The organism is Pseudomonas sp. P1_C12 (genome assembly GCF_056406435.1).
Map to the genome: position 1 here is coordinate 113,102 of NZ_JBFUAE010000013.1, position 55,817 is coordinate 168,918.

The 55,817-nt window shown below is 61.1% G+C and carries 53 protein-coding genes (2 of these 53 running past the window's edge); 26 read left to right on the top strand and 27 right to left on the bottom strand.

Annotated elements, in window-relative coordinates; all coding sequences use genetic code 11:
* Both lipA and AC1D19_RS21460 read left to right on the top strand, forming a co-directional pair.
* On the top strand, nt 1–546 hold the 3' portion of the coding sequence (gene lipA / locus AC1D19_RS21455) for a lipoyl synthase (protein WP_162276382.1). It extends 453 nt beyond the left edge of the window; 546 of the gene's 999 nt are visible here — the last part of the coding sequence; its start codon lies beyond the left edge, outside the window; the stop codon is at nt 544–546.
* A gap of 174 nt (nt 547–720) precedes the next feature.
* Nucleotides 721–1,671: a S66 peptidase family protein gene (locus tag AC1D19_RS21460; RefSeq protein ID WP_477764484.1), complete on the top strand. Its 951-nt coding sequence runs from the start codon at nt 721–723 to the stop codon at nt 1,669–1,671.
* Nucleotides 1,672–1,795: 124 nt separating this feature from the next.
* Here the strand turns inward: AC1D19_RS21460 and AC1D19_RS21465 are convergent, their stop codons facing one another.
* The 5 genes from AC1D19_RS21465 to leuS all read right to left on the bottom strand — a co-directional run bounded on the left by AC1D19_RS21465 (nt 1,796) and on the right by leuS (nt 7,834).
* The gene (locus AC1D19_RS21465; RefSeq protein ID WP_477764485.1) at nt 1,796–3,118 is read right to left on the bottom strand and encodes a lytic murein transglycosylase; all 1,323 of its coding nucleotides are present in this window, start codon (nt 3,116–3,118) and stop codon (nt 1,796–1,798) included.
* Between the two features lie 62 nt (nt 3,119–3,180).
* Entirely contained in the window at nt 3,181–3,345 is a 165-nt protein-coding gene (arfA, locus tag AC1D19_RS21470; RefSeq protein ID WP_025108699.1) for an alternative ribosome rescue factor ArfA, read from the bottom strand.
* 112 nt (nt 3,346–3,457) lie between these two features.
* A complete protein-coding gene (holA, locus tag AC1D19_RS21475) occupies nt 3,458–4,495 on the bottom strand; it encodes a DNA polymerase III subunit delta (protein ID WP_477764486.1) in 1,038 nt (345 codons plus the stop codon).
* 39 nt (nt 4,496–4,534) lie between these two features.
* Complete coding sequence (locus AC1D19_RS21480) at nt 4,535–5,140, bottom strand: LPS-assembly lipoprotein LptE (RefSeq protein WP_477764487.1); 606 nt, start codon at nt 5,138–5,140, stop codon at nt 4,535–4,537.
* Nucleotides 5,141–5,227: 87 nt separating this feature from the next.
* Nucleotides 5,228–7,834, bottom strand: a complete 2,607-nt coding sequence (leuS, locus tag AC1D19_RS21485; RefSeq protein WP_477753827.1) for a leucine--tRNA ligase — start codon at nt 7,832–7,834, stop codon at nt 5,228–5,230.
* A 281-nt stretch (nt 7,835–8,115) separates the two neighbouring features.
* Between leuS and AC1D19_RS21490 the strand changes: the two genes are divergently transcribed.
* Entirely contained in the window at nt 8,116–8,436 is a 321-nt protein-coding gene (locus tag AC1D19_RS21490) for a hypothetical protein (RefSeq protein ID WP_108216349.1), read from the top strand.
* A 104-nt stretch (nt 8,437–8,540) separates the two neighbouring features.
* Nucleotides 8,541–9,302: a YdcF family protein gene (locus AC1D19_RS21495; RefSeq protein ID WP_477764488.1), complete on the top strand. Its 762-nt coding sequence runs from the start codon at nt 8,541–8,543 to the stop codon at nt 9,300–9,302.
* Between the two features lie 82 nt (nt 9,303–9,384).
* On the opposite strand, the gene lnt is transcribed toward AC1D19_RS21495, so the two are convergent.
* The 5 genes from lnt to miaB form a co-directional block, all read right to left on the bottom strand.
* Entirely contained in the window at nt 9,385–10,908 is a 1,524-nt protein-coding gene (gene lnt, locus AC1D19_RS21500) for an apolipoprotein N-acyltransferase (protein ID WP_477764489.1), read from the bottom strand.
* Nucleotides 10,909–10,916: 8 nt separating this feature from the next.
* Nucleotides 10,917–11,756, bottom strand: a complete 840-nt coding sequence (locus AC1D19_RS21505) for an HlyC/CorC family transporter (protein WP_477764490.1) — start codon at nt 11,754–11,756, stop codon at nt 10,917–10,919.
* A 5-nt stretch (nt 11,757–11,761) separates the two neighbouring features.
* The gene (gene ybeY, locus AC1D19_RS21510; RefSeq protein WP_477753824.1) at nt 11,762–12,256 is read right to left on the bottom strand and encodes an rRNA maturation RNase YbeY; all 495 of its coding nucleotides are present in this window, start codon (nt 12,254–12,256) and stop codon (nt 11,762–11,764) included.
* The gene (locus AC1D19_RS21515; protein WP_008022966.1) at nt 12,249–13,256 is read right to left on the bottom strand and encodes a PhoH family protein; all 1,008 of its coding nucleotides are present in this window, start codon (nt 13,254–13,256) and stop codon (nt 12,249–12,251) included. The genes ybeY and AC1D19_RS21515 overlap by 8 nt, the downstream gene beginning before the upstream one ends.
* A gap of 221 nt (nt 13,257–13,477) precedes the next feature.
* The gene (gene miaB / locus AC1D19_RS21520; protein ID WP_477753823.1) at nt 13,478–14,803 is read right to left on the bottom strand and encodes a tRNA (N6-isopentenyl adenosine(37)-C2)-methylthiotransferase MiaB; all 1,326 of its coding nucleotides are present in this window, start codon (nt 14,801–14,803) and stop codon (nt 13,478–13,480) included.
* Nucleotides 14,804–14,936: 133 nt separating this feature from the next.
* Here miaB and AC1D19_RS21525 point away from each other — a divergent pair, with 133 nt between their 5' ends.
* Entirely contained in the window at nt 14,937–15,266 is a 330-nt protein-coding gene (locus AC1D19_RS21525; RefSeq protein ID WP_477764491.1) for a DUF1820 family protein, read from the top strand.
* A gap of 110 nt (nt 15,267–15,376) precedes the next feature.
* Here AC1D19_RS21525 and AC1D19_RS21530 read toward each other — a convergent pair whose 3' ends face one another.
* The 4 genes from AC1D19_RS21530 to AC1D19_RS21545 form a co-directional block, all read right to left on the bottom strand.
* Nucleotides 15,377–15,931: a tetratricopeptide repeat protein gene (locus tag AC1D19_RS21530; RefSeq protein WP_103396533.1), complete on the bottom strand. Its 555-nt coding sequence runs from the start codon at nt 15,929–15,931 to the stop codon at nt 15,377–15,379.
* 224 nt (nt 15,932–16,155) lie between these two features.
* Complete coding sequence (hemL, locus tag AC1D19_RS21535) at nt 16,156–17,439, bottom strand: glutamate-1-semialdehyde 2,1-aminomutase (protein ID WP_477764492.1); 1,284 nt, start codon at nt 17,437–17,439, stop codon at nt 16,156–16,158.
* A 31-nt stretch (nt 17,440–17,470) separates the two neighbouring features.
* Entirely contained in the window at nt 17,471–18,094 is a 624-nt protein-coding gene (gene thiE / locus AC1D19_RS21540) for a thiamine phosphate synthase (RefSeq protein ID WP_477753821.1), read from the bottom strand.
* Between the two features lie 31 nt (nt 18,095–18,125).
* On the bottom strand, nt 18,126–18,923 hold the full coding sequence (locus AC1D19_RS21545; RefSeq protein WP_477753820.1) for a hydroxymethylpyrimidine/phosphomethylpyrimidine kinase: 798 nt from the start codon (nt 18,921–18,923) through the stop codon (nt 18,126–18,128).
* Nucleotides 18,924–19,291: 368 nt separating this feature from the next.
* On the opposite strand from AC1D19_RS21545, the gene AC1D19_RS21550 reads away from it, so the two are divergent.
* The 4 genes from AC1D19_RS21550 (at nt 19,292) to AC1D19_RS21565 (ending at nt 25,724) form a co-directional block, all read left to right on the top strand.
* Nucleotides 19,292–21,676 (top strand): 7TM diverse intracellular signaling domain-containing protein, encoded by a 2,385-nt coding sequence (locus tag AC1D19_RS21550; protein WP_477764493.1) that lies wholly within the window; start codon nt 19,292–19,294, stop codon nt 21,674–21,676.
* Between the two features lie 74 nt (nt 21,677–21,750).
* Nucleotides 21,751–23,400: an acyl-CoA dehydrogenase family protein gene (locus AC1D19_RS21555; RefSeq protein ID WP_477759721.1), complete on the top strand. Its 1,650-nt coding sequence runs from the start codon at nt 21,751–21,753 to the stop codon at nt 23,398–23,400.
* A gap of 117 nt (nt 23,401–23,517) precedes the next feature.
* Nucleotides 23,518–25,017 carry an AMP nucleosidase gene (gene amn, locus AC1D19_RS21560; protein ID WP_477764494.1) on the top strand — a complete coding sequence of 500 codons (1,500 nt, stop codon included), beginning with the start codon at nt 23,518–23,520 and terminating at the stop codon, nt 25,015–25,017.
* 71 nt (nt 25,018–25,088) lie between these two features.
* Entirely contained in the window at nt 25,089–25,724 is a 636-nt protein-coding gene (locus AC1D19_RS21565; protein ID WP_477764495.1) for a pseudouridine synthase, read from the top strand.
* Here the strand turns inward: AC1D19_RS21565 and AC1D19_RS21570 are convergent.
* Both AC1D19_RS21570 and AC1D19_RS21575 read right to left on the bottom strand, forming a co-directional pair.
* Complete coding sequence (locus AC1D19_RS21570) at nt 25,719–25,928, bottom strand: DUF2788 domain-containing protein (RefSeq protein ID WP_003185724.1); 210 nt, start codon at nt 25,926–25,928, stop codon at nt 25,719–25,721. The two genes, AC1D19_RS21565 and AC1D19_RS21570, sit on opposite strands and share 6 nt — an antisense overlap.
* Nucleotides 25,929–26,153: 225 nt before the next feature.
* Entirely contained in the window at nt 26,154–26,633 is a 480-nt protein-coding gene (locus AC1D19_RS21575) for an Lrp/AsnC family transcriptional regulator (RefSeq protein ID WP_007937367.1), read from the bottom strand.
* Nucleotides 26,634–27,072: 439 nt separating this feature from the next.
* Between AC1D19_RS21575 and AC1D19_RS21580 the strand changes: the two genes are divergently transcribed.
* Nucleotides 27,073–28,116, top strand: a complete 1,044-nt coding sequence (locus tag AC1D19_RS21580) for a DUF6515 family protein (protein WP_477755746.1) — start codon at nt 27,073–27,075, stop codon at nt 28,114–28,116.
* Here the strand turns inward: AC1D19_RS21580 and AC1D19_RS21585 are convergent.
* A complete protein-coding gene (locus tag AC1D19_RS21585; RefSeq protein ID WP_477755747.1) occupies nt 28,110–29,006 on the bottom strand; it encodes a cation diffusion facilitator family transporter in 897 nt (298 codons plus the stop codon). The genes AC1D19_RS21580 and AC1D19_RS21585 overlap by 7 nt on opposite strands.
* A 41-nt stretch (nt 29,007–29,047) precedes the next feature.
* On the bottom strand, nt 29,048–29,467 hold the full coding sequence (locus tag AC1D19_RS21590) for a hypothetical protein (RefSeq protein ID WP_008022979.1): 420 nt from the start codon (nt 29,465–29,467) through the stop codon (nt 29,048–29,050).
* Between the two features lie 109 nt (nt 29,468–29,576).
* Here AC1D19_RS21590 and hrpB point away from each other — a divergent pair, with 109 nt between their 5' ends.
* A complete protein-coding gene (hrpB, locus tag AC1D19_RS21595; RefSeq protein WP_477764496.1) occupies nt 29,577–32,093 on the top strand; it encodes an ATP-dependent helicase HrpB in 2,517 nt (838 codons plus the stop codon).
* An 89-nt stretch (nt 32,094–32,182) separates the two neighbouring features.
* Here the strand turns inward: hrpB and AC1D19_RS21600 are convergent, their stop codons facing one another.
* Nucleotides 32,183–33,112 (bottom strand): LysR family transcriptional regulator, encoded by a 930-nt coding sequence (locus tag AC1D19_RS21600; RefSeq protein WP_477760375.1) that lies wholly within the window; start codon nt 33,110–33,112, stop codon nt 32,183–32,185.
* Between the two features lie 227 nt (nt 33,113–33,339).
* On the opposite strand from AC1D19_RS21600, the gene AC1D19_RS21605 reads away from it, so the two are divergent.
* From AC1D19_RS21605 to AC1D19_RS21625, 5 genes are all read left to right on the top strand, one after another.
* Complete coding sequence (locus tag AC1D19_RS21605) at nt 33,340–34,830, top strand: aldehyde dehydrogenase (RefSeq protein WP_477764497.1); 1,491 nt, start codon at nt 33,340–33,342, stop codon at nt 34,828–34,830.
* 21 nt (nt 34,831–34,851) lie between these two features.
* Nucleotides 34,852–36,222 (top strand): aspartate aminotransferase family protein, encoded by a 1,371-nt coding sequence (locus tag AC1D19_RS21610; RefSeq protein ID WP_477764498.1) that lies wholly within the window; start codon nt 34,852–34,854, stop codon nt 36,220–36,222.
* 393 nt (nt 36,223–36,615) lie between these two features.
* Nucleotides 36,616–37,602: an ABC transporter substrate-binding protein gene (locus tag AC1D19_RS21615; protein WP_057400544.1), complete on the top strand. Its 987-nt coding sequence runs from the start codon at nt 36,616–36,618 to the stop codon at nt 37,600–37,602.
* An 8-nt stretch (nt 37,603–37,610) separates the two neighbouring features.
* Nucleotides 37,611–38,414: an ABC transporter permease gene (locus AC1D19_RS21620; protein WP_007990681.1), complete on the top strand. Its 804-nt coding sequence runs from the start codon at nt 37,611–37,613 to the stop codon at nt 38,412–38,414.
* Nucleotides 38,402–39,235: an ABC transporter ATP-binding protein gene (locus AC1D19_RS21625; RefSeq protein ID WP_007975815.1), complete on the top strand. Its 834-nt coding sequence runs from the start codon at nt 38,402–38,404 to the stop codon at nt 39,233–39,235. Before AC1D19_RS21620 ends, AC1D19_RS21625 begins: the two co-directional genes overlap by 13 nt.
* Nucleotides 39,236–39,364: 129 nt before the next feature.
* Here AC1D19_RS21625 and AC1D19_RS21630 read toward each other — a convergent pair whose 3' ends face one another.
* Nucleotides 39,365–40,444 carry an endonuclease/exonuclease/phosphatase family protein gene (locus AC1D19_RS21630; RefSeq protein ID WP_477764499.1) on the bottom strand — a complete coding sequence of 360 codons (1,080 nt, stop codon included), beginning with the start codon at nt 40,442–40,444 and terminating at the stop codon, nt 39,365–39,367.
* Nucleotides 40,445–40,510: 66 nt separating this feature from the next.
* Nucleotides 40,511–41,185 (bottom strand): YciC family protein, encoded by a 675-nt coding sequence (locus AC1D19_RS21635; RefSeq protein WP_477764500.1) that lies wholly within the window; start codon nt 41,183–41,185, stop codon nt 40,511–40,513.
* Nucleotides 41,186–41,364: 179 nt separating this feature from the next.
* On the opposite strand from AC1D19_RS21635, the gene AC1D19_RS21640 reads away from it, so the two are divergent.
* The 3 genes from AC1D19_RS21640 to AC1D19_RS21650 all read left to right on the top strand — a co-directional run bounded on the left by AC1D19_RS21640 (nt 41,365) and on the right by AC1D19_RS21650 (nt 43,385).
* Complete coding sequence (locus AC1D19_RS21640) at nt 41,365–42,147, top strand: DUF2076 domain-containing protein (protein ID WP_477764501.1); 783 nt, start codon at nt 41,365–41,367, stop codon at nt 42,145–42,147.
* Nucleotides 42,148–42,271: 124 nt separating this feature from the next.
* Nucleotides 42,272–42,751: a LabA-like NYN domain-containing protein gene (locus AC1D19_RS21645; protein ID WP_007990686.1), complete on the top strand. Its 480-nt coding sequence runs from the start codon at nt 42,272–42,274 to the stop codon at nt 42,749–42,751.
* 22 nt (nt 42,752–42,773) lie between these two features.
* A complete protein-coding gene (locus tag AC1D19_RS21650; protein ID WP_477755002.1) occupies nt 42,774–43,385 on the top strand; it encodes a 3'-5' exonuclease in 612 nt (203 codons plus the stop codon).
* A gap of 146 nt (nt 43,386–43,531) precedes the next feature.
* Here the strand turns inward: AC1D19_RS21650 and AC1D19_RS21655 are convergent, their stop codons facing one another.
* A complete protein-coding gene (locus tag AC1D19_RS21655) occupies nt 43,532–43,984 on the bottom strand; it encodes an Lrp/AsnC family transcriptional regulator (RefSeq protein WP_007990688.1) in 453 nt (150 codons plus the stop codon).
* Between the two features lie 165 nt (nt 43,985–44,149).
* On the opposite strand from AC1D19_RS21655, the gene yedA reads away from it, so the two are divergent.
* Together yedA and AC1D19_RS21665 are read left to right on the top strand one after the other, a co-directional pair.
* Nucleotides 44,150–45,082: a drug/metabolite exporter YedA gene (yedA, locus tag AC1D19_RS21660; protein WP_477764502.1), complete on the top strand. Its 933-nt coding sequence runs from the start codon at nt 44,150–44,152 to the stop codon at nt 45,080–45,082.
* 65 nt (nt 45,083–45,147) lie between these two features.
* Nucleotides 45,148–46,488: a DEAD/DEAH box helicase gene (locus tag AC1D19_RS21665; protein WP_477764503.1), complete on the top strand. Its 1,341-nt coding sequence runs from the start codon at nt 45,148–45,150 to the stop codon at nt 46,486–46,488.
* Between the two features lie 117 nt (nt 46,489–46,605).
* Here AC1D19_RS21665 and AC1D19_RS21670 read toward each other — a convergent pair whose 3' ends face one another.
* Nucleotides 46,606–47,847, bottom strand: a complete 1,242-nt coding sequence (locus AC1D19_RS21670) for a TIGR03862 family flavoprotein (protein ID WP_477764521.1) — start codon at nt 47,845–47,847, stop codon at nt 46,606–46,608.
* 220 nt (nt 47,848–48,067) lie between these two features.
* On the bottom strand, nt 48,068–48,988 hold the full coding sequence (locus AC1D19_RS21675) for a histone deacetylase family protein (RefSeq protein ID WP_477764504.1): 921 nt from the start codon (nt 48,986–48,988) through the stop codon (nt 48,068–48,070).
* Between the two features lie 78 nt (nt 48,989–49,066).
* Between AC1D19_RS21675 and AC1D19_RS21680 the strand changes: the two genes are divergently transcribed.
* The 3 genes from AC1D19_RS21680 to AC1D19_RS21690 all read left to right on the top strand — a co-directional run bounded on the left by AC1D19_RS21680 (nt 49,067) and on the right by AC1D19_RS21690 (nt 51,200).
* Entirely contained in the window at nt 49,067–49,636 is a 570-nt protein-coding gene (locus tag AC1D19_RS21680) for a GNAT family N-acetyltransferase (RefSeq protein ID WP_477753949.1), read from the top strand.
* 104 nt (nt 49,637–49,740) lie between these two features.
* Nucleotides 49,741–50,610 (top strand): acyl-CoA thioesterase II, encoded by an 870-nt coding sequence (gene tesB / locus AC1D19_RS21685; RefSeq protein ID WP_007995359.1) that lies wholly within the window; start codon nt 49,741–49,743, stop codon nt 50,608–50,610.
* Complete coding sequence (locus tag AC1D19_RS21690) at nt 50,607–51,200, top strand: HAD family hydrolase (RefSeq protein WP_477764505.1); 594 nt, start codon at nt 50,607–50,609, stop codon at nt 51,198–51,200. The genes tesB and AC1D19_RS21690 overlap by 4 nt, the downstream gene beginning before the upstream one ends.
* Nucleotides 51,201–51,270: 70 nt before the next feature.
* Here the strand turns inward: AC1D19_RS21690 and AC1D19_RS21695 are convergent, their stop codons facing one another.
* Together AC1D19_RS21695 and ypfJ are read right to left on the bottom strand one after the other, a co-directional pair.
* Nucleotides 51,271–52,230 carry an alpha/beta fold hydrolase gene (locus tag AC1D19_RS21695; protein ID WP_477764506.1) on the bottom strand — a complete coding sequence of 320 codons (960 nt, stop codon included), beginning with the start codon at nt 52,228–52,230 and terminating at the stop codon, nt 51,271–51,273.
* Nucleotides 52,231–53,124, bottom strand: a complete 894-nt coding sequence (gene ypfJ, locus AC1D19_RS21700; RefSeq protein ID WP_477753947.1) for a KPN_02809 family neutral zinc metallopeptidase — start codon at nt 53,122–53,124, stop codon at nt 52,231–52,233. It abuts the gene before it with no gap.
* Nucleotides 53,125–53,289: 165 nt separating this feature from the next.
* Between ypfJ and AC1D19_RS21705 the strand changes: the two genes are divergently transcribed.
* Both AC1D19_RS21705 and AC1D19_RS21710 read left to right on the top strand, forming a co-directional pair.
* Nucleotides 53,290–54,066 carry an IclR family transcriptional regulator gene (locus tag AC1D19_RS21705; RefSeq protein ID WP_477764507.1) on the top strand — a complete coding sequence of 259 codons (777 nt, stop codon included), beginning with the start codon at nt 53,290–53,292 and terminating at the stop codon, nt 54,064–54,066.
* Nucleotides 54,067–54,189: 123 nt separating this feature from the next.
* On the top strand, nt 54,190–55,074 hold the full coding sequence (locus tag AC1D19_RS21710; RefSeq protein WP_477753945.1) for a DMT family transporter: 885 nt from the start codon (nt 54,190–54,192) through the stop codon (nt 55,072–55,074).
* A gap of 24 nt (nt 55,075–55,098) precedes the next feature.
* Here AC1D19_RS21710 and AC1D19_RS21715 read toward each other — a convergent pair whose 3' ends face one another.
* A protein-coding gene (locus AC1D19_RS21715; RefSeq protein WP_477753944.1) for an MFS transporter crosses the window boundary here: on the bottom strand, nt 55,099–55,817 show its 3' portion. The gene runs 619 nt beyond the window's last position; 719 of the gene's 1,338 nt are visible here — the last part of the coding sequence; the start codon falls outside the window, past its right edge — the gene reads right to left on this strand; the stop codon is at nt 55,099–55,101.

Here is a 55,817-nt window from a genome sequence, read left to right on the forward strand (position 1 = left end):
GGTGCCCAGCACTTTGCCGACTGCATCCGCGAAATCCGCAAGCTGTCGCCGAATGTGCAGCTCGAAACCCTGGTCCCGGATTACCGTGGCCGCATGGACATCGCGCTGGAAATCACTGCTGCCGAGCCGCCGGATGTGTTCAACCACAACCTGGAAACCGTGCCGCGCCTGTACAAGGCTGCGCGTCCGGGCTCGGACTACCAGTGGTCGCTGACCCTGCTGCAACGTTTCAAGCAGATGATGCCGCACATTCCGACCAAGTCCGGTTTGATGCTGGGCCTGGGCGAGACCGACGAAGAAGTCATCGAAGTCATGAAGCGCATGCGCGAACACGACATCGACATGCTGACCCTCGGCCAGTACCTGCAACCGTCCCGCAGCCACTTGCCGGTGCAGCGCTTCGTGCACCCGGACACCTTCGCCTGGTTCGCCGAGGAAGGCTACAAGATGGGCTTCAAGAACGTGGCGTCCGGTCCGTTGGTACGCTCTTCGTATCACGCTGACGAGCAGGCCAAGCTGGTCAAGGCCGAGCTGATGTCGTCCTGATCGACGCAATGAAATGAAAAGCGCCCGCACGGTGTTCAGCCTCGCGGGCGTTTTTTTGCCTGGCCTACGGCAATGGCTGTTTTTTCCTGCAACCTGCGGGGCAACGGTTCCTCTTCTGTTTGTCCCCGTTCCTGACTACTGTGTGCTGAAGATTTCACGCAGGGAGATTCACGGATGACCGCTCGACCGACCCACACCCTTTGCCCTCATGCTCCGGTCCCGGCACTGCCGTCGGAAGGCATGATCGGCGTTATCGCACCCGCCGGTCCCGCGCCGCTGGACACCGACAAGGCGGTGCAATGGATGCGTGCCCGGGGTTATTCACTGAAAGTGTTTCCCGGGGTCTACGAAAAAAACGGCTACCTGGCCGGGAGCGACGAGGTGCGACTTGGCGACCTGCATGCAGCATTCGCCGACAGCGAGGTGGATGCCATCATCTGCCTGCGCGGCGGTTACGGCACGCCGCGGCTCCTCGACCGCATTGATTTTGATTTGCTGCGTGACAACGCCAAGCCGTTCATCGGCTACAGCGACATCACCGCTCTGCATTTGGCGATCAGTCGCTATGCCGGCTTCGTGACATTTCATGGTCCGATGCTCAATGCCGACCTGCTGGGTGGCAAGCAAAAACCTACGGAGTCTTCCTTCTTCAACATGCTGCGAGGGCAGGTGAGGGCGGGAACGGTGCTGGCTCATCCGGTGGCTTATCCGCTGACCACGATCGAGCCTGGCGTGGCTCATGGGCGCTTGCTCGGTGGCAATCTGGCCATGATCGCCGCGACCATGGGCACGCCTTACGAGATAGACGCCGAGGGCGTCATTCTGTTGATCGAGGACATCAACGAGCCGCTGTATCGCATCGATCGGTTGCTGACCCATCTGCGGCTGGCTGGCACGTTGCACAAACTGCGCGGCGTGTTGGTAGGGGATGTGGCAGGGGTTGAGGTGGCAGCGCTGGACAGGTTGCTGAAGCAGACCTTCGAGCCATTGAATATTCCGGTGTTGTCCGGGTGGCGCAGTGGGCATTGCGATCCGAACCTGATGCTGCCCATGGGGGCGTTGGTCAGGCTGGATGCGGGGAGCAAGGAATTGGTGCTGGAGCAGGATGTAGTAGTCAGGCGTTGAAATTCAGTCGCCTTTAAGTCAGTCATCGTCGGATCGCCGTCCGGAGCCGGCTCGCTCCCACATTCGACTGTATTCCTATGGAAGAACTCGGTCACCTGTGGGAGCGGGCTTGCCCGCGAAGCTTTTAGCGGTTCCGCAACCCTTCCAGCAACTTATGCGTCGGATACCCGTCCGCCGGCCAGCCAAACGACTGTTGGGCGCTGCGGATCGCCTTGCGCGTGTTGGCACCAATGATCCCGTCGGCGGTGCCGGCATCGTAGTTTTGTGTGCTCAGCAAGTTTTGCAGCTCGATCCGCTCGGTACGGCTCAGTGGCAGGTCATCCTTTGGCCACGTGCCGCTGATCAGTCCCGCGCCATTGAAGCGTTCGGACAACAGGCTCACCCCCAAGGCGTAGGACGACGAGTTGTTGTACTTGAGGATCGCCCGGAAGTTATCGAGCACCAGGAACGCCGGTCCACGGTAACCGGCCGGCAGCAGCAGGGCGGCGGACAGTTGCTCGGAGCCGGCCGGGACCTGGCCACCATTGGGCAGCGTAATCCCCAGTTGCCGCCATTCGGCGACGCTCTTGCGAGTCGTGCCATCGGCCAGCACGTAGTTGAACCCGCCTGGCAACTGCACCTCGAAGCCCCACGGCTGGCCTCTCTGCCAGCCTGAGCTTTGCAGGTAATGCGCGGTCGAGGCCAGGGCATCGGCCGAACTGCCCCAGATATCGCGGCGCCCATCACCATCGAAGTCGACGGCATGGGTGTTGTAGGTGGTCGGAATGAACTGGGTCTGGCCCATGGCGCCGGCCCAGGATCCGAGCATCTTCTCGGGTTCGATATCGCCTTGTTGCAGGATTTGCAGGGCGGCAATCAATTGTGCGTGGGCGAAACCGGGGCGACGGCCTTCGTAGGCCAGGGTCGCCAGCGAGTTGATCACCGACTTGCTGCCCTGGAACTGGCCAAAGTTGCTTTCCATGCCCCACACGGCCACCAACGCCTGACGATCAACGCCGTAACGCTGCTCGATGCTTTGCAGGATGTCGGCGTACTGGTTGACCAGCGACTGGCCTTTGCGTACCCGCAGCGGCGACAAGGCGCCGTCGAGGTATTCCCACACCGGTTTTGCGAATTCCGGTTGGCTGCGATCGGCACGAATCACACTGGGGTCGAAGCTGACATCGGCGAAAGCGCGATCAAACAGATCGGCGCGGATACCGGCGGCCAAGGCATCCTTGCGGAAACCCGCCTGCCATTCGGCGAAGGTCTGGGTGGGTTGGATGTCGAGGTCTTCACCGTTCGGAACCACAGGCGGAACAACCGCCGGGGCGGTGGCGACAGGGAGGGTCTGAAGCGGCTGGGCGTCGGCGGCGGTAGGTTTTTCCGCGCAGGCGACTAGCAAAACGAGGCTGGAGGCAGCAATCAATTGGCGCAAGTGCCAACGACGGGAAAGACAAAAGGGCATGCACGGGTCCAGGGAATACGGATCAGGTGCAAACCTTAACATGTTGAGCGGATGCTTGCCTTTCAGGCCGCCAGAAAGCAAGAAGCCTCCCAGCTGTCAGACTGGAAGGCTTCGCGGCGGTAACTGCCTTTGCCCTTGGTGGGGCGTTCCTGGCGGCTGCGGAACAATGGCTGGGCGATGATGGATTTGGCTTTGTTGGGGCCATGCTTCGATGGCTTTTTGCTCATGATGATTTCTCGCAAGTGAGTGGATTTTGCGAGGCGAATCATCGGCCGAAGTTCAGGTTCTGTCTATAGGGGCGATGGATGTGGATTTTGTAGGAAGAAAGATCAAGAGATCTCACTCGGCAGGCAACGCCAGTTTTTGCCCGGCCATCAACAACGTCAACCGACTCAGACTCATCCACGGCGAACCCGCAGCCTGGCCCTTGATCTGTGCGTCGATACGCTGTGCTTCGAGCAAAAGTTGCGCCCAGCGTTGCGCCGAGTAGCGTTGCAGGGCTTTGCTCATCAACGGTTTACGTTTGTCCCAGACCGGTGGCTTAGCCTGGCTGAAGGCCTTGTCCAGCGGCGTGCCCTGACTGTATTGCAGGGAAATATTGGCCAGCAGGCGCAACTCCCGGGCCAGGGCCCAGAGAATCACCGGCGGCTCGACGCCTTCGCCGCGCAATCCTTCGAGCATGCGCAACGCATGGACTGCTTCACCATTGAGCACCGCATCGGTCAGCCCAAAGACGTCGAAGCGCGCACTGTCGGCCACCGCCGCCTGTACGGTTTCAACGGTGATCTGACCCCCTTCGGCCATCAGCTTGAGCTTTTCGATTTCCTGGGCGGCGGCCAGCAAGTTGCCCTCGACCCGCGCGGCGATCAGCTCAACGGCGTCCTGGCTGGCGGAAAGCCCGGCCTGGGACAAACGTTGGCGGATCCAGCTTGGCAACTGGGCGACATCGACTGGCCAGATCTGCACGAACTGGGTCTGTTGTCCTTCGAACAGCGCTTTGCCCCACTTGGTTTTCTGCGCACTACCATCGAGTTTCGGCAGGCTGATCAGCAGTATGGTGTCGTCAGCCGGGCGCGAGCAGTACTCGATCAGCGCGGCGGCACCTTTGTCGCCGGGTTTGCCGGAAGGCAAGCGCAGTTCCAGCAGGCGCTTTTCGGCGAACAGCGACATGCTGGCACCGGCTTGCAGCAGCGTCCCCCAGTCGAAACTGGCGTCGGCGGCAAACACCTGGCGTTCATCGAATCCCTGCTGACGGGCGGCAGTGCGAACGGCGTCGGCCGCCTCCTGGCACAACAACGGGTCATCGCCGCTGATGATGTAGACCGGCGCAAGGGCGCCTTGCAGGTGTTTGGCGAGTTGGGCGGGGGCGAGCTTCATAAGAGAGGGCGAACGGGGCGCCTGAACGCCCCGTAAGTCTTACTGCTGCGGCAGTTCGACAGGCGACTGGCGCGGGGTATCCGCTTCAGCCTTCTTTGCCGCTTCCAGTGCCGCGGCATCAGCCTTGGCCTTGGCTTCGGCAGTCTGTTGCAGCTGATCCAGTTGACCTGGGCTCAGTTGTTGCAGGCGCAGCATCATGCGTTGAACCAGCTCGCGGCGAGCTTCTGTCCGGGCCGTTGCGGCTTCCTGGTCGGAACCCATCAGGTTGTTGCCGTCGTGCAGGTAGATTTTCTGCACTTCAAGCTTGTCGCTCATCAGTGGCAGGTCACCGCGACCACGGATGTCGTAGTTCAATACGGTGGTCACCTGGTACTCGCCAGCACGACCGGCACCTGCGTAGCTGAGGATGCGTTGGCTTTCCTGCTCATTGGTCAGCACCAGTTTGTAAGGTGCGCCGTTATAGACCTTGACGCCGTTGCCTTCCAGTACCTGACGCAACTGGGTCACGGTTGGACCGTAGGCGTTACGGGCGCTCAGGTCGAGTTCCTTGATCGCCAGTTCGTCGGTGCCGGTGCCGCGCAGCTGGAAACCGCAGGCGCTCAACAGAACCGCGAGGCCCATCACCAGCAGATTGCGTTTGATCATCTTGTTGCTCCCCTTGAAACCATGTGGGCCGATCAAGCGGCCCGAAAGGTTTTACTCGGCGCCAGGCTCACCTGGCGCCTGATCCAATTAGCTGGCGACGATATTGACCAGTTTCCCGGGCACTACGATCACTTTACGAATGGTCAGACCGTCGACGAAGCGCAGGACGTTCTCGTTGGCGCGGGCGGCTGCTTCGACTTCTTCGCGGCTGGCACTGGCGGGCATTTCGATCTGGCCACGCAGCTTGCCGTTGACCTGGATGACGAGCGTCAGGCTGTCCTGAACCAGTGCGCTGTCGTCCTGCACCGGCCAACCGGCGTCGATCACAGGATCAGCGTGACCCAATTGATTCCACAGTTCGTGGCTGATGTGCGGCGTGATCGGAGCCAGCAGCAGAGTCACGGTTTCCAGACCTTCGTGAATCAGTGCGCGATCCTGCTCGGTGCCTTGCGCGGCTTTTTCCAGCACGTTCATCAGTGTCATCACCTGGGCGATGGCGGTGTTGAATTTGTGGTTCTGGCCGACGTCCTGGCTGGCCTGCTTGATGGCCAGGTGGATCGAGCGACGAACGGCTTTCTGCTCGTCATTCAGGCTGGCGACGTCCAGTTTGCCCGGCAGGCCCTGGGTGACGTGCGCTTGAGCCAGACGCCAGACACGCTTGAGGAAGCGGTGCGAACCTTCCACGCCGGAGTCAGACCATTCCGCGCTCATGTCAGGCGGCGAGGCGAACATCATGAACAGGCGGCAAGTGTCTGCACCGAACTGGTCGATCATCGACTGTGGGTCGACACCGTTGTTCTTCGACTTGGCCATCTTCTCGGTGCCGCCGATTTCCACCGGCAAGCCGTCAGCTTTCAACTTGGCGCTGATAACCTTGGCCTTGCTGTCACGCTCAAGCTCGACGTCCGCCGGGTTGAACCAGGTGTAAGCGCCATTGGCTTCGCGACGATAGTAAGTCTCGGCGATCACCATGCCCTGGGTCAGCAGGTTCTTGAACGGCTCGTTGGAGCTCACCAGGCCTTCGTCACGCATCAATTTGTGGAAGAAGCGCGCGTAGAGCAGGTGCAGGATCGCGTGTTCGATACCGCCGATGTACTGATCCACCGGCAGCCAGTGGTCGGCTGCGGATTTCTCCACGAGGCCGCCTTCAAAGTGCGGCGAGGCGTAGCGGGCGTAGTACCACGACGACTCGACGAAGGTGTCCATGGTGTCGGTTTCACGCTTGGCAGGCTGGCCACATTTAGGGCAGCTGCACTCGTAGAACTCAGGCATGCGCGCCAGTGGCGAGCCGGCGCCGTCCGGCACCACGTCTTCCGGCAGTACGACCGGCAATTGATCTTCCGGTACCGGCACATCACCGCAGGTGTTGCAGTGGATGATCGGGATCGGGCAGCCCCAGTAGCGCTGACGGCTGATGCCCCAGTCGCGCAGGCGGAACTGGGTGCGCGAGGCGCCCAGTTCTTTCTTGATCAGCGCAACTTCGATGGCGTCGAAGGCACCCGCGAAGTCGAGGCCGTCGAACTCGCCGGAATTGATCAGCGTGCCGTACTCGCCATAGGCGTCTTGCCATGGCGTCGGGTTGCTATCACCGGAACTGGTGCGCACGACCGATTTAACCGGCAGGTTGTACTTGTGGGCGAACTCGAAATCGCGCTCGTCGTGGGCTGGAACCGCCATCACCGCGCCATCGCCGTAGTGCATCAGCACATAGTTGGCGACCCATACCGGCAGTTTTTCGCCGGTCAGCGGGTGCTCGACGAACAGGCCGGTCGGCAGGCCTTTTTTCTCCTGGGTGGCGACGTCGGCTTCAGCCACGCTGCCGCCCTTGCATTCAGCGATGAACGCTTGCAACTCAGGATTGTTCTGTGCAGCGAGGGTGGCCAGGTGGTGCTCGGCGGCCACGGCGACGTAGGTCGCGCCCATCAGGGTGTCCGGACGGGTGGTGAAGACTTTCAGCACGCCCGCTTCGCCGATGGAATCGACGTTGTACGGGAACTGCACTTCCATGCCGCGGGATTTGCCGATCCAGTTGCGCTGCATGGTCTTGACCTGTTCAGGCCAGCCCGGCAGGTCGTCGAGGCTCTCCAGCAGCTCATCCGCGTAGGCGGTGATCTTGAAGTAGTACATCGGGATTTCGCGCTTTTCGATCAGCGCGCCGGAACGCCAGCCGCGACCGTCGATCACTTGCTCGTTGGCCAGGACGGTCTGGTCGATCGGGTCCCAGTTCACGGTGCCGCTTTTTTTGTAAATCACACCTTTTTCGAACAGGCGGGTGAACAGCCATTGTTCCCAGCGGTAGTAATCCGGCTTGCAGGTGGTCACCTCGCGCGACCAGTCCACCGCCAGGCCCAGGCTGCGCAGCTGGGTCTTCATGTAGGCGATGTTTTCGTAGGTCCACTTGGCGGGCGCGACGTTGTTCTTCATCGCGGCGTTTTCCGCCGGCATGCCGAAGGCGTCCCAACCCATGGGTTGCAGAACGTTCTTGCCTTGCATGCGCTGGTAGCGGGAGATCACGTCGCCGATGGTGTAGTTGCGCACGTGCCCCATGTGTAGCTTGCCGCTGGGGTAAGGGAACATCGACAGGCAGTAGAACGTCTCCTTGCCTGGCTGTTCACTGACTTCAAAGGACTTTTGCTCGTCCCAGAACGACTGGGCGGCGGCTTCGATTTCACGGGGCTGATATTGTTCGTGCATGGCTACTTTTGAACTGAATAGGGGTGGCCTAATCCTCTTCAATGCAACGCTGGACGGTGAACACGCCACATTGGCGTTTTCGAGGCCCAGCCGAGCTGGAAGTGGAGTTACAGGAAGCGCCGTAGCATACATGACCGCGCTCTACCGAGGGAAACCCTGATTGCTGCCGCACGTCCTGCAAAAACCGCTGCGAGGGCCGTTGGTCGCGGCGTTCAGCCGGTTTGTTCATGGAAGCTAAGCTCTAACTGGGGAGTAGGTCTTATCTTCCAATGAGGTGAGGGATGGTTGAGTCTCAGCAAAAAGCTACAAAACCGGAGCTGTACGAAAGGCTGATCGATCGTTTGGCCTTGGCCCTGGATGCGGCAAGGACCGCTGGCCGGTTGCGCGACGAACACCCTCTGGAACTGGAACTGCGTGGTCTGAGCCCCGCAGAGTTTGCACTGGTCAAGGCGTATCTGGATCGCAGTGAGCGTGAGACACACGGATGCTTGTCAGAGGCGGTAAAGCAACTCGACGTACCACGTTCGGCCAAGATTATCTGGCTCAAGGACAAGGTTCCCGGCAGAGACGCGGTAAAGGTCCGGTCTTTCCAGTTCAAATAGGGCACAGAGCCGTACTCCATGGTTTTTTGAAGCATAGTCCTCCTGTATTGATTGTCGCATTGCGCGAACCCACTTAGGCTTCGGGCATCTCCGGGAGATGCTCGATGCCTTTTCGTTATTTCGTGAAACAACTTCTTTTGCCACCCGGCATTCTATTGCTGCTGCTTTTGCTCGCCTGGTGGTTGCGCCGCTCAAGGCCAAGGCTTGCCGGTGCGTGCTTTGCTCTGGGGCTGGGTGGTTTCTGGCTGATGAGCCTGCCGGTGGTGGTGCAGTGGAGTGCCGGCCTGCTCGAGCGGGAGCCACCGCTGGCCCGCGATGAATGGGCAATTCTGGGGCAGCGCGCGGACGCGATCGTGGTCCTCGGCTCGGGGCGCGAGCGTGGTGATGTGGCCTGGGGCGCCGACCAGCCCACGGGTATAGGCCTGGAACGCCAGCGCTTTGCCGCGCGGCTGGCCAAGGCTTCCGGCCTGCCGGTATTGACCAGCGGCGGCCTGCATTACGGCACGCCGCCCAGCGAAGCGCAGATGATGGCTGACTCCTTGCGCGACGATTTTGGCGTGAGCGTGCGTTGGCAGGAAGGGCGCAGCCGCACGACCTGGGAAAATGCACAGTTCAGCGCCGAGGTGCTGCTGCCACAGGGCATCAAGCGTGTGGTGCTCGTGACTCATGCCGCGCATATGCCACGAGCGGTCTGGAGTTTTCGCAAGGCCGGGTTTGAGGTGGTGCCGGCGCCGGTAGGGTTTCTGGGCGGCGACAACGCGCGGCCACTGGGTGGCTGGCTGCCGGAGTTCAAGGCGATCTGGCAGAACGGGCAATTGATGAACGAGGCGGTGGGGCAGATCGGTTATTCGTTGTTTTACCGGTAAAGATCAAAAGATCGCAGCCTGCGGCAGCTCCTACAGTTGGAATGCAATCCCCTGTAGGAGCTGCCGCAGGCTGCGATCTTTTCTAGACGGTCTTGGCCATCCGGCTTGCAATCAATGCCCAGCCAAACAACAGCACGCAGACAATGAGCAATGGCCACGAACGCCATTGCAGGTACGGCGTGAGGTTGTGCATCGGTACCACTTCGCCATACAGGATGCCGCGTTCGAACTGCGGGATCTGATCGGTAATCTGGCCGAACGGGTTGATCAGGCCGGACACGCCGTTGTTGGTGGCGCGGATCATCCAGCGGCCGGCCTCCAGTGCGCGCATTTGCGCCATCTGCAGGTGTTGCAGGGGGCCGATGGAGGTACCGAACCAGGTGTCGTTGCTGATGGTCAGCAGCAGGTCGCTGCGGGCGGCAAGGCTGGCGGCGAACTCCGGATAAACCACTTCATAGCAGATGAACGGCGCGATCTGATAACCCTTGGCCTGCAGCAACGGCTGGTCAGCCGGGCCGCGAGCGAAGTCCGACATTGGCAGGTCGAAGAAAGCGATCAGTCCGCGCAGCATGTCCTGCAAGGGGACATATTCACCAAACGGCACCAGTTTTTGCTTCAGGTAAGTGCCGTCGCCTTCACCGGTAACGGTGATGCCATTGAAGAAACGCTTCTCGTGGCGGACTTCCATGCGCACCGGGACACCGGTAATGAACGCCGATTTACGTTCGGCCGCGAAGCTGCCCATCATGTTCAGGTAGCCCTCGGCGGACTCCTTGAGCACCGGAATCGCCGTTTCCGGCCAGATGAGCAGATCGGCGCGCCTGGAGCTGAAACTCATGTCGCGGTACAACGCCAGTTGCGCGTTGAGCTGCGCCGGGTCCCACTTCATGCTTTGTTCGACGTTGCCCTGTATGGCGGCGACGCTCAGTGGCGGGCCCGACGGGCTGGTCCAGGCGTGGTGCTTGAGCGCCATACCGACCAGCCATGGGCCGACCAGCAGCAATATACCGGCAGCGATGAAGCCTTTACGCCCCGCGCGAACCAGGCGCAAGCCGTTGTAGATCAGCGCAGCTGTCAGGGCCAGGGTAAAGGAAATCAGCCACATCCCGCCGATGGGAGCAAGCCCGGCCAGCGGGCCATCGAGCTGGCTGTAACCGGAATACAGCCACGGGAAACCTGTCAGGAACCAACCACGGAAAGCTTCCTGGCCAACCCACAGCGCAGCGAAGGCCAGCGCGTCGGCCAGCGGTGCCTCATTGCGACGCAGCCAGCGCGCCCAAATCCAGGCGGGCAGGGCAAAGAACCAGGCAATCGCCGCTGTGAAGATCAGCATCAGGAAGCCGGCCAGCAGCATTGACGCGCCGCCGAAGTGGTGAATGCTGTAGTAGATCCAGCTGGTGCCGGCACCGAACAGGCCGAAACCGAAACACCAGCCGCGACCCAGCGCCTGGCGTGGGCTCAGTTCGCGCAAACCGGCATAGAACAGGCCGACGGCGAGCAGTGCCAGTGGCCAGATATCGAACGGCGCCAGGGCCAGGGTGGTGATTGCACCGGCCGCCACGGCCAGCAGGTTACCGGGCCAGCCGGGGCGGGTTGTCCAGCGCATTTCAATCCTTAGCGAGCAATGGGCGTCAGGCGAAGCAAGTGAATCCGACGGCTGTCGGCGTTCAGGATGCGGAAGCGGTACGGGCCGATTTCAGTGATTTCGTTACGTTTTGGCAAATGCCCGAACGCGCTCATCACCAGGCCGCCAACGGTGTCGAACTCATCGTCGGAGAACTCGCTGTCGAAAAAATCGTTGAAGTTCTCGATCGGTGTCAGGGCCTTGATCAGGAAATCACCGCTGGGCAGCGGCTTGATGTAGCTGTCTTCTTCGACGTCGTGTTCGTCTTCGATGTCGCCGACGATTTGCTCCAGCACGTCCTCGATGGTCACCAAACCGGCCACGCCGCCGTACTCGTCGATGACGATGGCCATGTGATTGTGGTTGGCGCGGAATTCGCGCAGCAGCACGTTAAGGCGCTTGGATTCCGGCACGAAGGTGGCCGGACGCAGCAGGTCCTTGATGTTGAAGCTGTCGCCGTTCTCCTTGAGGATCAACGGCAGCAAGTCCTTGGCCAGCAACACGCCCATCACGTCATCGTGGCTTTCGCCGATCACCGGGTAGCGGGAGTGGGCCGAGTCGACCACGGCGGGCAGGAACTCGCGGGGTGTCTGGGTCGCCTTGATGCTGACCATTTGCGAGCGCGGGACCATGATGTCCCGAACCTGCAAATCAGCCACCTGGATCGCACCTTCGACGATGGCCAGCGCTTCGCTGTCCAGCAGTTTGTTCTGGTGTGCATCGCGCAGCAGCTCCAGCAGCTCCTGGCGGTTTTTCGGCTCGTGGGCAAAAGCCTGGGTGAGCTTACCCAGCCATGACTTTTGCCCGTTGCTCGATCGATCTTCGCTCATAGCGATTACTCTGAATCCTTTGTTGTTTCGGTAGGGGATGAATCGGTTTCGTCGTCCGCGTACGGATCGGGAAAGCCCAGTTCTGCAAGCAACGTTCGTTCCAGTGCTTCCATCTCTTCGGCTTCGTCGTCATCAATATGGTCGTAACCGAGCAGATGCAAGCAGCCGTGAATCACCAGGTGTGCCCAATGAGCCTTGAGCTCCTTGCCCTGTTCAGCGGCTTCGCGCTCGACCACGGCCACGCAGATCACCAGATCGCCCAGCAGCGGGATGTCGAGGAACTCATCCGGCACATCGGCCGGGAATGACAAGACGTTAGTTGCGTAATCCTTTTGCCGCCAGGTGTGGTTCAGCTCGCGGCCTTCGGCTTCGTCGACCAGGCGAATGGTCATCTCCGAATCGGCGGTGCGCTGGCGCAAAGCCAGTTCGCACCACTGGCGAAATTCGGCTTCGCTGGGGGCGGGGGCTTGGGTGGCGATTTGCAGGTCAAGCTCAAGCATCGCGGCGGCTATCCTTGGCGGCTGCATCATCGGCCGCTTTGGTTTCGAAGCGCTCATAGGCTTCGACAATGCGCTGTACCAGCGGATGACGCACGACGTCCTTGGGCTGGAAGTGCGTGAAGCTGATGCCCGGCACGTCTTTCAACACTTCGATCACGTGGTGCAGCCCGGACTTGGTGCCGCGAGGCAGGTCGACCTGGGTGATGTCACCGGTGATGACGGCCGTGGAGCCGAAGCCGATCCGGGTCAGGAACATCTTCATTTGCTCGACCGTGGTGTTCTGGCTTTCGTCGAGGATGATGAAGCTGTTGTTCAGCGTACGGCCGCGCATGTAGGCCAGCGGCGCGACTTCGATCACCTGGCGCTCGATCAGCTTGGCGACGTATTCGAAGCCGAGCATTTCGTAGAGTGCGTCGTAGAGCGGACGCAGGTACGGGTCGATTTTTTGCGACAGGTCGCCGGGCAGGAAGCCGAGTTTTTCACCCGCTTCGACCGCCGGACGCACCAGCAGGATGCGGCGAATCTGCTCGCGCTCCAGTGCATCCACCGCGCAGGCCACAGCCAGGTAGGTCTTGCCGGTACCGGCCGGGCCGATGCCGAAGTTGATATCGTTACCGAGGATTTCCTTCACGTAGCGCAGCTGATTCAAGCCGCGGGGGCGAATCATGCCTTTCTTGGTGCGCAGGGCCACGGACGGTTCGGCGGGAGAGTGGTTGTCCAGCTGCTCGACGGCCGATTCCTGCAGGAACAGGTGCACCATGTCCGGCGACAGCTCGGTACCCTTGGTTTCCCGATACAGGCGGCGCAGGAGGTTTTCCGCGGAGGTGGTGTGTTTGGGTTCGCCGATCAGCTCGAACTGGTTTCCGCGATTGCGGATCTCGATGGTCAGGCGCTGTTCGATCAAGCGCAAATGCTCGTCGAATTGCCCGCACAGATTGGCGAAGCGACGAGCTTCAAAAGGCTCGAGGATGAAACGATGTGGTTCTATGGGTGCGTTCAAGGTCGTATTTAGCCGCCCTGGGGCAATAGTGATGAATCAAGGATAGCGCCAGTGGCGTGGGCGCGAAAGCTCTTAAGTGAGGCAAGCCGATTCCTGCCTCTGGCGCGGACTCTGTAGGAGCGAGCTTGCTCGCGAAGGGCTTGAATGCCCCTCGTTCATTCAGGATGCACGCGTCATCGTTGACGACCATCGTCGGAACGCCGCCCGGAGCAAGCTCGCTCCTACACCAGCGACCCCCGCAGCGAATGCGGCTGCGCGGCATCGATGTGCACGTCCGCGAACTGGCCGATCAGGGTCGGATTGTCGCAGCGAAAGTTGACGATCCGGTTATTCTCGGTCCGGCCTTGCAGCTCGCCCGGGTCTTTTTTCGAGTAATCGGTTACCAGGATCCGCTGGATCGAACCGACCATTTGTCGGCTGATCTCGAAACCTTGCTGGTTCAGGCGATGCTGCAGGGCATTCAGCCGCTCTTTTTTCAGCTCTTGCGGCGTGTCGTCGGCCAGATCGGCGGCCGGTGTGCCCGGGCGCTGGCTGTAGACGAACGAGTAGGAAAAGTCGAAGCCGACGTCGGCAATCAGCTTCATGGTTTGCTCGAAATCTTTCTCGGTTTCGCCCGGGAAGCCGACGATGAAGTCCGAACTGATGCAGATCCCCGGCACGGCGGCGCGCAGTTTGCGCAGTTTGGATTTGTATTCCAGCGCGGTGTGATTGCGTTTCATCGCAGCGAGGATGCGGTCCGAGCCCGATTGCACCGGCAAGTGCAGGTGCTTGACCAGCTCCGGCACGTCGGCGTGGGCCTGGATCAGGCTGTCGGAGAATTCCAGCGGATGCGACGTGGTGTAACGGATGCGTTCAATGCCGTCGACCGCGGCGACCACACGGATCAGCTCGGCCAGATCCGCCAGGCGCCCGTCATGGGTCAGGCCGCGATAGCCGTTGACGTTCTGCCCCAACAGCGTCACTTCACGCACGCCGTTTTCGGCCAGGTGGATGATCTCGGCAATCACGTCGTCGAACGGCCGGCTGACCTCTTCACCGCGGGTGTAGGGCACCACGCAGAACGTGCAATATTTGCTGCAGCCTTCCATCACCGACACGTAAGCGCTCGGGCCGTCGATGCGCGGTTCGGGCAGATGGTCGAATTTTTCGATTTCCGGGAACGAGACGTCGACTTGCGGCAGCTTGCTGATGCGCGCGGCGTCGATCATTTCCGGCAGGCGGTGCAGGGTCTGCGGGCCGAAGACCACGTCGACGTACGGCGCGCGATCGCGGATGGCCGCGCCTTCCTGGCTGGCCACGCAACCGCCGACGGCGATCACCATGTCCGGGTTGGCCAGCTTCAGTTCGCGCCAGCGACCGAGCTGGGAATAGACACGGTCCTGTGCACGTTCGCGGATCGAGCAGGTGTTGAGCAGGATCACGTCGGCGTCTTCAGCGCGGGCGGTGACTTCCAGGGCCTGATGTTCGCCCAGCAGATCGACCATGCGCGAGCTGTCGTACTCGTTCATCTGGCAACCGTGGGTTTCGATGTAAAGCTTCTTGGCCATGGAAAGAGTCATCACCTGATTCAAAGAACCGCGCATTATAGGGGACATGTCCCATGGTTCCTACCGTTGTGCGTCCGGCGGCTGTGCTATAGTTCGCGCCCTCATTTTTACCCCGATGTGTTACCCGCCCACCATGACTAAACGTGAAGCTCCAATCTACAAGGTGATTTTCCTCAACCAGGGCCAGGTGTTCGAAATGTACGCCAAGCAGATCTATCAAAGTGATCTGTGGGGCTTTCTGGAAGTGGAAGAGTTCGTCTTTGGCGAGCGCACGCAAGTGGTTGTTGATCCGAGCGAAGAAAAGCTCAAGGCTCAGTTCGAAGGCGTGGTGCGCAGCTTTGTGCCGATGCATTCGATCGTGCGTATCGACGAAGTCGAGCGTCTGGGGACACCGAAAATCTGCGAAGCCCGTGGCACGGTTGGCAATGTCATGCCGTTTCCGATGCCGATGCCTGAGAAGTAAGTCCTGGAATCGAGTCGCTCCATTCGCTGGCAAACCAGCTCCTACAGATACGTGCGGTCTTTGTAGGAGCTGGCTTGCCAGCGGATGCGTCAGATGGTTTGAAGCAAAAATCAGGGCAACGGCGCAAACGGCGTACGCCCGTCAGCGCTCTGCAACTCCATCAAATATTTACGGAAAATTTGCCCGAGCACCTGGGTGGCGACTTCGAGTTCTTCGCGGGGCATTTTTTCGGTGACTTCGTCGGCGGTGTCCAGGGCATCTTCGGCGCCGTTGACCGCCGCCATCTTCAGCAGGATGTACGCCTGAACGTTATTGGCCGGCACGCCTTCGCCGTGGAAGAACATGGTACCGAGCTTGAATTGTGCCTGGGCGTGGCCTTGCAGCGAGGCTTTTTCGAAATAGCTCAGGGCTTGATTGAGGTCGCGCGGCGCGTTTTTGCCTTCGTAGTAGAACTCACCCAACTCGTATTGCGCTTGTGCATCCCCTTCATCCGACGCTTTCTGGCAGGCGGCGAGCGCCTGTTCCAGGTCTTGCGGCTGGGTATTGAGGGTGCAGCGACCCATCGCTGGGATTAACAACGAGTTGCCGCCTGCTTGTGCGTGCGCGAGCAGGGGCTGAAGAAGCAACAGGCAGCCCAGTGCAAGGGTGCGGCCGGTGCGGTTCATGGGAATCGACTTACCTCTGAAGGGCGCGCGGACCCATCGAGGGATCCAATAAGCGCGCATTATGAAATAAGCAGGGGCAACCTTACAAAGTCTTTACTCGTTTTTCTGCTGCGCGGGAAATATATCACCCGTTTTGCGAGGGATTTTTGCTGAAACTGTAGGAATACAGGCGGGCGTGTAGGTGAAGGCTGACGCCGGCAATGGCCAACGTCAGCGCCACAGCGTTATTTCAAGGCAGCGAAGGCGCGCTCGGCGGCGTCCAGGGTCAGTTTCAGCTCGGCTTCGCCATGAGCGATCGAAGTGAAACCGGCTTCGAAGGCGCTCGGTGCCAGGTAGACGCCCCCTTCCAGCATCAGATGGAAGAAGCGACCGAACAGGGCAGCATCGCTGGCCATGACGTCATCGAAGGTGACGATGTCGTCGGCGCCGCTGAAATACAGGCCGAACATGCCGCCGGCCTGGGTGGTCACGAACGGAATGCCGGCCGCATCGGCGCGCTGTTGCAGGCCGTCGAGCAGGCGAGTGGTGTAGTCGGTCAGCTCGGCATGGAAGCCCGGGCGGCTGATCAGGCGCAGGGTGGTCAGGCCGGCGGTCATCGCCAGCGGGTTACCGGACAGCGTGCCGGCCTGGTAGACCGGGCCCAGCGGAGCGATGCGCTGCATGATTTCGCGCTTGCCGCCGAAGCAGCCGACCGGCATGCCGCCACCGATGATCTTGCCGAAGGTGGTCAGGTCCGGTGTCACGCCGTAGTACGCCTGGGCACCGCCGAGGGCGACGCGGAAACCGGTCATCACTTCGTCGAAAATCAGCACCACGCCGTGCTTGTCGCACAGGGTCCGCAGGCCTTCGAGGAAACCCGGTGCCGGCGGCACGCAGTTCATGTTGCCAGCCACTGGCTCGACGATGATGCAGGCCACATCCTGGCCGACTTCGGCGAGCATGCTTTCAACGGCGTCGATGTCGTTGAACGGCAGGGTCAGGGTATGTTTGGCGAACGCTGCCGGTACACCGGCCGAACTCGGTACACCCTGGGTCAGTGCGCCGGAGCCGGCCTTGACCAGCAGGCTGTCGGAGTGACCGTGGTAGCAGCCTTCGAATTTGATGATGCTGTCGCGGCCGGTGAAGCCACGGGCCAGGCGAATGGCGCTCATGGTCGCTTCGGTGCCGGAGCTGACCATGCGCACCATTTCCATCGACGGCACGAGCGAGCAGACCAGGTCGGCCATCTGCGTTTCCATCTCGGTCGGGGCGCCGTAGGACAAGCCGTGCTCAAGCTGTTTGCGCACGGCGTCCAGCACGTCCGGGTGGCTGTGGCCGAGGATCATCGGGCCCCAGGAACCGACGTAATCCACATAGCGCTTGTTGTCTTCGTCGGTGACGTAGGCGCCTTCGGCATGCTTGAAGAACAACGGCGTGCCGCCGACGCTCTTGAACGCGCGAACCGGCGAGTTCACGCCACCGGGAATGTGTTTTTGGGCATTGGCAAACAGCGTTTCGGAACGAGACATGATCGGGCTCTCAAATCAGATTTTAAGCTACTTAAATAGAAAACAATTCGTTGAAGGCGCGGGCACGACGGGTCACTTGCGTCGTGCTCTCGGCGCCAAACAGGCCATGCACCACCGCCAGCAGATCGACGCCATGGGCCACCAGTGGGGCGGCGTTATCCAGGGTGATGCCGCCGATCGCGCAGATCGGCAAGTGCAACTGCTTGCGGGCCTGGTCGAGCAGGTCGAGGCTGCAGGTCGGTGCGCCGGGCTTGGTGTTGGAATTGAAGAAGCGGCCGAAGGCGACGTAACTGGCGCCTTCTTTTGTCGCTTGTTCGGCCAGTTCGAGTTGCGCGTGGCAAGTCGAGCCGATGATGGCTTTGGAGCCGAGCAGGGCGCGGGTCGGTGACAGAGGGCCGTCGGCCTGGCCCAGGTGCACGCCCACGTTCAGGCGGGCGGCCAGTTCGGCGTCGTCGTTGATGATCAACCGGGTCTTATAGCGCTCGCACAGCTCGCGCAAGGCTTCGGCCTCACGCAGGCGTCGGGCCTCGTCGCTGCTCTTGTCGCGGTATTGCAGCAAGGTGACGCCGCCTTCCAGCGCCGCCTCCACGTACTTGAGCAACTTGCCGTCCAGCAAATGACTGTCGGTAATGGCGTACAGACCACGTAGTTTCATCGGACAAGCCTCACCGCATTACAAATGGAAGTTACGAACAGAAATCCAGTGGCAAACGGCGCGGCACAAACTGGCCTTTGCCCAGCTGCTCGGCATCACGCAGGGTGCGCCATGTGTAGTTAAGCGCGGTCTGTACGGCACTGGCGAGGTTTTCGCCCAGGGCCAGACGACCGGCCAGCGCACTGGCCAGGGTGCAGCCGGAACCGTGATAGCTGCCCGGCAAGCGCTGACAGGTAAAGGTTTCGCGCAGGCCGTCGCGGCTGTACAGGCGATTGTGGATTTCGGTTTCGTCGCCATGGCCACCGGTGATCAGCAGGTGTTTGACGAACGGCAGGAGTTTTTCAGCGCACTCGTCCGCGGTGCCTTCAGGCAGTTCGGCGAGGATCCGGGCTTCGGGAAGGTTGGGGGTCGCAATGATCGACAAGGGCAGCAGGCGTTCGCGCATGGCATAGCCGACTTCGTCCTTGCCCAGGCGTCCGCCGCCGCCGGCGCGCAGCACCGGATCGCAGACCACCGGCAAGTGCGGGTGCGCCGAAAGCAGTTCGACCACGGTATCGACCATTTCCAGGGAGCCGAGCATGCCCAGTTTGACTGCCGCGACTTCGGAATCGTTGAGCACGGCGTTGGCCTGGGCCAGTACCCACTCACGGTCGAGGACGCGGAAGTCAGTGACATTGACGGTGTCTTGCACGGTCAGGGCGGTGACGGCCGGAGCTGCATGGCAACCCTGAGCGAGCAGGGCTTCGATATCTGCTTGCAAGCCGGCGCCACCACTTGGGTCGTGGCCGGAGAGACAGAGGACAACGGGGCGAGAGCTGTAGATATTCATGGTGCGCGAGCTTACCACCAAACATGTTTTTTCGGTGTGCGCACGTATCGGAGCCGATTGCGCAGCGAGCAAAAGATCGCAGCCTGCGGCAGCTCCTACATGGACCGTGGATCGATGCAAATCCGTAGGAGCTGCCGAAGGCTGCGATCTTTTGATCTTTCTGACCAAGCCAACAGCTCTAACTCAATACATGGCGCTGGAACGCCCGTCCTAGAGCCTTTGTAGGAAAAATTTCAATGGTGTTTAATGGCTATCAACGGCTATGCTAGAGTGGATCCAAACCAATAACAGGTAATATCGTTTTTACGTCTGCTCAAAAGGAATGGGGGGCTTCCTGACAGAACCGGACAGGCCACGCTGGGGCTTCAATGCACTATTTGCTGATGTTGCTGTTGTGTTTGCCCCTCCTGGCAAACGCCGTCGAGTTCGATGAGTTCACTCAAAGCCTCCCCTTGGGCCGAACCCTGCAGGTCTATGAGGACGCAGGTGGTCAGGCGACCATTGCGGATATCCGTGCGCAAGCGGCGGCCGGAAACTTCAAACCGCACCACAAGGACACGCTCAACGCCGGGTACTCGCGTTCGGTGTTCTGGCTGAAAATCGACCTGCATTACCGTCCGGCCAATCCGGCGGCGCAACGGACCTGGCTGCTGGAACTGGCCTATCCGCCCCTCGATCATCTTGATCTCTATTTGCCTGATGCGGCCGGCAACTATCAGCGGGTCAGGCAGACCGGCGATGCCTTGCCGTTCGCCAGCCGCGAGATTCGTCAGAACAACTATTTGTTCGACCTGACGTTCAAACCGGACCAGGCCGAAACCGTATTCCTGCGATTGCAAAGCGAAGGCTCGATCCAGGCACCGGTAACCCTGTGGTCGAGCACCGCCTACCTCGAAGAGCAACCCGTGCGCCTCTACGTACTGGGGCTGATCTACGGTGTGCTGCTGGGGATGCTGGTCTACAACCTGTTCATCTACCTCAGCGTGCGCGACACCAGTTACCTCTACTACATCTTCTATATCGCCTCGTTCGGCTTGTATCAGCTGTCGGTAAACGGTGCGGCCGTGCAGTATTTCTGGCCGGACAACCCTTGGTGGGCCAACGCCGCGACGCCGTTTTTCATCGGCTGTGCGGGGTTGTTCGGCAGTCAGTTCGCCCGCAGTTTCCTGCAAATGGCTACCCACAGTCGCTGGCTCGACCGCTTGTTGCTGGCGCTGGTTGCCTTCGGTGTACTGGTGGTCGGACTGTCGTTGATGAGCAGTTACGCCCTGGCCCTGCGCCTGGCCACGGCGCTGGCGCTGGCGTTCACCGTGGTGATTTTTGCCGCCGGGATCTTTGCCTGGCTGCGGGGGCTGCGGGTGGCGCGGTATTTCATTATTGCCTGGTCGGCGTTTTTGCTCGGCGGCATCGTCAATACGCTGATGGTGCTGGGCTACCTGCCGAACGTGTTCCTGACCATGTATTCCAGCCAGATCGGCTCGGCCATCGAAGTGGCGTTGCTGTCCCTGGCGCTGGCCGACCGTATCAACGACATGCGCGAACAGCAGGCGCAAACGCTATTCGACGCCAGCCAGAAGCTTGAAGTGCTCAACCAGCAACTGGCTCGCAGTAACAAGCTCAAGGACGAGTTCCTTGCCACCCTGACCCACGAACTGCGCACGCCGATGAACGGTGTGATCGGTTCGCTGGAGCTGATGCAGACGGTCGAAATGGACCCGGAGCTCGAGCAGTATCAGCAGACGGCTGCGGGATCGGCGCGGGACATGATGCGTATGGTCAACGGCATCCTCACCCTCACCGAACTGCAGGCCGGCAAACTCAAGGCCTCGGCCGATACCTTCAGCTTGCGCGGCATGGTCGAGGCACTGCGCATGCAGTTCGAGGGCAACGCATCAAGCAAATCGCTGGACTTCAAGGTCGATATCGCGCCAGGTGTGCCGGATCGCTTGCACGGCGACAACGTCAAGATCGCGCAGTGCCTGGAATGTCTGCTGGATAATGCCATCAAGTTCACCAGGATCGGCGGCCTGGCCCTGCGGGTGACCGGCAAGGCCATTGAGCCCGACCGGCTGGCGTTGACCTTTGCGGTGATCGATACGGGCATTGGCTTCACTGATTTGGGGGAGGCCAAGATGTATCAACGGTTCTTCCAGCTCGATGCCTCGATGACCCGTGAATATGGTGGCCTGGGTGTTGGCCTGGCGATTTGCCGACAGTTGGTCGAATTGCTCGGTGGACGCCTGACGCATCGCACCGAGCCAGGACGCGGCAGCCGGTTTCAGCTTGATGTGGAAGTCGGACTGGCGGTGGCCGAACGCCCGGTGACGCCGTTGATGTCCCGGGATTTTCCGCGCCTGCGCTTGCCTCAGGATTGTGCCGTGCTGTTGGTGGATGACAACAGCATCAGTCAGTTGGTGATGCGCGGCATGTTGCTCAAGCTGGGGTTCCGTGTGCGTACGGCCGACAGCGCCGACGTCGCGCTCGATCTCTTGCAGCGCGAAGGGTTTGATGCGGTGCTGGTCGATTCTCAGTTGCCGCTGCAGGGCGGTGAGTCGGCGTGCTGCCAGATCCGCGCTTTGCCGGGTTATGCCGAACTGCCGCTGTTCGTGATTGCCCTGGGCGGTGACCGTGAGCGCTGCCCGACCGGTGCGGTGATTGATCACTTGAGCAAACCGGTGAAATTCGAAGACTTGCAGGCCGTGCTCTACCGCCGTGTGCTCTGCTCGCAACAGGGCGAAAGCGCCGACAGTTAGGCGTATATGACACTTTGTTCGGCCGAGGGGTGGTGCTTAACTGAAGTCCCTTGGCCGACCAAAGGAGCCCTGTCATGAACCTGCATCAGTTCGCCGAAACCCACGAAGTCACCAACCAGCCACCGTCACTGGATGGCGCCAACCTGTACCGCATCGATTTGCCGTTGCAGGAATGGTCGCGGCGGTTCGGGGCCGGTTGGGCCGAATCGCGGATCGATGCCTACGGCGCACTGGCCGGTGGCCCGTTGATGGAAGCCGGGTTCCTGGCCAATCAGAACAAGCCGGTGTTCAACAGCCATGACCGGTTTGGTCATCGTATCGATCTGGTGGAATTTCATCCGGCCTATCACCAATTGATGCGCGCGGCGGTCGAGCACGGCTTGACCTCGCTGCCCTGGGCGCACCCGCAGGACGGCGCCCATGTCGCCCGAGCTTCGATGTCGTATCTGCACAGCCAGGCCGAAGCCGGCAGTGGCTGCCCGTTGACCATGACCTTCGCCAGCGTTCCGGCCATGCGTCTACAACCGGACCTGGCTGAAAAATGGCTGCCGAAAATCCTCGCCACCGAATACGATCCGCGCAACGTCGGCATGGCCCACAAGGCCGGGGTCACCATCGGCATGGCCATGACCGAGAAGCAGGGCGGCACCGATGTGCGGGCCAATACCACCAAGGCGTATCCGGTCGGTGCCAGCGGTCCGGGCCAGGCCTATGAACTGGTGGGGCACAAGTGGTTTTGCTCGGCGCCGATGTGCGACGCGTTCCTGACACTGGCGCAGACCGACAAGGGCCTGACCTGTTTCCTGTTGCCGCGTCACCGCCCGGACGACACACGCAATCAGTTCTACATCCAGCGCCTGAAGAACAAGCTCGGCAACTGCTCCAACGCCTCCAGCGAAGTGGAGTTCCGTGGTGCGCTGGCGTGGATGGTCGGTGAAGAGGGCCGGGGTGTTCCAACGATCATCGAGATGGTCGCCATGACCCGCTTCGATTGCATGGTCGGGTCCAGTTCACTGATGCGTCAGGCGCTGACTCAGGCCAGCCATCACTGCGCTCACCGTTCGGTTGGCGGCAAACTGCTCAGCGAACAGCCGTTGATGCAGAACGTGTTGGCGGATCTGGCGCTGGAAAGCGAAGCCGCCCTGGCCTTGAGCCTGCGCATGGGCCGCGCGCTGGATCATCTGGATGATTCACAGGAAGCCAAATTCGCCCGACTGGTGACGGCAGTGGGCAAGTACTGGATCTGCAAGCGGGCGCCGGCCATGATCAACGAAGCCGCCGAATGCATGGGCGGCGCGGGTTATGTCGAAGAGAGCATCCTGCCGCGGCTTTACCGCGAGGCGCCAGTGAATTCGACGTGGGAAGGCTCCGGCAACGTGCAATGTCTCGACGTGCTGCGTGCCCTGTCGAAAGAACCGGGTGTGCTCGACGCGCTGTTCAGTGAGTTGGGCGATGGCCATGGTGACAAGCGCCTGGCTGCGCACATCCATCAATTGCAGGCGGCATTCAAGGACTCCAGCGACATTCAGTACCGCGCCCGGCAGTTGACCGAGGACATTGCGCTGGGGCTGCAGGCCAAATTGTTGCTGGAAGCCGGGAATGCGGTGGTCAGTGATGCCTTCATCGCCAGTCGTCTGGAGGGTGGCGGGCGAGTCTACGGCGCGTTGCCACGAGGCCTGGACGTGGAAGCCATTGTCGCCCGCTCGACTCCACAAGGATTCTGATTGGTTAGAAGATCGCAGCCTGCGGCAGCTCCTACGGGTGCACGACGAGCCCTTGTAGGAGCTGCCGCAGGCTGCGATCTTTTTTGGCTGTTCCCGTGAAGCGACGATGCAGGCAAGATGAAGGTCTGCAAGTCAGAACACAGGATGCTGATCGTGACCGAAGCTTTTATTGTCGTTCAAACCGCCGAGCAAGCCGTGGATCGGCTTGCACTCTTGCACAATCGTGCAACCACCGCGCTGAGCCAGGCGCTCAAGCGTTACCTCAAGGATCGCGTCGAGCCTGATGCCGAGCAGCGAGCGCAGTTCCGTTATCCCGAGCTGCGCCTGACCTACCTTTGCCAGGGCGAAGTCCCGCAGACCACCCGTGCCTACGCCAAGGTCCAGTTGCCGGGCACCTACAGCGTCACCGTCACCCATCCATCGGCTTTCCGTAAATACCTGCTGGAACAGCTGGTTCCGCTGATGCACGACTTCACCGTGACCGTGGAAGTCGGTGTCAGCGAGCAGAACATCCCGTATCCGTATGTGGTCGAGCAGGGCGATGAGCTCGCGGGTTCCGGCGTCACCGCTGCCGTGCTGGCGCGGGTGTTCCCGAGTACCGACCTGTCGGCCGCGACCGACGGCATTGCCGACGGTTTGTACGATTGGGAAAACACCGATCCGCTGCCCCTGGCCCTGTTCGATGCCGCGCGGGTGGATTTTTCCCTGCGCCGACTGGTGCATTACACCGGCAGCGACTGGCGGCATGTGCAGCCGTGGATTCTGCTGACCAACTATCACCGCTACGTCGACCAGTTCATCGTCCATGGTCTGGAACAGCTGCGCAAAGACCCGCGTTTCGTGCGCATGGTGTTACCGGGCAATGTGATCATCGAAAAGAGCATGGACCACGACGAAGCCTCGGCGATTGCCGCCGGGGTGGTCTGGCACCGCTACCAGATGCCGGCCTATCACCTGATCGCCAGTGACGGCCACGGCGTGACGCTGGTCAACATCGGCGTCGGCCCGTCCAACGCCAAGAACATCACCGACCATCTTGCCGTTCTGCGTCCGCATTGCTGGCTGATGATCGGCCACTGCGGCGGCCTGCGTCAGTCGCAAACCATCGGCGACTATGTGCTGGCCCACGCTTACATGCGCCGCGACGGCATTCTCGACCGGGTGGTACCGCCGAACATTCCGATTCCAGCCCTGGCCGAAGTGCAGCTTGCGCTTCAGCAAGCGGCGGCCAACGTCACTGGCGAGAAGGGCGACGAACTGAAGAAACGCCTGCGTACCGGTACCGTGCTGACCTACGACGACCGTAACTGGGAACTGCGTTGGGCCCAGGAACGTCCGCTGATCAATCTGTCCCGCGCCGTGGCGGTGGACATGGAAAGCGGCACCATCGCCGCCCAGGGTTATCGCTTGCGGGTACCGTATGGCACGTTGTTGTGCGTCTCGGACAAACCGCTGCACAGCGAAATCAAGTTGCCGGGCTCGGCCAACGCCTTCTATGAGCGCGCGGTCAGCCAGCACTTGAAGATTGGTATCGAGGCGGTGGATCTGTTGCGTACCGAGCTCAACTCATTGCACTCGCGCAAACTGCGCAGCTTCGACGAGCCACCGTTCCGCTAACGGTTGTCGTGGTCATTTGGCGGTCGGGGCACTAGCATTAGCAGCCCTGATCGTTAGATGTTCACTTCGCCATGTCCCGTCCTCAACGCCCCGTTTCCCGCCGCCCTGGCGCGAAACCCTCTACTTCAGCCCAGCGCCGTGTCGCCAAGGCACCGCCGGCCGAGCCGAAACTGATCCTGTTCAACAAACCGTTCGATGTGCTGACGCAATTCAGCGACGGCGAAGGGCGCGCGACCCTCAAGGATTACATCGAAGTACCGGGAATCTATCCGGCCGGACGGCTGGACCGCGACAGCGAAGGCTTGTTGCTGCTGACCAACGACGGTCAGCTTCAGGCGCGGATCGCCGATCCGAAACACAAACTGGCCAAGACCTATTGGGTGCAGGTCGAGGGCGAACCGAGCGCCGAGCAATTGCAGCGCTTGCGTGACGGCGTGGAATTGAATGACGGCATGACCTTGCCCGCCGAGGCGCGGCAACTGGACGAACCCGAGCTGTGGCCGCGCAATCCGCCGGTGCGCTTTCGTAAAAGCGTGCCGACCAGTTGGCTGGAGTTGGTGATTCGCGAAGGGCGCAACCGCCAGGTGCGGCGCATGACCGCTGCGGTGGGTTTGCCGACGTTGCGCCTGGTACGGGTCAGAATCGGTGACTGGACGATCGAAGGGCTCGATCAGGGACAGTGGAAAGAAGTACCGGCGCGCTTATAAGGCGCCGGATTCGATCAGGCCGATCACCACGCTCTTGATCACGAACGCCGCCACACCCAGGCCCAGCACGAAGAACAGAATGAACGAGCCAAAGCGCCCGGCCTTGGACTTCTTCGCCAGATCCCAGACGATGAAACCCATGAAAATGATCAGGATGCTGACCAGGCCGGTCATCATCCACTCTTCGAAAACTGCAGGGTCCATCGAACATCTCCGGCGCGGGCGAGGCTAAAAGGGCGCGGGGAGTATACGCCTGCGCGGGTTCGCGCTGTATTGACCTGCGTCGGTGTGTCGCAGTCATTCGTCGCCCGGCCTGCTCTTGTAGGAGCTGCCGAAGGCTGCGATCTTTTGATGTTGCTTCTTATGGACGATCAAAAGATCGCAGCCTCGTTTCACTCGACAGCTCCTACCAGCTCCTGCGAAAGTCCATCAGCTACGCAGATGAGTCAAAGGCAGTTCGGTGCTGTTCAAAACCTGATTCAGCACAAAGCTCGAACGCACACTGGTCACCCCTTCAATCCGCGTCAGATGCCCCAGCAGCAGTTTCTGGTAGTGATCCATGTCCGGCACCACGACCTTGAGTTGATAGTCGGCATCCATCCCGGTCACCAGGCTGCATTCAAGCACTTGAGGCAGGGTGCGGATGGCCGCTTCGAAATTCTCGAAACGCTCCGGCGTGTGACGGTCCATGCCGATCAGCACATAGGCCGTCAGGCTCAGGCCGAGCATTTTGCGGTCGAGCAGGGCGACCTGGCGGGAAATGTAGCCGTCGTCTTCCAGTTGCTTGACCCGCCGCGAGCACGGCGAAGGCGACAGGCCGATGCGCTCGGCCAGCTCCTGGTTGGAGATGCGTGCGTCGCGCTGCAATTCCGCCAAAATACTCAGGTCGTAACGGTCGAGCTTGCTCATCAAACGGTCCTTTGTCGTAACTATTGCTGAGGATTATGTGTCAGGGGTTAAAAATTGCGCAAGTGATGTTTAATTCAGCAATCTTCGCAATCCTCTGCCGGTGCTCCCGGCCTATTCTTATCACCAGAATCACTGCTCGGACAAACAGTCCAGTGCGGCTCGCCGAATCAGGCCCGCCGCGGTCGCCACCCCCACCGGGGATGTGCCGGCCCCCGAGCTACACACTGTCCAGAAGACGGCGTGAGGTGAGCCGGCGCCACAAGCGTCGAGCCAGGACGAAGTTCTCTAAGGGGAGGCCGACGGGTCTCCCCTTTTTCTTGCGTGTGGAATTTGCCCCCCGACCCTCAATAAATAAGTTGCGTGACTGATAACCTGTTGCAGAACCGGTCGGTGCTTTCCCAGTCTTACGTACAGGCCCTGACTCTTAATGAGGAAAAGCATGAAATCGCGTTTCTGGCGTTTGGCCGGTGTTGGTTTGCTGTGTGTCAGTGTCACTGCGCAAACGATGGCCGATGAGCAGCAAAACCGTGGCCATGACGGCGGGCAACATGGCCAGGGAGGGCATCAGGGTGATAACCAGGGCCAGGGTGGCAACAACCAGCCGCACCCGCAAAACGGCCAGCAGCAGAATCAGCCCCGCGCGCAGAACAATGACAACCGCCAGTCCGAGCACAACGGCCAGAATCAACATCAGAACAATGGTCAGTGGCAGAACCGTCCAGCGCCGGACTTCAACAGCCGGGTTCGCTCGCCGCCTCCACCGCCGCAGGCGCCGGCCACTGACATGCCGATCCAGCCCCGCCCCGACACCGTGCACCAGACCCAGCCGCCGCAGCGCGGTTACTACCAGGATCAGCCGCGTCGCAACGATTACAACCAGCACTGGAATGGCTACACAGGCGCACCGTCCAATGACAATCACTGGCAGGGGCGCCCGAGTGGCCATGGTAACGGCTGGGGGGCAGGCCCCAGGTATCGCCCCGGCCAGGTGATCGACCGCTTCCCCGAGCGTAACTTCCGCGTGCCTTACCGTGGCATGGATTACTACTATTCCGGTGGCTACTGGTATCGCCCGCTAGGCCCGCGTTATGAGGTGGTAGAGCCACCGCGCGGGATTCGAGTCAGATACCTGCCCGATTACGCCCAGCAGTTGTGGATCGGCGGGGCGCTGCTGTTCCTCGCGGCGGGCTCCTACTACGCCTATCAGGAAAGCACTCAGGACTACGTCGTGGTCGAGCCGCCGGTTGGCCAATCGCAACCACCCGCCGGCAACAATGGTTATGACGTGGAGGCATATCCAGCCAACGGGCAGTCGCCGGAGCAGGTCAGTCGGGATGGTTACGAGTGCTATCAATACGCGGTGCAGCAGAGTGGTTTCGATCCACGAACCGCCACCTACCAGCCAGACCCGGCGGTGGTGCAAGCCTACCGACAGGCTCAGGGCAACTGCCTGAGCAGTCGCGGTTATCAGGTGAATTACTGAGCCCGGGCGGCTTTCACCACTTCCCGCGGGTCGGCGTGCACCAGCACTTCGGCGCGCGGGTAGGCGCTGTGAATGGCTGCGGCCGCCTGATCGCTGATGCCGTGGGCGACTGACAACGTCAGTTCCCCCGGCAACTCCAGATGCAACTGCACAAACCACTGGTTGCCGGAGATCCGCGTACGCAAGTCATGCGCACCCAACACACCGGGCACGCTACACGCCAATTCCAGCATGTGCTGGCTGACATCCGGCGGCAGTTCTTCATCCATCAACACCGCAAAACTCTCCCGGGCGATCTGCACCGCGCTCCAAAAGATATAAGCGGCGATGCCCAGACCAAACCAGGCATCGACCTGATCCCAGCCAAACCCGGCCAGTACCAGCGCCAGCAGAATGCTGCCGTTGAGCAATATGTCCGAACGGTAATGCAGCGAGTCGGCACGCACGGCGTTGGAGCCGGTTGCCTTGACCACCCGATGTTGCAACATCAGCAAGGCCAGGGTCAGGGCGAGCGAGAACACAATCACACCGATGCTGATCCACGGCGCGCCGACCGGTTCGGGGTGTTTCAGCCGATCATAGGCATGCAACGCAATCAGTACCGCACTGCCGCCAATGAACAGCGCCTGGGCCATGCCTGCCAATGACTCAGCCTTGCCGTGCCCGTAGCGATGATCATTGTCGGCGGGGCGCAGGGCGTAATGCACCGCCAGCAGGTTGAGCAATGACGTGACGCCGTCGAGTGCCGAGTCGGTGAGCCCGGCGAGCATGCTCACCGAGCCGCTCAGCCACCAGGCGATGCCTTTGGCGACGATCAAGGTGCACGCCACCGCCACCGAGGCACGGGTCGCCAGCCGCAGCAGGCGGGCGTGTTCGGAGCTGGAGGTCATAGTGGCCATCGTTCCTTGAGGATTCCTTTGGCGCGCAGGGACTACGCGGCTGGTTGCAGGCCGAACATCGCCAGTTGTTGGGCGCTGCCCTTGCTCTGGATCAGGCGTGGATCGTCCAGCGGGAAGCTGCGGCCCAGTTCGCTTTCCAGAATAGTCTGCAACTTGCGGTTATCGACCTTGCCGTCGGGACCGATGGCGTCCTTGAGTTTTTGTGGATCGACCTGGGCGGTCTTGCCCGGCTCGAAATAAATCGCGCCAGTGGCGAAGTCCACGGCAAACGCGATCAGGCCGGGGATGATGTAGAACAGCAGGCCAACGGCGTCGAGCGCGGCGATGGCCGGGTCGATCTTGCCTTCGATCTGGCCGCGGCGATCGGGGTAGAAAATCGAACCGCAGGCTGTCACTTGAGTCAGCAAGGTTGCGACCAGAACACCGCCAATCAGGCGAAAGGGAGCACGCATATGAAATCTCCTGGGTAATCTCAAAACGAAACGTCGTCGGTATGAATTAAGACCCTGACGAACGCCTGACAGTTCGCCGTTATACTCGGCCCTCTGTTTTGGAGCCAGCATGATTTCTTTGCCGATCGATGAAGTTTTACCCGCCCTGCGTGAAGCCCTCGCTACACGCCACGAAGCCGTGCTCGAAGCGCCGCCCGGCGCCGGTAAAACTACCCGCGTACCTTTGGCCTTGCTCAACGAGCCGTGGCTGGCCGGGCAGACCATCCTGATGCTCGAACCCCGCCGGTTGGCCGCGCGTGCAGCGGCGGAACGGCTGGCCAGTGAGCTGGGGGAGAAGGTCGGCGAGACCGTGGGTTATCGCATTCGGCTCGACAGCAAGGTCGGCCCCAACACTCGTATCGAAGTGGTCACCGAAGGCATCCTCACCCGGCGCCTGCAGGACGACCCGGCACTGGAAGGCGTGGGCCTGCTGATCTTCGACGAATTTCACGAGCGCAGTCTCGACGCTGATCTGGCGCTGGCCTTGAGCCTCAATGGCCGCGAACTGTTCCGTGACGATCAGCCGCTGAAAATCCTCTTGATGTCCGCCACGCTTGAAGGCGAACGCTTGGCCGGGTTGCTCGACGACGCGCCGATCCTGCGCAGCGAAGGGCGCATGTACCCGGTGGCGATGCGCTGGGGCCGGCCGTTCCAGTCTGGTGAATTCATCGAGCCGCGTCTGGTGCAGACCATCCTCGAAGCCTTGAACGACGAGACCGGCAGCGTGCTGGTGTTCCTGCCGGGGCAGGCGGAAATCCGCCGCGTGCATCAGCAACTGGCGGATGCCTTGGGCGAAAATACTCAGGTTCTACTGTGCCCATTGCACGGTGAACTGGACCTCGCCGCGCAGCGGGCCGCGATCGATCCGGCACCGGCGGGCAAACGCAAAGTGGTGCTGGCCACCAATATCGCCGAAACCAGTTTGACCATCAACGGCGTACGCGTGGTGATCGATGCCGGGCTGGCACGGGTGCCGCGTTTCGACCCCGGCAGCGGCATGACCCGCCTCGACACCCAGCGCATTTCCAAAGCCAGCGCCACCCAGCGCGCGGGCCGGGCCGGGCGACTGGAACCGGGCGTGTGTTATCGCTTGTGGTCCCAGGACCAACACGAGCAACTGGCGGCCTATGGCAGTGCGGAAATCCTTTCGGCGGACCTCGCCGGGCTGGCCTTGCAACTGGGACGTTGGGGCGTGACGCCCGGGCAACTGGTGTGGCTCGACGTGCCGCCGGCCGCCGCTTATGCACAGGCTCAGGACCTGCTCGAACGCCTGGGAGCTCTGGAGGGGGACGCATTGACCCGCCACGGTCAGGCCATGGCCGAACTGCCGGCGCATCCGCGTATCGCGCATTTGCTGTTGCGTGGCCAGGCACTGGGGCTGGCGGACATGGCCTGCGACGTCGCGGCGCTGCTCGGCGAGCGCGATATCTTGCGTGGCGCCGGGGCGGATTTGCACAGTCGGCTGGTGCTGCTGTCTGGCGAAGAACGCGCCGCACGCGGTGCCCAGGGCGGCGTGCAGCGCGCACGGCAACTGGCGCGGCAATATCGTGGTTACCTGCGCGGCAAAGCCTCGGAGCCGGTCAGCGATCCGGATCATCCGCGCTGGCTCGGCGCGTTGCTGGCGCTGGCCTATCCCGACCGTGTCGCCCAACAGCGACGTGCCGGTGGCGCTGAGTATCGTTTGGCCAACGGCCGTGCCGCACTGTTCGCCGAGGCCGACAGTCTGATGAAGCAGGCGTGGCTGGTGATCGCCGATCTGGGCAGTCGCCAGGGCCAGCGTGAGGAGCGGATTTACCTGGCGACGGACTTCGATCCGGCGCTGTTCGATTCAGTGCTGGCAGAGCAGGTGCGCTGCGTCGATCAACTGGATTGGGATGAGCGTGAAGGCGTGCTGCGGGCCGAGCGTCAGCGCAAGGTCGGTGAACTGATCCTCAGTCGCGAGCCACTCACGGGCCTCGACGAAACCGCCCGCAGTCAGGCGCTGGTGAACCTGGTGCGGCGCAAAGGCCTGGAGCTATTACCGTGGACCCCGGAGCTGCGTCAGTGGCAGGCGCGGGTGGCGTTGTTGCGGCAACTGGACCTCGCCGGAAAGGGTGACAGCGAGTGGCCGGATGTCAGCGACACGGCGTTGCTCAAGAGTCTGGAGAACTGGCTGATGCCGTATCTGGGCAAGGTTTCCCGGCTCAGTCACTTCGCCAATCTCGACCTGTCGAGCATCGTCCACAATCTGTTGCCGTGGCCATTGCCGCAACGGCTGGACGAGCTGGCGCCGCATCATTTGAACGTGCCGTCGGGCTCGTCGATTCGTCTGGACTACAGCGAACAGCCGCCGATTCTGGCGGTGCGTTTGCAGGAGTTGTTTGGCCTGGCCGAGACCCCGCGCATCGCCGGGGGCCGGCAGGTGGTCAAGCTGCATCTGCTGTCCCCGGCGCGGCGGCCGGTGCAGGTGACGCAGGATCTGGCGAACTTCTGGCGCAGCACCTATGCGGAGGTGAAGAAGGATTTGAAGGGACGTTATCCGAAACATTACTGGCCGGATGATCCGCTGGTGGCGGAGGCGACTGCGCGGATCAAGCCGCGTAAGTAGTCGCATCGCGATTACGTAGGAGCTGCCGCAGGCTGCGATCTTTTGATCTTAAAAAATCAACGTCAAAAGATCGCAGCCTGCGGCAGCTCCTACACGGACGGCGTTGAGCTTTCGGATTTTGCGGTCAGCTGTTCGCGGCAATAGTCAGCGAACAACTGCGCCGGTTTGGTCAGTTGCCCGCGCTTGAGCCATGCCGCCACCAGCCCCGAACCGGTGACCTCTTCAGCGATGTCCACGCACACTACTTTCTGCCCGTCGTAGGTGCACTCCGAATGCGGTTTGGTCACCAGGATCGAGAACCCAAAACCCTGTCCCACCATGCCGCGCACCATCTCGATCGATGGCGAGCTGAAGGCGATGCGTGGGGTCAGGCCCAGCTCATCGAACAGGCTGACGAAGTAGGTTCGGCTCGGCTGCACGTCCAGAAGAATCATCGGCTCCAGGCACAGGTCCCGCAGCGACACCTGCGCCTGCTGGGCAAAGCGGTGATCCGCCGGCAGCAATGCGTAAGGCCGTTGCGCCGGCATCAAGGGTTCGGTTGCGATGGTGCCGTCGAGGTCGTGCTCGTAGAGGATCGCCAGATCGAAAGCACCGGAAGTCAGGCCCTGCACCAGCTCTTGTTGCTCGCCGTCGCGGATGCGGATTTCCACCCCCGGGTACAACGCCGAAAACCCGGCGATCAATTGCGGCAGGTACAGCGGTGCGACGGTTTCGAAACAGCCGATATCGATCTGCCCGGACACCACGTCGTTGTCGGCCAGGGCGTTCTGCTCGAACTCCTTGGCCATGCGCAGCAGCTCCTGGGCCTTGCGGTAAAAGCGGGCACCGCTGGGGGTCAACGACACGCCCTGGGCGTGATGGCGGATCAGCAGTTGCACACCGAAACTGTCTTCCAGCCCTTTGATGGCCGTGGAGATCGAAGGCTGTGCGATGTACAGCTTGCGCGAGGCCTCGGCGACGCTGCCGCATTCGACGGTGGTGATGAAGTATTTCAATTGACGCAGATTGTAGGCAGCCACAGCAAACCTCGGGGGGAGAACAGATCAGGCATCCTGGCAATTTGCGCGCCACCCCTATCCGCTCGGGCAGCGATTTGTTGTGATTGAACAATAACCACATGCTGCGCCAGAAGGGAGATTGGCTACGTAGTTTTTTCTTGGCCTGCGAACACATTTTTACTGGTTTTCCACCGCTTGGGCCTGAGCGACTATCCAATACACAAGAATGTCCTCTGGAGCATCTGAACGTGTTCGAGCTTGAGTATTGGCAACGCAAAGTCGCATCCCTGCGGTTTCCCGACCATGCCGTGATCGACGGCCAGCACCGTGGGGCGCAGTCGGGGCAGACTTTCGCCGCGATCAACCCCGCCACCGGTCAATGCCTGGCAAATGTCGCGGCATGTGGCGAGGAAGACGTGAACGCGGCGGTGCGTAATGCGCGGCAGGTCTTCGAGGCGGGTACCTGGGCGGCGCGCTCACCGACCGAACGCAAGCAAGTGCTGTTGCGCCTGGCCGACTTGATTCTCGAAAACCGTGAAGAGCTGGCACTGCTCGATTCGCTGAACATGGGCAAACCTGTCGCCGATGCCTACAACATCGACGTGCCGGGTGCCGCTGGAGTGTTCCGCTGGTACGCCGAAAGCCTCGACAAACTCTACGATCAGGTCGCGCCGAGTGCGCAGAACGTGCTGGCGACCATCACCCGTGAAGCCCTGGGTGTAGTGGCGGCCGTGGTGCCGTGGAATTTCCCCCTGGACATGGCTGCGTGGAAACTCGCCCCGGCCCTGGCCGCCGGTAACTCGGTAATCCTCAAACCGGCCGAGCAGTCGCCTTTTTCTGCCCTGCGCCTGGCGGAGCTGGCGCTGGAAGCCGGTGTACCAGCGGGTGTGTTGAACGTGCTGCCGGGCCTTGGCGAGCAGACCGGCAAGGCCCTCGGCCTGCACCCGGACGTCGATTGCCTGGTGTTCACCGGTTCCACCGAAGTCGGCAAGTATTTCATGCAGTACTCGGCCCAGTCGAACCTCAAGCAAGTGTGGCTGGAGTGCGGCGGCAAGAGCGCGAACCTGGTGTTCGCCGATTGCCAGGACCTGGATCTGGCGGCCGAGAAAGCCGCGTTCGGCATCTTCTTCAATCAGGGCGAAGTCTGTTCGGCCAACTCGCGGTTGCTGGTGCAGCGTTCGATTCATGACGAGTTCGTCGAACGCCTCAAGGCCCAGGCCGAACGCTGGCAGCCCGGCGATCCGCTGCACCCGTCGAGCGCCGCCGGGGCCATCGTCGACAGCCGTCAGACCGCGCGCATCATGAAATTCATCCAGCAGGCCGAGCAGCAAGGCGCGACCAAGGTTTGTGGCGGTCGGCAGTCGATCTTCAACGGCTCGGACAACTTCATTCAGCCGACGATTTTTACCGGCGTGACCCCGGACATGCCGCTGTTTCGCGATGAAGTGTTCGGCCCGGTGCTGGCCGTCACGGCGTTCGACGACGAGGCCCATGCCTTGCACTTGGCCAACGACAGCGTCTACGGGCTGGCAGCTTCACTGTGGACCGACGACCTCAACCGCGCCCATCGTGTGGCCCGACAATTGCGGGCCGGTACGGTGTCGGTCAACAGCGTTGATGCACTTGACGTGACCGTGCCTTTTGGCGGCGGCAAGCAGTCGGGTTTCGGCCGCGACCTGTCCCTGCATTCATTCGATAAATACACCCAGTTGAAGACCACCTGGTTTCAATTGCGCTGATAACAAAACGGAGAACTGGCGATGACCACACCACGTGAAACCCGCGACTACCAGGCCGCCGACGCTGCGCACCACATCCATGCGTTCGTCGATCAGAAAGCCCTCAATGACGAGGGGCCACGGGTGATGGTCCGTGGCGAGCGCCTGCACCTGTGGGACAACGATGGCCGGCGTTACCTCGACGGCATGTCCGGGTTGTGGTGCACCAACCTCGGTTACGGGCGCAAGGACCTGGCCCTCGCGGCGAGCCAGCAACTGGAGCAGCTGCCGTACTACAACATGTTTTTCCACACCACCCACCCGCAGGTGATCGAGCTGTCCGAGCTGCTGTTCAGCCTGCTGCCGGGTCACTACAGCCACGCGATCTACACTAACTCCGGCTCTGAAGCCAACGAGGTGTTGATCCGCACGGTGCGTCGTTACTGGCAGGTGCTCGGCAAGCCCGAGAAGAAAATCATGATCGGCCGCTGGAACGGTTACCACGGTTCGACCCTGGCCGCGACGGCGCTCGGCGGCATGAAATTCATGCACGAAATGGGCGGCATGATTCCGGACATCGAGCACATCGACGAGCCGTACTTCTTCGCTCACGAGGGCAACCTGACGCCGGCCGAATTCGGTCTGCGTGCGGCACAGCAACTGGAAGCGAAGATTCTCGAACTGGGGGCGGACAAGGTCGCTGGCTTTATCGCCGAACCGTTCCAGGGCGCTGGCGGCATGATCTTCCCGCCGGAAAGCTACTGGCCGGAAATCCAGCGCATTTGCCGCAAATACGACGTGCTGCTGTGCGCCGATGAAGTGATCGGCGGCTTCGGTCGTACCGGCGAATGGTTCGCTCACGAGTACTTCGGTTTCGAGCCGGACACCCTGTCCATCGCCAAGGGCCTGACCTCGGGCTACATCCCCATGGGCGGCTTGATCCTGTCGAAAAAAATGGCCTCGGTGCTGGTGGAGCAGGGCGGCGTGTTTGCCCACGGCCTGACCTATTCCGGGCACCCGGTGGCGGCAGCGGTGGCGATTGCCAACCTCAAGGCGCTGCGTGATGAAGGCGTGGTGACGCGGGTCAAAGACGACATCGGCCCGTACCTGCAACAGTGCCTGCGCGAAGTGTTCGGCAAGCACCCGTTGGTGGGTGATATCCAGGGCACCGGCATGGTCGCGGCGCTGCAACTGGCCGAAGACAAATCCACTCGCAAGCGTTTTGCCAACGAGAACGATATTGCGTGGCGCTGCCGTACGATTGGTTTCGAGGAGGGGGTGATCATTCGTTCGACGTTGGGCCGGATGATCATGGCACCGGCGTTGATTGCCAGTCGTGAAGAGATTGATGAGCTGATCAGCAAGACCCTGAAAGCGCTGGATCGTACGGCGCAGGAATACGGTCGGCTCTGATCTTGCTGGAAGGTCCTGCGGACCTTATCGCGAGCAAGCTCGCTCCCACATGGAACTGAGTTGATCCCAATGTTGTGGTCAACCTGGAACCCCTGTGGGAGCGGGCTTGCTCGCGAATGCTATGGCCGATTCAACACATTTTTACCGCCTTGCACCCACCTCGGGCATCCCCGCCCACAGCGCCCTTTCGCGGTGCGCGCTAACGAGTTTTTTCATCGTTCGCATCGACATATTTCCTCATTTTCCTAATCCCGCCCTTGGGCCAACATCGATCTCGCCAGCCCGCCGAATGCTGCCCGCCGAAGGGTCCCCGAGAGACCATAGGTCGCAGCCTGTTCAGGGCTCGCCGTACTGCCCATGACAAAACTAAATCAACAGCTTTGGGAGTGCTCCATGATCAAGTCCTTGCTTACCCGCGTTGCCCATCCACTGGCGGTCACCGCCATCGCCGCGACGGTCGCCACCAGCGCCCAGGCCGGCACCCTGTCCATCGGTCATACCACCTGGGTCGGCTACGGCACCCTGTACCTGGCCCAGGACCTTGGCTACTTCAAGGAAAACGGTTTGACCGTCGAGTTGCCGGTGGTCGAAGAAGCGGCGATGTACATGGCCGCACAAGCTTCCGGCGAGTTGTCCGGCTCGGCGTCGACCATCGACGAGGTGCTCAAGTACCGTCCGCAATTCTGCTTCAAGGCTGTGGCCGCACTTGATGACAGCCATGGTGGCGACGGCGTGCTGGTGGGCAAGGACGTCAAGAGCCTGCAGGAGCTCAAGGGCCAGGCCGTGGCAGTAAACGAAGGTTCGACTTCGCAATTCTGGTTGTCGTATCTGTTGAAAAAGAACGGCATGAAAATGAGCGACATCACTGTGCAGAACATGACGGCCGACGACGCCGCCACCGCGTTCATCGCCGGTCGCGTACCGGCTGCCGTGACTTGGGAACCTCACCTGTCGATGGTTCGCGACAAGCAGCAGGGCAAGGTGCTGATCGACAGCAGCAGCACACCGGGGGTGATCGTCGACGTTGTTGCACTGAACTGCACCGTGATCGAAAAGCAGCCGGAAGACGTCAAGGCACTGGTGGCCGGTTTGTATAAAGCCGTGCAGTACACCAAGGATCATCCACAGGAAGCCTACAAAATCATGGCCAAGGGCGTTGGCGGTTACCTGGCCGATCCGAAGGAGCTGGAAGCCGCCGCCCAGGGCGTGCGCTTCTACGATCAGGCCATGAGCGAAAAACTTCTGGGCGCACCGGGCAAGCCGGGTGACAGCGCGCCGCTGATCAAGCTGGCCAACGAGACCGCCAGCGAGCTGCAAGGCAAGCCCTACAACGTCAGCAATGACGACCTGATCGACAACCGCTTCGTCACCCCGCTCTAGGAGGCTGCATGTTCAAGCGCAATTCATGGCTGAGCCGCTGCATCACGCCCAAGACCGGTTTGCCGGTCTCGGTGATCTGGAGCGCGAGCGGTCTTGCCTGGGTGCTGTTGGTCGGCCTGTGGGCCGGCTTGTCCTACGGTGGCGTGGTGCCGGGCATGTTCCTGCCGACGCCGGGCGCGGTGGTCGAGGCCGCCGTGCGCCTGGGGCGCGACGGCACCCTCGGCCAGCATGTGTGGGCCAGTGTCGAAGTGGTGATGGTCGGTTTCATCGTGTCGTCCCTGGTGGCGGTACCGCTGGGACTGCTGATGGGCAGCTTCCGCATCGTCCAGGCGTTCCTTGAGCCACTGGTGAATTTCATTCGCTACCTACCGGTGACCTCGTTCGTGCCGCTGTTCATCCTGTGGATCGGCATCGGTCTGGAGCAGCGGGTGTCGGTGATCATCTTCGGCGTGTTCTTCCAGCAACTGGTGATGATCGCGGACGTGTCCAAAGGCATCTCCAAGGACCTGATCAATGCCTCCTATACCCTCGGTTCGAACCGTCGTGACGCGGTGCTGCATGTGATCGCCCCGGCGTCCCTGCCGGGCGTGCTCGACACCTTGCGGGTGACCATGGGCTGGGCCTGGACTTACCTGGTGGTGGCTGAACTGGTCGCCGCTTCCAGTGGCCTGGGTTACCTGAGCCTCAAGGCCATGCGTGGCTTTCAGGTGGATGTGATTTTCCTGGCCATCGCGATCATCGGCCTGCTGGGCCTGGTCACCGATCAACTGTTCCGTTTCCTACGTCTGAGGATCACCGCATGGGCTCAGTAACCGCCGCCACTCATCGTTTTGTTGCCCCTCAGGCTGCCCCGGTGAACGCCCCTCGGCTGCAAGTGGACAAGGTCAGCCTGCGTTACAAGAAACCCGATGGCGGTACCTTTACCGCGTTGGAGGAAGTGTCGTTCGAGGTGCCGGACCAGCAATTCGCGGTACTGGTGGGGCCTTCGGGCTGCGGGAAGTCGAGCCTGCTATACCTCACCGCCGGCCTGGCCGAACCGACATCAGGCGAGATTTACGTCGGCGGCCAACAGGTGGAAGGCCCCGGTGCGGATCGCGGCATGGTGTTCCAGAGCTACACGTTGTTCCCGTGGCTGACGGTGCGCCAGAACGTCGAGTTCGGCCTCAAGCGGCGCGGCATGCCAGCGGCGCAACGCAAGGACATCGTCGATTACTACGTCAATGAGGTGGGCCTGAGCGGCTTTGCCGACAACTACGCCAAGCAGCTGTCTGGCGGGATGATGCAACGCGTGGCGATTGCCCGGGCGCTGGCGAACGACCCGCAGATCCTGCTGATGGACGAACCCTTCGGCGCCCTCGACAGCCAGACGCGCCTGCAAATGCAGCAGTTGTTGCTGCGGGTGTGGGGCAACAGCAAGAAGACGGTGTTGTTCGTGACCCACGACATCGACGAGGCGATTCTGCTGGGCGACCGTGTGTATGTGATGGGCGCCAGGCCGGGGCGGATCAAGCAGATTCTGGACGTGCCGATCGAGCGTCCACGTAACCTGGACATGGTCATGGAGCGCTCGTTCATCGAGATGAAACGCGAGATCTTCGGGCTGCTGCATGATGATCTGGAGGAGGTGCATTAAGTCGCCAATGCACACCCCTGTAGGAGCTGGCTTGCCAGCGAAAGCGGTGCAATAAACGACATTGATGTTGGATGTACTGGCCTCTTCGCTGGCAAGCCAGCTCCTACAAGGTTTTGTGTTGATTCGGAATCAGGGCGCAACCGGCAACAGGAACCGCGCAATCACCGGCAGGTGATCGGAGATGCGCAACGTATCGTCCTGCCGCACCATCGCCTCCACCCGTTTGATCCGCGGGCTGTAGAACAGGTAGTCGACGGTCCGGTCCGGTCCGTTCAGCCCGGGATCGTTCGGGTAATGGGTCAGCCAGCGTTCGCGGTCGATACCACTGACTTCGTTGTTGCTCGGGATCATCGGGTACTTGTCCCACAGCAGGTGTAGCGGGCTGTCGGCGGAGTAGGGTGCGCGTTGCGCATCGGACAGGCGCCGATACTGGCCCAGCGGTAACAGGTTGAAGTCCCCACCGATCAGCCACGGCGTGCCACGGCTTTCGAGTTTATCGAGGGCCCTGGCCACGGCGGTCACCTGGTTTTGCAAGGTATTGTCAGCTTGGGTGGCGCGGTCCAGATGGGTATTGAGCACCGTTATTTGTCCGCCATCACTCAACGGCAAGTAGCTCACCAGCAAGGCGTCTTTGGGTTTGAATTGGCTGCTGACCGGATTTCCCGAGGCGATGGGCAGTTGCAGCCGTTCGGCATGTTCGATCTGGTAACGGCTCAGGGTCGCCAGTTGCCGGCCGACACTGCCGAAAATGTGCGTGTTCGGCACGAAGTCGGCCTTCCAGTCGAACGCGCTGGTGCCACAGGGATACAAGTCGGTGAGCCGTTCTTGCAGCAGTTTGAACTGGTGCTGGTAATCGCTGGCCTTGGCGCCGTCGTCCAGTTCCTGCAACAGCACGATGTCCGGCTGTTCGTCGCGAATCACCCGCGCCACTTCGTCGAGGCTGAAAGCCATGTCTTCCGCTGTGGGACGTTCGTCGGTACCGGCGGCCAGGTCATTCCAGAACACGTAACGCTTGCCGGCAAGGTACTGGACGTTCCAGGTCATCACCTTCAACGCCTGCCCGGGGACCAGGGTGGGTGCCTGGGCGTTGCAACTGACTGGCAAAACTTCTTTGGCGTCGGGGCGCCAGGTCAGGCTGTAGATCATCACGGCGATCAGGCCGATCACGATCAGCAGGCCCAGCAGGGTGTAGCGCAGTAGACGGGTCATGGCTCGGCTTATTGGCGTTACAAAATTGTTCCCGAGCATACCCGAGAGCGATGGTCGCGCCCAAGGTCAGAGCGAGCTGTCATTTCTTTCAGTCAACGGGTTGATCAGCATGAACAGACGGAACAGCACCACGCTGGTAAACAGCTGCAGGAAACTGTGGGCGCTGTCGATAAGCAGCGAGATCACCGGGTTTTGCGGTTCCGGATACACCGCCAGGGTGGCCCCCTTGAGCAGCCACAACGGCCCCATCACACTCAGGATGCACAGCAGGATGCGCAGAAAATGGCCGCGGGTCATGCGCAGGCTTTCCTTCATGGCCGCCAGTGGCGCCAGGCCGCGCAACACCAGCAGGTATTCGCCAAACGCCAGGGTCACCATCAGGTAGATACCCGGCAGGAAGTACAGTGACAGGCCTAGCAGAATCAGCACGGTATTGAGCGCCGTCAGCAGGGCGAAGCGTGGCCACAGGCTCGCCGCCGTCGCCAGCAGGTCGCGGTTGCGCGGCGACTCGCCGCGGCTGCGGGCGTCGAGAAACAGAATCAGCGCGGCGGTGTACAGCGGGTACACCAGCAAGCCGACGATCACGCTGATGCCGGGGAAACTGTCCGGCTCCGTGGAGTGGTCGACCACTTGTTGCAGCAGCGCCTCAAGCATCACCAGCGGCAGGCACAGCTGCACGATCTGGCCAAGATTGCGCTTGAAGAAATACAGCGAGTCACGCAGGACATCTAACGGATTCATCAGTGGGTATCGCAGGTTGGAAGCAGTCGCTCACTTTAACCGATCAAGTGCTCGGGGACGCAAACGTAAACGTTCGGTAAAGGTCATTGAAACATCTTGTTTCAGCCTCCATTAAGGTCGAGCACCTTATCCTCAGTGGAAAAGGGCAACGATTTCCCCCGGCAATCTACGAGGTCGCCATGAACAGCGAAGAACAAACCCTGATCGATGGACTGTTTTCCCGGCTGCAACAGGCCGAAACGGACTCAGCCCCGCGCGACGCCCAGGCCGAGGCGCGGATCAAGGAACACCTGACGCGCCAGCCGGCGGCAGGTTATTTCATGACCCAGGCGATTCTGGTGCAAGAGGCGGCGATCAAGAGCCTCGACGAGCAGAACCAGCAACTGACCCGGCAAGTCCAGCAGTTGCAGGCCGAATTGCAACAGGTCAAGGCTCAGGCAACCCCGGCTCCGGCTCCGAGTAGCGGTGGCTTTTTGTCGAGTATTTTTGGTGGCGCTTCCCGTGATCCACAACCGGCACCGACCCAGAGCGCGCCGCCATCGAGTGGTGGTTGGCGTGAGCCGGGGCGCTCGTCGTTCGGTTCGCAACCGCCACAGCAGAACTTCGGTGCCCCACAGCAGAACTTTCCACAGCAAGGCTATGCGCCGCAACAGCAGGCTCCGGCAGCGGCCGGCAGCAGTTTCCTCGGTGGTGCGCTGAAAACCGCCGCCGGCGTGGCGGGTGGCGTGATGCTGGCGCAAGGCATCAGCAGCCTGTTCCATCACAATCAGCAACCGGAAGTCGTCGAAGTCATCAAGGAAGAGCCGGCCCAGGTCAATGACCAGGGCAACAATGGCTGGGGCGATGACCAGCGCATGGCCGGTAACGACTCCTACGGCAACGATCAGGGCGGGTTCAGCGACGCCGACTACAGCGATGACAACTCATCGTTCTTCGGCGGCGACGACGATTCCTTCGTCTGACACATATGTGGCAAGGGAGCTTGCTCCCTTGCCACATAGCTGATTATTCGCGGAACAATCCTTTGGGCTGGCATACTGGGCGACCTTTCGGGCCTGGTGCCTGATTCAGCCTTGAGGAAAGCCGGTGAAAAAAATCGCAGTGTTCGCCGATGTCCAGAACCTCTACTACACCGTGCGTCAGGCTTATGGTTGCCACTTCAACTACGCCGCACTGTGGGCTGACATCAGCAAACAGGGCGAGATCGTCGAAGCCTACGCCTACGCCATCGACCGTGGCGACAGCAAACAGCAGCAGTTCCAGCAGATCCTGCGCAACCTCGGTTTCACCGTGAAGCTCAAGCCGTACATCCAGCGCAGCGATGGTTCGGCCAAGGGCGACTGGGACGTGGGCATTACTCTCGACATCATGGATGCCGCCGACCATGTCGATGAAATCGTCCTGGCCTCCGGCGATGGTGATTTCGACATGCTGCTGGAACGCATCATCAGCAAGCACGGGGTGCAGGCGGTGGCCTACGGCGTGCCGGGCCTGACGGCGAACTCGCTGATCCGCGCCGCCAGCCGTTACGTGCCGATCGAAGGCGCGTTGTTGCTCAAGAATTGATTTTTACGGAGTTGAACCAGGTTTGGAACGCATAGCAGTCATCGACTTCGAAACCACCGGGATCTCCCCGAGCAGCAGCTGCCGGGCCACGGAAATTGCCGTGGTGATCCTTGAACAGGGGCGCATCGTCGAGCGTTACCAAAGCCTGATGAACGCCGGTGTGCGCGTCCCGGCCTTCATCGAGCAACTCACCGGCATCAGCAACGCCATGCTGCGTACGGCGCCGTCGGCGGAGCAGGTGATGAACGAAGTGAATGAATTCGTCGGCACCACGCCACTGCTGGCGCACAACGCCGCATTCGACCAGAAGTTCTGGGACTTCGAACTGGGGCGAATCAAACGCACCCGCTTGCAGAACTTTGCCTGCTCGCTGCTACTGGCCCGCCGGCTGATGCCCGCCGCGCCGAACCACAAGCTCGGCACCCTCACCACATTCGCCAACCTGCCCCACACCGGCAAGGCCCACCGGGCCATGGCCGATGCCGAGATGGCCGCCAACCTGACGGCGCACCTGGCCGAGGAGTTGCGGCACAAGCATGGCTTGCGCGAGCTGTCCCATGACTTGTTGTGCAAATTGCAGAAAGTGCCGGCGGCGAAGGTGAACGAACACCTCAAGCGCTATCGCGGATTCTGAATACACCGCAAATCCCTGTAGGAGCTGCCGAGTGAAACGAGGCTGCGATCTTTTGACTTTGATTTTAAAGATCAAGATCAAGAGATCGCAGCCTCGTTTCACTCGACAGCTCCTACGGTCCTACGGTCCTACAGTCCTACAGAAAGCTATTTGCCATTACCTTCGATATGCCCCAACGGCACCCGCTTCTCGATGGCGCTGGACAACACAATCGACGTCTTGCTGAACCCGAACGTTGCGATCCGGTTGATCAGTTCTTCCAGCTCCGGCATCGAGCCCACAGCCGCTTGCATGATCACGCATGGGTCACCCGTCACCCGATGGCATTCGGTCAATTGCGGGATTTTGATCAGGTCGTCGTAGGCTTTCTGGTTGCCGTGCTGGTTCAGGCGCAGTTCGATCACGCACTGGATCGGCAGGCCGAGCTTGGCCATGTCGACCTTTGCCTGATAGCCGGTAATCACACCGCTGGCTTCGAGCTTGGCCACGCGCTCGGCCACGGCCGGGGCGGACAGGTTGACCTTGCGCGCCAGGTCGGCGTAGGACGCGCGACCGTTTTCCAGCAGGGCGCTGAGCAGCATGCGGTCGTACTTATCCATCGGGGCGACTCCTGAAAATGGCCGACTTTCGAAAACACGGTTTATAGCGCTGAACTCCGTGTTTTGAAAAGTGTACTGGCGCTTTAAACAGGTTTTGTAACTTATTTTTCGACGCTGGCCTTTCTAGAATAGCCGTTCACTTGTCCTTGCCTGTGAGCTGCCCCCATGTCCGGCCCTCGTCGCTTTCCCTTACCCTTGATCGCTGCCTTCTTCGCCTTGTATGTGATTTGGGGCTCGACCTACCTGGTGATCCGCATCGGCGTGGAGTACTGGCCGCCGTTGCTGCTTGCGGGCATCCGCTTCGTGATCGCCGGAACCTTGATGTATGGCTTCCTGCGCTGGCGCGGGGCGCCGGCACCGACCTGGGCGCAATGGAAGGCCGCGGGGATGATCGGCGTATTGCTGCTGGCGTGCGGTAACGGTGCGGTCAGTGTGGCCGAGCATACGGGCGTGGCCTCTGGGGTGGCCGCTTTGGCAGTGGCGACCGTGCCGCTGTTTACCTTGCTCTGCGGATATTTCTGGGGCGCGCGTAATACCCGTCTCGAATGGGCCGGGATTGTGCTCGGCTTGATCGGTATTGCCATGCTCAACCTCGGTTCCAACCTGCAGTCGAGCCCGTTGGGCGCGGCCCTGCTGATTTTCGCGGCGGCAACCTGGGCCTTTGGCTCGGTGTGGAGCAAACACTTGCCGTTGCCTCAAGGCGCAATGGCCAGTGCCGTGGAAATGCTGGTGGGCGGCGTCGTGTTGCTGATCGCCAGCGCAGTCAGCGGTGAACACCTGGAAAAGATGCCGCCGATCGAAGGTTGGGCCGCGTTGGCGTATCTGACCGTGTTCGGTTCGATCATCGCCTTCAACGCCTACATGTACCTGTTGAAGCACGTGCGTCCGGCCGCGGCCACCAGTTATGCCTACGTCAACCCGGCGGTGGCTGTGTTGCTGGGGATCGTGTTCGTCGGCGAAACCATCGGTATTGAAGAAGCCCTGGCGATGGCGGTAATCATCAGCGCCGTAGTATTGATTGGCCTGCCGCAGTGGCGTCGCACGCCAGCGCGGCCAGTGGTGGCGACGGTAGTACCGACAGAATCCCGTGTGAATTAGGGTAAACTGCGCGCCATTGCACACTCGTTTTGCACAACTGCGCTGAATTTTCCTACGGTACTCCCATGACTTTCGCCACCCTTGGCCTGATCGAACCCTTGCTGCGCTCCCTTGAGACGCTCGGCTACCAGACTCCGACGCCGGTTCAGGCGCAAGCCGTTCCGGCGGTGCTGGCCGGTCGCGACCTGATGGCCGCGGCCCAGACCGGCACCGGCAAGACCGCCGGTTTCGCCCTGCCGCTGTTGCAACTGCTGGCCATGGAAGGGCCGAAAGTCACTGCCAACTCGGTGCGCGCGCTGATCCTGGTGCCGACCCGCGAACTGGCCGAGCAGGTTCACGAAGCCGTGCGCCAGTACGCCGAAAACCTGCCGCTGCGTACTTACGCGGTGTACGGCGGCGTCAGCATCAACCCGCAAATGATGAAACTGCGCAGCGGTGTCGACCTGCTGGTGGCGACTCCGGGCCGCTTGCTCGACCTTTTCCGCCAGAACGCGCTGAAGTTCAACCAGCTGCAAACCCTGGTGCTGGACGAAGCCGACCGCATGCTCGACCTGGGCTTTTCCGAAGAGCTGGCGAACATTTACCGCGCGCTGCCTAAGAAACGTCAGACGCTATTGTTCTCCGCCACCTTCTCCGATGACATCCGCCTGCTGGCCGGGCAGATGCTCAACGATCCGCTGACAATCGAAGTCAGCCCGCGCAACGTCGCGGCCAATACGGTCAAGCAATGGATCGTGACGGTGGACAAGAAGCGCAAGCCGGAGTTGTTCGTGCACCTGATGCGCAAGGGCAAGTGGAAGCAGGTGCTGGTGTTCGCCAAGACCCGCAACGGCGTGGACGCGCTGGTGGATAAACTCCAGGGTCTGGGCATCAACGCTGACGGCATCCACGGCGACAAACCCCAGGCGACTCGTCAGCGCGCACTGGACCGCTTCAAGGCGAGTGAAGTGCAGATCCTGGTCGCCACCGATGTGGCGGCCCGTGGCCTGGACATCGAAGACCTGCCGTTGGTGGTCAACTTCGACTTGCCGATCGTCGCCGAAGACTACATCCACCGCATTGGTCGTACTGGCCGCGCGGGTTCGACGGGCGAGGCGATTTCCCTGGTCTGCGCCGATGAAGTGAATCTGCTGTCGGCTATCGAGATGCTGACCCGCCAGACCTTGAAGCGGCAGAACGAGCCGGACTTCGAGCCCGAGCACCGCGTACCGGACACCGATGCCAGTGGCCAGGTCGTCAAGAAGCCGAAGAAACCGAAGAAGCCCAAGGCTTCCGGTGGTGGCGGTGGTAAACGCAATCTGGGTAAGTGGGTGGATAGCGGAGAGGTTGCGCCGGCGGAGCCTTCGATCAAGCCTGTGCGCAAGGTGCCGGTGTTCAATACCGGGCCGCGTAAGCGTAAGCCTTGATTAACTGCGGCGTCTGTTAAGCCGCCTTCGCGAGCAGGCTCGCTCCTACAAGGGGTCTGCGTTGTTCACAAATCCCCTGTAGGAGCGAGCCTGCTCGCGAAGGGCGCGCCGCGGTCTTCAGCCTTTGTGCTTCAACCACTCCACCATCCCCAACCCGGCCGCTCGCCCACTGGCGAAACACGCGGTCAGCAGATAGCCGCCGGTCGGCGCTTCCCAATCGAGCATTTCCCCGGCGCAAAACACGCCAGGTAGTTGCTTGAGCATCAATCGCTCATCCATCGCCTCGAACAACACACCGCCAGCGCTGCTGATGGCCTCATCCAGTGGACGGGTTTTCACCAGCGTCAGGGGCAATGCCTTGATCGCGTTGGCCAGCAAGGCCATGTCAGCAAAGCAGTCGACGCCGGTCAGTTCACGCAATAGCGCCGCTTTGACCCCATCGATACCCAACTGACTGTGCAGGTGCTTGGCCATGGAGCGCGATCCCCGGGGTTTGCTCAACGCCGCCATAACTTTATCCACAGGCCGGCCCGGCAACAGGTCCAGATGAATCGTTGCCGAACCGTGCCGGTTGATCGCCTCGCGGATCGCTGCCGACAGGGCGTAGATCAGACTGCCCTCGATCCCGGTGGCGGTAATCACACATTCGCCGAGCCGCGGCACGTCATCGTTAAGGCCAATGGCGATGTTTTTCAGCGGCGCGCCAGCGAATTTGCTGACCATCAATTCGCTCCAGGCCTGTACCTCGAAGCCGCAATTACTGGGTTGCAACGGCGCCAGTCCCACGCCGTGTTGCTCCAGCGACAACATCCACGCGCCGTCCGAGCCCAGCCGCGACCAACTGCCGCCACCGAGGGCGAGCAGGGTGGCATCGGCTTGAACGGTCTTTTCGCCTTCCGGGCTGTCGATGCGCAATCCGCCACGCTCGTCCCAGCCGAGCCAGCGGTGGCGGGTGTGGATAACTACGCCGCTGTCGCGCAGACGCTTGAGCCAGGCGCGTAGCAGCGGCGCGGCTTTCATGTCGGTGGGGAATACCCGGCCGGAACTGCCGACGAAGGTTTCGATGCCTAGCTCGTGAATCCATTGGCACAGCGCATCGGCACCGAAGCCGCGCAGCAGCGGGGCGATCTGCGGGGCGCGTTCGGCGTAGCGCGAGAGAAACGCCGGGTAGGCTTCAGAGTGAGTGATGTTCATGCCGCCGACGCCGGCCAGGAGGAATTTTCGTCCGACCGAAGGCATGCCGTCGTACAGGTCGACCTTGATCCCGGCCTGGCTCAACACTTCGGCCGCCATCAGACCGGCGGGGCCGCCGCCGATGATGGCGACGTGAGGGGGGAGGGCTGGCGAGGATTGGGTCATGGGGTGCGCTGCGGTCTGACGGAATAAGCCGCGCATTCTACCAGCCCCATCCCCTGTAGGAGCGAGCCTGCTCACTCCTAGAGGGTTTAGAGGTGTCTTTGAAAGGGTGGTTAAAAAACGACCATCTCTCTGTAGCCTATAAGTCGTGTGGCCTGTAGTCCCTTTCACTCAGGTTATCCACAGGCAGTTCCACAGGCATTGTGGGTAAAGCATCCACAGCTCAGTGACAACCTGATGACTGCCAGACGCGTTGCGCACTGTGATGAAGGATGCCGTGACGGCGGGCCAGGGCCTGGCGGTCCTTGCTGTAGCCACCGCCGATTACCCCGACCAGCGGAATGTCGCGACCCAGGCAATGGCGCATCACGCTTTCATCGCGGGCGGCGACGCCTTCGTCTGTCAGCTTCAGATAACCCAGTGCGTCGTCCTTGTGCACATCGACTCCGGCGTCATACAGCACCAGATCCGGTTGGTAGAGCGGCAGCAGGTAGTTGAGTGCATCGTCCACCACCTTCAGGTAGTCGGCATCGCCCATGCCGTTGGGCAGCGCAATGTCCCAGTCGCTTTCGGCCTTGCGTGCGGGAAAGTTCTTCTCGCAGTGCAGGGAAACGGTCACTGCTTCCGGGGTGTTGTGCAGAATTCGTGCAGTCCCGTCGCCCTGATGCACGTCGCAATCGAAGATCAGTACCCGGTTCACCCTTCCACTTTCCAGCAGGTAATGGCTGATCACCGCCAGGTCATTGAAGATGCAGAACCCGGCCGGGTAGTCGTAGTGCGCATGGTGGGTGCCGCCCGCCAGGTGACAGGCCAGGCCATGCTCCAGCGCCTGCTCGGCGGCGAGCAACGAGCCACCGACCGCCCGCACCGTTCGCCGGGCCAGGGCTTCGCTCCAGGGCAGCCCGAGGCGGCGCTGGTCTTCGCGGGATAATTCGCCACTCATGTAGCGTTCGATATACGAAGGGTCATGGGCGAGGGCGAGAATCTCTGCGGGGCATAGATCCGGGCGCAACAGGTCGGCGTCGCGGGTCAGGCCGCTGTCCACCAGGTGATCGCGCAACAGGCGGAACTTGTCCATCGGAAAGCGGTGATCCGCCGGAAACTCGGGGCTGTAGTCTTCGTGATAAATCAGCGGGAGCGGCATGATGATTTCATTCAGGAATGAGAGAAGGATCCTACCAGCGTTGTAGACTTGCGGCATGCAAACGGAGGGCGGGGAGCAATGGAGCCAATACTGGAACTTGAAAGCGCTCGGCTGCTGTTGCGCCAGTGGCGCGATGAAGATTTAGCGGACTTTGCGGCGATGTGTGCCGACCCGCAGGTGATGCGCTATTTCCCGGCAACCTTGAGTCGGCTGGAAAGTGCATCATTGATCGGGCGAATCCGTGGCCATTTCGCCGAGCATGGTTTCGGCCTATGGGCTCTGGAACGCAAGGACACCGGCCAATTCATCGGTTTTACCGGGCTCGGTGTGGTCGGTTTCGACGCGCCTTTCACCCCTGCCACGGAAATCGGCTGGCGCCTGGCCCGCGAGCACTGGGGCCTGGGTTACGCCAGTGAAGCGGCGTGGACCGCTCTGCGCTGCGGTTTCGACCGCTTGCCGCTGAAAGAGGTTGTGGCCTTCACCACGCAAACCAATCTGCCGTCAGAGAAAGTCATGCAGGCCATCGGCATGCACCATGATCCGGAAAATGACTTCGATCACCCGCGACTCGAGGCCGATCATCCGTTGTGTCGGCATGTGCTGTATCGCATCAGTCGCGAACAATGGCTGCAAACCTTGCATGGATAACCTGACACGGACGTTTACAATGGCCTTCATGGGCCCGGTCCAGAAACTGAATCGACCGTTGCAGCCAAGGCTGCGCGGCAATGTGTTGCGTGAGGAGCATCTGAATGAGCCAAGTGTTGGATGATCTGGTCGACCTGCTGACCCTGGAACCGATCGAGGAAAACCTGTTCCGTGGCCGCAGCCAGGATCTGGGTTTTCGCCAGTTGTTCGGTGGGCAGGTGCTCGGCCAGTCGCTGTCGGCGGCCAGTCAGACGGTTGAAGAGGCGCGCCATGTGCATTCGATGCACGGCTATTTCCTGCGTCCGGGCGATGCCGGGCTGCCGGTGGTGTATCAGGTTGACCGGGTGCGTGACGGTGGCAGTTTCAGCACGCGCCGGGTGACGGCGATCCAGAAGGGCCACCCGATCTTCACGTGCAGTGCGTCGTTCCAGTACGACGAAGAAGGTTTTCAGCACCAGAGCGAAATGCCGCAAGTGGTCGGTCCGGAAAACCTGCCATCGGAACTGGAAATTACCCAGCAGCGCGCGCACCTGATCCCCGAGAAAATGCGCGAAAAACTGCTGTGCCCGAAGCCGATCGAATTTCGCCCGGTGACCGAGAAGGATCCCTACAACCCGCTACCCTCCGACCCGGTCAAGTACGTCTGGTTCCGCGCCGACGGGGCGTTGGCCGATTCGCCGGCGCTGCATAAGTATTTGCTCGCCTACGCATCGGACTTTGGCTTGTTGACCACCTCGATGCAGCCCCACGGCAAGTCGGTCTGGCACAAGGACATGCAGGTCGCCAGCCTCGATCACGCGTTGTGGTTCCACCAGGATTTGCGTGCCGATGACTGGTTGCTCTACGCGATGGACAGTCCGTGGGCCGGCAACTCCCGTGGATTCTCCCGTGGCAGCGTGTTCAACCGCGCCGGGCAACTGGTGGCCTCGGTCACCCAGGAAGGCTTGATCCGTCATCGCAAGGACTGGGCATGAGCCTGGCCGATGTACGTCACTGGGTGTTCGACATGGACGGTACCCTGACGGTCGCCGTGCACGACTTCGCGGCGATTCGCGTGGCGTTGGCGATCCCTGCCGAACACGACATCCTGACTCACCTCGCCGCACTGCCGGCCGATGAAGCCGCAGCCAAACATGCGTGGCTGCTGGAGCATGAGCGGGACCTGGCCCTCGGTTCGCATCCGGCACCGGGCGCGGTGGAGCTGGTGCGTGAGCTGGCCGGGCGCGGTTATCGCCTGGGCATTCTCACGCGCAATGCCCGGGAGCTGGCGCATGTCACGCTGGAGGCCATTGGCCTGGCCGACTGCTTTGCACTGGAAGATGTGTTGGGTCGCGATGATGCACCACCCAAACCGCATCCGGGCGGGCTGCTGAAACTGGCCGAAGCGTGGAAGGTGCCGGCGAGCGAGATGGTGATGGTCGGTGATTACCGCTTCGATCTCGATTGCGGGCGAGCGGCGGGAGCGCGGACTGTTTTGGTGAATCTGCCGGATAATCCATGGCCGGAATTGACCGATTGGCATGCGGCGGATTGTGTCGAGTTGCGGCAGATGTTGTCGGTTTGACGAATTTGTTGTCTGCTAGACCGCCATCGCGAGCAGGCTCGCGATGGCGTCAGATCAGGCAGTGCATAACCTACTGACCAAACAAAGCCTTCTGCCCCTCTGGCGAGGTAAACATCCCGTCGCCGTTATGCCCGACCCCGGGTACTTCAATCAGTTGCTGATTCAACCCTTGCGGTTGCAGCCGCTTCAGATAATCAAAGTAAAAATGCCCGCGCGCCAATCGATAAGGTCCTTGCGCCCGAGCCTCGCAGCTCTTGTCCAGCGCCGGATGATTCGGGTCGGTGTCCTGCTGGCCCAGTAGATAAACGATGTCACGCGTGAGGTACTTTTCCTGCAGTTGTGCGAGAGTTTGTCCTTCGGCGTAGGCGGGCAAATCCGTCAGCCCATATTTCCAGCGATTGAATTGCGGGCAACCCGCGTGGCTGAACGCCACTGGCCGGCGCTCATCGAAATAGGCGTAGGACGACGGATTGGCGATCACGTATCGCACCTGCACGCCTGCTGCTTCAAGGGCTGGTTGATCGTGGCCGAGCAATGCATAGCGCTGAACCACCTGCGCGCCGCCGGAGTGCCCGGCGATGACGATTTGCTTCACATCCGGAAACTGCTGGCGGTCACCCAGGCGGGCGATGATTTCGTCGAGCGCGGCGTAGGAACTCAGCCGAAACGGTGCCGTGGATTCGCCGCCAGCCATCCAATCATTGCCTTGCCAGCGCAAAACCGTGTCGGCCACCGGATGGACCGCAACGTCGGTTTCATTGAGAAACTGCGGGGCGATCACCAGGGTCGTTGCACTTTGTCCGGCCAGTTCGGCCGCGTGCTCACCGCTCTGCAGATAGGTTTGCGCATTGCGCAAGCGACCGTGGAGGATGATCAGCACCCGTTCGATTTTTGCCGGGGCGGGGCTGATGCCCACCGCGATTTCACCTGATTTCAACAGCAGGCGCCCTGAGCTGAGCTCCTTGACCTCATGCTCGGCGGCCTGGGACGTTGCGCAAGTAAACAGAACAACCAACAACCAATTCTTCATTTACAGATTTTTCGCCGCAAAGGTATCGCACTGGCCAACCTGGCCTTGGGCGAAACCGGTTTTGAACCAGCGCACCCGTTGCGCCGACGTACCATGGGTGAACGAGTCCGGGACCACGCGGCCCTGACCCTGTTGCTGCAAACGATCGTCGCCGATGGCGTTCGCTGCGTTCAGTGCTTCTTCGATGTCGCCCGGTTCCAGCCAGTTCAGGCGCTTCTGCGCATTGTTGGCCCAGACGCCGGCCAGGCAATCGGCTTGCAGTTCCTGACGAACCAGCAAACCACCGTCGCCCTCCATCTGCCGACCCTGCTGGCGCGCTGCCTGAATTTTCGCGGAAACCCCAAGCAGGGTCTGTACATGGTGTCCGACTTCGTGAGCGATCACGTAGGCTTGGGCGAAGTCGCCTGCGGCGGAAAAGCGTTGGGACATTTCCTGGAAGAACGCCATGTCCAGGTAGACTTTCTGGTCCGCCGGGCAATAGAACGGGCCGGTCGCCGAGGTGGCCAGGCCGCAGGCCGAATTCACGCGGTTGCTGAACAGCACCAGGGTCGGGTCTTTGTATTGGCGGCCAGCCTGCTGGAAAATCGCACCCCAGGTGTCCTCAGTATCGCCGAGGATCGAACGAACGAACTCCGCGCTTTCATCATTGACCGGCGGTGCCTTGCGACTCTGGTTGGTAGCGGGCGCCGTTTGCTGGCCCATTTGCCCGGTCAGTTGTCCGAGGATTTGCAACGGATCCTGGCCGGTGATCCAGCCGATGCCGACGATCAGGAGGATTGCCGTCAGGCTCAGGCCCTTGCCACCGCCGAAGCGCATCCCACCGCCGCCACTGCCGACATCATCGCCACGGGCATCGACCACGTTGTCACTGCGTCGGCCTTTTTTCCATAGCATGCGGGAATCCTCTTTTGTTCCGGGTAAAGAGCCGTGCGATGAGTGTTGCTGCGAATTGAGAGCCGCGCCAGTCCGATAGTCAGACTGCCGGTTGTGCGACTGGTTCCAATTTTGCTTCGTGGGGCTTCTCTTCTAGAATCAGCCAAATTTTGTTTGGGACCTACCATGGCCGGCAGTCAGATCGAACGTGTCTTCAGCGTGCTGGAAAGCCTGACAGGTGAACCGCAGGGGCTGCCGATGCAGACGTTGGCCGAGCAATTGGAAATCCCTAAAAGCGCGACTCATCGGTTGCTCGCCGAACTGATTCGCCTGGGTTACGTGCGGCAGAATCCGGACAACCTGCGCTATCACCTGTCGACCAAGCTGGTGGCCATGGGCTTTCGATACCTGTCCGGCAGCGGTGCGGATATCGTTCAGCCGGTGCTTGATCGACTGGCCGGGGAAACCGGTGAACTGGTGCGTCTGGGGGTGATTCAGGGTGAGCGGCAGGTCTGGATCGCCAAGTCCCAGGGTGCCCGCTCGGGCCTGCGCTACGACCCGGACATGGGGCGTGATGCGCCTTTGTTCTACACGGCTTCCGGGCATGCGTGGCTGGCGTGCATGAGCGATGCCGAGGCGCTGTTGCTGGTCGAGCGGCAAGGGGGCGGATTGCCTCGGGACATCGGGCCTAATGCACCGCGTTCGAATATTGAACTGCTGGAGCGCTTGCGTCTGGCGCGGGAGCAAGGCTACGCCTGGGTCGAGGAAAGTTCGGCGGTGGGCACCTCGGCGATTGCCGCCGTGGTACGTCATCCACTGGATGGCCGGGTGATTGGCGTGCTCAGTATTGCCGGGCCAAGCGCGCGAATGCCCGGTGCGCGCTTGCATGAGTTGGCGTCGACCTTGTTGAAGTACGCCGAAGAGCTTTCGCTGGCGAGCCAGGCGTCAGAGTTGTTCAGTTGAGCGTGATGTCTGCTTGAATAGAGTGTGCGGTATTCGCACACTTTCTTGAGTCATTGATGTCATAAAGTGGAACTGGGTTCTAAATTATTCAGGTCTCGCCTCAACCCATAAAAGGACTTCGTCTTGACGTCGCCCAGCAGCACCCCGCTTTCCGGCGTCAATCAGCCCTTCAAAGGGATCCTGCTGATCGTTGTCGCGACCTTCCTGTTTTCCAGCCACGACGCCTTTTCCAAATATCTCTCGGGTTTCTATCCCATTGTCATGGTGGTCTGGGCGCGTTACGTGGTTCACACCTTGCTGATGGCCGGGATTTTCCTGCCGCAATCCGGGCTGCGAGTGCTGCGTACCAAACGGCCATTGCTTCAGCTGATCCGGGCGCTGTGCCTGCTGGGCACCAGTCTGTTTTTCACCACAGGCTTGATGTACATCCCGCTGGCCGAGGCTACGTCGGTCAACTTCCTCGCTCCGGTGCTGGTCACCGCGTTGTCGGTGCCGCTGCTGAAGGAGCGGGTGACACGAGGGCAATGGCTGGCGGTGATTTTCGGTTTTAGCGGGGTGCTGATCATCGTTCACCCCGGCGGTGATCTGTTTACCCCGGCGGTGTTGCTGCCATTCTGCTCGGCGCTGTTTTTCTGCTTCTATCAACTGCTGACGCGCAAGCTCAGCGAGATCGACAGCCCGACCACCAGCAACTTCTTCGCAGGCTTGTGCAACACGCTGGTGATGAGTGCGCTGGTGCCGTTCTTCTGGCAGACGCCAAACCTGATGCATGGCGCGATGATGCTGGCGCTGGGGGCCTGCGGGATGACGGCCCACCTGTTCCTGACCCAGGCTTTCCGCCTCGCGGCACCGGCACTGCTGGCACCGTTCAGCTATTGCCAGATCATCTTCGCCGGCCTGCTGGGCTGGCTGCTGTTTTCCCATACGCCGACACTGACCACCCTGCTCGGCATTGCCGTGATTTGCTGCAGCGGGTTGGCAGCGGCCTGGCAACAAAGCCGCCGCTAAAAAACCTGTGAGGGTGATGATGTTTTAGTCGGTGACGGTAGGAATCTTGCGCGGTGCCATGAAGTACATCCAGGTCAGCGCAATGAAGTACATCGCCGGAATCATGGTGAACAGCACGGTGTAGTTGTTGTTGGTGACGGTCAGGATGTGGCCGACCAGCTGGGTCATGAACATCCCGCCAATCGCCGCACACATGCCGCCGAAGCCGAACACCGTACTCATCATGTGCTTGGGCGTGTAGTCCATCACCAGGCTCCAGATGTTCGCGGTCCAGGCCTGGTGTGCGCCGATGGCCAGGGAGATGGCGAACACCGCGACCCACAGGTTGCTGGAACCGGCGGCCATGATCACGCCGATGATGCAGCAGGCGAACAGGAACATGGACATCAGTCGCGCCTTGATCGGATTGACTCCGCGACCGATCAGGAACGAGGAGAGGATGCCGCCGCCAACGCTACCGAAGTCGGCAGTGAGGTAGATGATGATCAGCGGGATACCCATCTGGGTGACGTTGATGCCCAGATTGTATTGCTGGTTGAGGAACGGCGGCAGCCAGTACAGGTAGAACCAGAACACCGGCGCCGTCATCGAATAGGCGAGGGCGAAGGCCCAGGTGCCGCGCATGCGAAGGATTTTCGAGAACGGCACGCGGGTTTGTTCCGGTTCGACTTCGTTCTGGATGTAGTCCAGCTCCGACTGTTTGACGCTCGGGTGATCTTCCGGGTTGAAGTACTTCAGGCCCC

What these genes read in the sequence shown, in the direction of transcription:
- AC1D19_RS21460 (WP_477764484.1), top strand. Translation starts at nt 721, where the DNA reads ATGACCGCTCGACCGACCCACACCCTTTGCCCTCATGCTCCGGTCCCG.
- AC1D19_RS21465 (WP_477764485.1), bottom strand. Translation starts at nt 3,118, where the DNA reads ATGCCCTTTTGTCTTTCCCGTCGTTGGCACTTGCGCCAATTGATTGCT.
- arfA (WP_025108699.1), bottom strand. Translation starts at nt 3,345, where the DNA reads ATGAGCAAAAAGCCATCGAAGCATGGCCCCAACAAAGCCAAATCCATC.
- holA (WP_477764486.1), bottom strand. Translation starts at nt 4,495, where the DNA reads ATGAAGCTCGCCCCCGCCCAACTCGCCAAACACCTGCAAGGCGCCCTT.
- AC1D19_RS21480 (WP_477764487.1), bottom strand. Translation starts at nt 5,140, where the DNA reads ATGATCAAACGCAATCTGCTGGTGATGGGCCTCGCGGTTCTGTTGAGC.
- leuS (WP_477753827.1), bottom strand. Translation starts at nt 7,834, where the DNA reads ATGCACGAACAATATCAGCCCCGTGAAATCGAAGCCGCCGCCCAGTCG.
- AC1D19_RS21490 (WP_108216349.1), top strand. Translation starts at nt 8,116, where the DNA reads ATGGTTGAGTCTCAGCAAAAAGCTACAAAACCGGAGCTGTACGAAAGG.
- AC1D19_RS21495 (WP_477764488.1), top strand. Translation starts at nt 8,541, where the DNA reads ATGCCTTTTCGTTATTTCGTGAAACAACTTCTTTTGCCACCCGGCATT.
- lnt (WP_477764489.1), bottom strand. Translation starts at nt 10,908, where the DNA reads ATGCGCTGGACAACCCGCCCCGGCTGGCCCGGTAACCTGCTGGCCGTG.
- AC1D19_RS21505 (WP_477764490.1), bottom strand. Translation starts at nt 11,756, where the DNA reads ATGAGCGAAGATCGATCGAGCAACGGGCAAAAGTCATGGCTGGGTAAG.
- ybeY (WP_477753824.1), bottom strand. Translation starts at nt 12,256, where the DNA reads ATGCTTGAGCTTGACCTGCAAATCGCCACCCAAGCCCCCGCCCCCAGC.
- miaB (WP_477753823.1), bottom strand. Translation starts at nt 14,803, where the DNA reads ATGGCCAAGAAGCTTTACATCGAAACCCACGGTTGCCAGATGAACGAG.
- AC1D19_RS21525 (WP_477764491.1), top strand. Translation starts at nt 14,937, where the DNA reads ATGACTAAACGTGAAGCTCCAATCTACAAGGTGATTTTCCTCAACCAG.
- AC1D19_RS21530 (WP_103396533.1), bottom strand. Translation starts at nt 15,931, where the DNA reads ATGAACCGCACCGGCCGCACCCTTGCACTGGGCTGCCTGTTGCTTCTT.
- hemL (WP_477764492.1), bottom strand. Translation starts at nt 17,439, where the DNA reads ATGTCTCGTTCCGAAACGCTGTTTGCCAATGCCCAAAAACACATTCCC.
- thiE (WP_477753821.1), bottom strand. Translation starts at nt 18,094, where the DNA reads ATGAAACTACGTGGTCTGTACGCCATTACCGACAGTCATTTGCTGGAC.
- AC1D19_RS21545 (WP_477753820.1), bottom strand. Translation starts at nt 18,923, where the DNA reads ATGAATATCTACAGCTCTCGCCCCGTTGTCCTCTGTCTCTCCGGCCAC.
- AC1D19_RS21550 (WP_477764493.1), top strand. Translation starts at nt 19,292, where the DNA reads ATGCACTATTTGCTGATGTTGCTGTTGTGTTTGCCCCTCCTGGCAAAC.
- AC1D19_RS21555 (WP_477759721.1), top strand. Translation starts at nt 21,751, where the DNA reads ATGAACCTGCATCAGTTCGCCGAAACCCACGAAGTCACCAACCAGCCA.
- amn (WP_477764494.1), top strand. Translation starts at nt 23,518, where the DNA reads ATGAAGGTCTGCAAGTCAGAACACAGGATGCTGATCGTGACCGAAGCT.
- AC1D19_RS21565 (WP_477764495.1), top strand. Translation starts at nt 25,089, where the DNA reads ATGTCCCGTCCTCAACGCCCCGTTTCCCGCCGCCCTGGCGCGAAACCC.
- AC1D19_RS21570 (WP_003185724.1), bottom strand. Translation starts at nt 25,928, where the DNA reads ATGGACCCTGCAGTTTTCGAAGAGTGGATGATGACCGGCCTGGTCAGC.
- AC1D19_RS21575 (WP_007937367.1), bottom strand. Translation starts at nt 26,633, where the DNA reads ATGAGCAAGCTCGACCGTTACGACCTGAGTATTTTGGCGGAATTGCAG.
- AC1D19_RS21580 (WP_477755746.1), top strand. Translation starts at nt 27,073, where the DNA reads ATGAAATCGCGTTTCTGGCGTTTGGCCGGTGTTGGTTTGCTGTGTGTC.
- AC1D19_RS21585 (WP_477755747.1), bottom strand. Translation starts at nt 29,006, where the DNA reads ATGACCTCCAGCTCCGAACACGCCCGCCTGCTGCGGCTGGCGACCCGT.
- AC1D19_RS21590 (WP_008022979.1), bottom strand. Translation starts at nt 29,467, where the DNA reads ATGCGTGCTCCCTTTCGCCTGATTGGCGGTGTTCTGGTCGCAACCTTG.
- hrpB (WP_477764496.1), top strand. Translation starts at nt 29,577, where the DNA reads ATGATTTCTTTGCCGATCGATGAAGTTTTACCCGCCCTGCGTGAAGCC.
- AC1D19_RS21610 (WP_477764498.1), top strand. Translation starts at nt 34,852, where the DNA reads ATGACCACACCACGTGAAACCCGCGACTACCAGGCCGCCGACGCTGCG.
- AC1D19_RS21615 (WP_057400544.1), top strand. Translation starts at nt 36,616, where the DNA reads ATGATCAAGTCCTTGCTTACCCGCGTTGCCCATCCACTGGCGGTCACC.
- AC1D19_RS21620 (WP_007990681.1), top strand. Translation starts at nt 37,611, where the DNA reads ATGTTCAAGCGCAATTCATGGCTGAGCCGCTGCATCACGCCCAAGACC.
- AC1D19_RS21625 (WP_007975815.1), top strand. Translation starts at nt 38,402, where the DNA reads ATGGGCTCAGTAACCGCCGCCACTCATCGTTTTGTTGCCCCTCAGGCT.
- AC1D19_RS21630 (WP_477764499.1), bottom strand. Translation starts at nt 40,444, where the DNA reads ATGACCCGTCTACTGCGCTACACCCTGCTGGGCCTGCTGATCGTGATC.
- AC1D19_RS21635 (WP_477764500.1), bottom strand. Translation starts at nt 41,185, where the DNA reads ATGAATCCGTTAGATGTCCTGCGTGACTCGCTGTATTTCTTCAAGCGC.
- AC1D19_RS21640 (WP_477764501.1), top strand. Translation starts at nt 41,365, where the DNA reads ATGAACAGCGAAGAACAAACCCTGATCGATGGACTGTTTTCCCGGCTG.
- AC1D19_RS21655 (WP_007990688.1), bottom strand. Translation starts at nt 43,984, where the DNA reads ATGGATAAGTACGACCGCATGCTGCTCAGCGCCCTGCTGGAAAACGGT.
- yedA (WP_477764502.1), top strand. Translation starts at nt 44,150, where the DNA reads ATGTCCGGCCCTCGTCGCTTTCCCTTACCCTTGATCGCTGCCTTCTTC.
- AC1D19_RS21665 (WP_477764503.1), top strand. Translation starts at nt 45,148, where the DNA reads ATGACTTTCGCCACCCTTGGCCTGATCGAACCCTTGCTGCGCTCCCTT.
- AC1D19_RS21670 (WP_477764521.1), bottom strand. Translation starts at nt 47,847, where the DNA reads ATGACCCAATCCTCGCCAGCCCTCCCCCCTCACGTCGCCATCATCGGC.
- AC1D19_RS21675 (WP_477764504.1), bottom strand. Translation starts at nt 48,988, where the DNA reads ATGCCGCTCCCGCTGATTTATCACGAAGACTACAGCCCCGAGTTTCCG.
- AC1D19_RS21680 (WP_477753949.1), top strand. Translation starts at nt 49,067, where the DNA reads ATGGAGCCAATACTGGAACTTGAAAGCGCTCGGCTGCTGTTGCGCCAG.
- tesB (WP_007995359.1), top strand. Translation starts at nt 49,741, where the DNA reads ATGAGCCAAGTGTTGGATGATCTGGTCGACCTGCTGACCCTGGAACCG.
- AC1D19_RS21690 (WP_477764505.1), top strand. Translation starts at nt 50,607, where the DNA reads ATGAGCCTGGCCGATGTACGTCACTGGGTGTTCGACATGGACGGTACC.
- AC1D19_RS21695 (WP_477764506.1), bottom strand. Translation starts at nt 52,230, where the DNA reads ATGAAGAATTGGTTGTTGGTTGTTCTGTTTACTTGCGCAACGTCCCAG.
- ypfJ (WP_477753947.1), bottom strand. Translation starts at nt 53,124, where the DNA reads ATGCTATGGAAAAAAGGCCGACGCAGTGACAACGTGGTCGATGCCCGT.
- AC1D19_RS21705 (WP_477764507.1), top strand. Translation starts at nt 53,290, where the DNA reads ATGGCCGGCAGTCAGATCGAACGTGTCTTCAGCGTGCTGGAAAGCCTG.